Origin of the sequence: Arthrobacter nitrophenolicus (genome assembly GCF_000332815.1) — a bacterium.
GTDB lineage: Bacteria > Actinomycetota > Actinomycetes > Actinomycetales > Micrococcaceae > Arthrobacter > Arthrobacter nitrophenolicus.
In genome coordinates this window covers 1-57,671 of sequence record NZ_AOFD01000001.1, presented here as the reverse complement: position 1 = coordinate 57,671, position 57,671 = coordinate 1, and the positions used below count along the sequence as shown (strand labels likewise).

Annotated in this window: 44 protein-coding genes, 1 tRNA gene and 11 pseudogenes (1 of these 56 running past the window's edge); 26 read left to right on the top strand and 30 right to left on the bottom strand. The window is 66.5% G+C overall.

Annotated features, from left to right (window positions below; all coding sequences use genetic code 11):
* Window positions 1–89: the final stretch of a transglutaminase TgpA family protein gene (locus G205_RS00270; protein ID WP_009356252.1), read on the top strand. 2,383 nt of this gene lie to the left of the window's left edge; 89 of the gene's 2,472 nt are visible here — the last part of the coding sequence; its start codon lies off the left edge, out of view; it ends in the stop codon at window positions 87–89.
* A gap of 60 nt (window positions 90–149) precedes the next feature.
* Here the strand turns inward: G205_RS00270 and G205_RS00265 are convergent, their stop codons facing one another.
* Both G205_RS00265 and rsmI read right to left on the bottom strand, forming a co-directional pair.
* The gene (locus tag G205_RS00265) at window positions 150–1,649 is read right to left on the bottom strand and encodes an NAD-dependent succinate-semialdehyde dehydrogenase (RefSeq protein ID WP_009356251.1); all 1,500 of its coding nucleotides are present in this window, start codon (window positions 1,647–1,649) and stop codon (window positions 150–152) included.
* Between the two features lie 185 nt (window positions 1,650–1,834).
* Window positions 1,835–2,710, bottom strand: a complete 876-nt coding sequence (gene rsmI, locus G205_RS00260) for a 16S rRNA (cytidine(1402)-2'-O)-methyltransferase (protein WP_009356250.1) — start codon at window positions 2,708–2,710, stop codon at window positions 1,835–1,837.
* Between the two features lie 53 nt (window positions 2,711–2,763).
* On the opposite strand from rsmI, the gene G205_RS00255 reads away from it, so the two are divergent.
* Complete coding sequence (locus G205_RS00255) at window positions 2,764–4,515, top strand: dolichyl-phosphate-mannose--protein mannosyltransferase (protein WP_009356249.1); 1,752 nt, start codon at window positions 2,764–2,766, stop codon at window positions 4,513–4,515.
* A 66-nt stretch (window positions 4,516–4,581) separates the two neighbouring features.
* Window positions 4,582–6,410, top strand: a pseudogene (locus G205_RS00250) (AMP-dependent synthetase/ligase).
* On the opposite strand, the gene G205_RS00245 reads toward G205_RS00250, so the two are convergent.
* Window positions 6,401–7,585 carry a TIGR01906 family membrane protein gene (locus tag G205_RS00245; protein WP_009356248.1) on the bottom strand — a complete coding sequence of 395 codons (1,185 nt, stop codon included), beginning with the start codon at window positions 7,583–7,585 and terminating at the stop codon, window positions 6,401–6,403. The pseudogene G205_RS00250 and the gene G205_RS00245 overlap by 10 nt on opposite strands.
* Before the next feature lie 127 nt (window positions 7,586–7,712).
* On the bottom strand, window positions 7,713–8,705 hold the full coding sequence (locus tag G205_RS00240) for a stage II sporulation protein M (protein ID WP_200859116.1): 993 nt from the start codon (window positions 8,703–8,705) through the stop codon (window positions 7,713–7,715).
* Window positions 8,706–8,774: 69 nt separating this feature from the next.
* Between G205_RS00240 and G205_RS00235 the strand changes: the two genes are divergently transcribed.
* Complete coding sequence (locus G205_RS00235; protein ID WP_009356246.1) at window positions 8,775–9,575, top strand: RDD family protein; 801 nt, start codon at window positions 8,775–8,777, stop codon at window positions 9,573–9,575.
* A 2-nt stretch (window positions 9,576–9,577) separates the two neighbouring features.
* Here G205_RS00235 and G205_RS00230 read toward each other — a convergent pair whose 3' ends face one another.
* From G205_RS00230 to G205_RS00215, 4 genes are all read right to left on the bottom strand, one after another.
* On the bottom strand, window positions 9,578–10,816 hold the full coding sequence (locus tag G205_RS00230) for a L,D-transpeptidase (protein WP_009356245.1): 1,239 nt from the start codon (window positions 10,814–10,816) through the stop codon (window positions 9,578–9,580).
* 63 nt (window positions 10,817–10,879) lie between these two features.
* On the bottom strand, window positions 10,880–12,358 hold the full coding sequence (gene ahcY, locus G205_RS00225) for an adenosylhomocysteinase (protein WP_009356244.1): 1,479 nt from the start codon (window positions 12,356–12,358) through the stop codon (window positions 10,880–10,882).
* Between the two features lie 99 nt (window positions 12,359–12,457).
* The gene (locus G205_RS00220) at window positions 12,458–12,706 is read right to left on the bottom strand and encodes a Trm112 family protein (protein WP_009356243.1); all 249 of its coding nucleotides are present in this window, start codon (window positions 12,704–12,706) and stop codon (window positions 12,458–12,460) included.
* Between the two features lie 79 nt (window positions 12,707–12,785).
* Entirely contained in the window at window positions 12,786–13,175 is a 390-nt protein-coding gene (locus tag G205_RS00215) for a DUF3499 domain-containing protein (RefSeq protein ID WP_035751569.1), read from the bottom strand.
* A 119-nt stretch (window positions 13,176–13,294) separates the two neighbouring features.
* Here G205_RS00215 and G205_RS00210 point away from each other — a divergent pair.
* Window positions 13,295–13,806: pseudogene (locus G205_RS00210) on the top strand (metallopeptidase family protein).
* A gap of 58 nt (window positions 13,807–13,864) precedes the next feature.
* Here G205_RS00210 and G205_RS00205 read toward each other — a convergent pair.
* Genes G205_RS00205 through G205_RS22285 form a run of 3 tightly spaced genes read right to left on the bottom strand, consistent with a single transcriptional unit; the run spans window position 13,865 to window position 19,426 of the window.
* Window positions 13,865–15,511 (bottom strand): DUF5719 family protein, encoded by a 1,647-nt coding sequence (locus G205_RS00205; protein WP_009356241.1) that lies wholly within the window; start codon window positions 15,509–15,511, stop codon window positions 13,865–13,867.
* Window positions 15,504–18,863: a glycosyltransferase family 2 protein gene (locus tag G205_RS00200; RefSeq protein WP_009356240.1), complete on the bottom strand. Its 3,360-nt coding sequence runs from the start codon at window positions 18,861–18,863 to the stop codon at window positions 15,504–15,506. Before G205_RS00200 ends, G205_RS00205 begins: the two co-directional genes overlap by 8 nt.
* Window positions 18,864–18,892: 29 nt before the next feature.
* Window positions 18,893–19,426 (bottom strand): WhiB family transcriptional regulator, encoded by a 534-nt coding sequence (locus tag G205_RS22285; RefSeq protein WP_009356239.1) that lies wholly within the window; start codon window positions 19,424–19,426, stop codon window positions 18,893–18,895.
* Between the two features lie 387 nt (window positions 19,427–19,813).
* On the opposite strand from G205_RS22285, the gene G205_RS00190 reads away from it, so the two are divergent.
* The gene (locus tag G205_RS00190; protein ID WP_009356238.1) at window positions 19,814–20,512 is read left to right on the top strand and encodes a TIGR03089 family protein; all 699 of its coding nucleotides are present in this window, start codon (window positions 19,814–19,816) and stop codon (window positions 20,510–20,512) included.
* A 20-nt stretch (window positions 20,513–20,532) separates the two neighbouring features.
* Here the strand turns inward: G205_RS00190 and G205_RS00185 are convergent, their stop codons facing one another.
* Window positions 20,533–21,090, bottom strand: coding sequence for a GtrA family protein (locus tag G205_RS00185; RefSeq protein WP_035751567.1), 558 nt, complete (start codon window positions 21,088–21,090; stop codon window positions 20,533–20,535).
* A 222-nt stretch (window positions 21,091–21,312) separates the two neighbouring features.
* Between G205_RS00185 and G205_RS00180 the strand changes: the two are divergent.
* The 4 genes and pseudogenes from G205_RS00180 to manA all read left to right on the top strand — a co-directional run bounded on the left by G205_RS00180 (window position 21,313) and on the right by manA (window position 25,971).
* A pseudogene (locus tag G205_RS00180) lies at window positions 21,313–22,460 on the top strand (5-(carboxyamino)imidazole ribonucleotide synthase).
* The gene (gene purE / locus G205_RS00175; RefSeq protein ID WP_009356236.1) at window positions 22,457–23,029 is read left to right on the top strand and encodes a 5-(carboxyamino)imidazole ribonucleotide mutase; all 573 of its coding nucleotides are present in this window, start codon (window positions 22,457–22,459) and stop codon (window positions 23,027–23,029) included. Before G205_RS00180 ends, purE begins: the two are co-directional and overlap by 4 nt.
* A 10-nt stretch (window positions 23,030–23,039) precedes the next feature.
* Window positions 23,040–24,684 (top strand): annotated as a pseudogene (locus tag G205_RS00170) (LCP family protein).
* 36 nt (window positions 24,685–24,720) lie between these two features.
* Window positions 24,721–25,971 carry a mannose-6-phosphate isomerase, class I gene (gene manA / locus G205_RS00165; RefSeq protein WP_009356234.1) on the top strand — a complete coding sequence of 417 codons (1,251 nt, stop codon included), beginning with the start codon at window positions 24,721–24,723 and terminating at the stop codon, window positions 25,969–25,971.
* On the opposite strand, the gene G205_RS22280 is transcribed toward manA, so the two are convergent.
* The 3 genes from G205_RS22280 to glpX form a co-directional block, all read right to left on the bottom strand.
* Complete coding sequence (locus G205_RS22280) at window positions 25,968–26,612, bottom strand: lipid II:glycine glycyltransferase FemX (protein ID WP_235046722.1); 645 nt, start codon at window positions 26,610–26,612, stop codon at window positions 25,968–25,970. The genes manA and G205_RS22280 overlap by 4 nt on opposite strands.
* Complete coding sequence (locus tag G205_RS22275) at window positions 26,569–27,006, bottom strand: peptidoglycan bridge formation glycyltransferase FemA/FemB family protein (RefSeq protein ID WP_338058347.1); 438 nt, start codon at window positions 27,004–27,006, stop codon at window positions 26,569–26,571. The genes G205_RS22280 and G205_RS22275 overlap by 44 nt, the downstream gene beginning before the upstream one ends.
* 81 nt (window positions 27,007–27,087) lie before the next feature.
* The gene (glpX, locus tag G205_RS00155; protein WP_200859118.1) at window positions 27,088–28,110 is read right to left on the bottom strand and encodes a class II fructose-bisphosphatase; all 1,023 of its coding nucleotides are present in this window, start codon (window positions 28,108–28,110) and stop codon (window positions 27,088–27,090) included.
* A gap of 461 nt (window positions 28,111–28,571) precedes the next feature.
* On the opposite strand from glpX, the gene G205_RS00150 reads away from it, so the two are divergent.
* The 5 genes and pseudogenes from G205_RS00150 (at window position 28,572) to G205_RS00130 (ending at window position 33,667) form a co-directional block, all read left to right on the top strand.
* Window positions 28,572–29,015: a DUF4245 domain-containing protein gene (locus tag G205_RS00150; RefSeq protein WP_009356231.1), complete on the top strand. Its 444-nt coding sequence runs from the start codon at window positions 28,572–28,574 to the stop codon at window positions 29,013–29,015.
* A gap of 9 nt (window positions 29,016–29,024) precedes the next feature.
* Complete coding sequence (locus G205_RS00145) at window positions 29,025–29,639, top strand: carbonic anhydrase (RefSeq protein WP_009356230.1); 615 nt, start codon at window positions 29,025–29,027, stop codon at window positions 29,637–29,639.
* A gap of 87 nt (window positions 29,640–29,726) precedes the next feature.
* Window positions 29,727–31,153: pseudogene (locus tag G205_RS00140) on the top strand (class II fumarate hydratase).
* A 265-nt stretch (window positions 31,154–31,418) separates the two neighbouring features.
* Entirely contained in the window at window positions 31,419–31,970 is a 552-nt protein-coding gene (locus G205_RS00135) for a TetR/AcrR family transcriptional regulator (protein WP_009356229.1), read from the top strand.
* The gene (locus tag G205_RS00130) at window positions 31,967–33,667 is read left to right on the top strand and encodes an MDR family MFS transporter (RefSeq protein WP_009356228.1); all 1,701 of its coding nucleotides are present in this window, start codon (window positions 31,967–31,969) and stop codon (window positions 33,665–33,667) included. The genes G205_RS00135 and G205_RS00130 overlap by 4 nt, the downstream gene beginning before the upstream one ends.
* A 108-nt stretch (window positions 33,668–33,775) precedes the next feature.
* On the opposite strand, the gene G205_RS00125 is transcribed toward G205_RS00130, so the two are convergent.
* Together G205_RS00125 and G205_RS00120 are read right to left on the bottom strand one after the other, a co-directional pair.
* On the bottom strand, window positions 33,776–34,246 hold the full coding sequence (locus G205_RS00125; protein WP_009356227.1) for an NUDIX hydrolase: 471 nt from the start codon (window positions 34,244–34,246) through the stop codon (window positions 33,776–33,778).
* A gap of 24 nt (window positions 34,247–34,270) precedes the next feature.
* On the bottom strand, window positions 34,271–34,813 hold the full coding sequence (locus G205_RS00120; RefSeq protein ID WP_035751564.1) for a prepilin peptidase: 543 nt from the start codon (window positions 34,811–34,813) through the stop codon (window positions 34,271–34,273).
* Window positions 34,814–34,872: 59 nt separating this feature from the next.
* Between G205_RS00120 and G205_RS00115 the strand changes: the two genes are divergently transcribed.
* Both G205_RS00115 and G205_RS00110 read left to right on the top strand, forming a co-directional pair.
* Complete coding sequence (locus tag G205_RS00115) at window positions 34,873–35,667, top strand: hypothetical protein (protein ID WP_009356225.1); 795 nt, start codon at window positions 34,873–34,875, stop codon at window positions 35,665–35,667.
* 41 nt (window positions 35,668–35,708) lie between these two features.
* A pseudogene (locus G205_RS00110) lies at window positions 35,709–36,350 on the top strand (GNAT family N-acetyltransferase); the annotation flags it as partial.
* Between the two features lie 218 nt (window positions 36,351–36,568).
* Here G205_RS00110 and G205_RS00105 read toward each other — a convergent pair.
* The gene (locus G205_RS00105) at window positions 36,569–37,987 is read right to left on the bottom strand and encodes a PhoH family protein (protein ID WP_035751562.1); all 1,419 of its coding nucleotides are present in this window, start codon (window positions 37,985–37,987) and stop codon (window positions 36,569–36,571) included.
* A 238-nt stretch (window positions 37,988–38,225) separates the two neighbouring features.
* On the bottom strand, window positions 38,226–38,987 hold the full coding sequence (locus tag G205_RS00100) for an isoprenyl transferase (protein WP_009356222.1): 762 nt from the start codon (window positions 38,985–38,987) through the stop codon (window positions 38,226–38,228).
* Window positions 38,988–39,138: 151 nt separating this feature from the next.
* Here G205_RS00100 and trhA point away from each other — a divergent pair, with 151 nt between their 5' ends.
* On the top strand, window positions 39,139–39,882 hold the full coding sequence (trhA, locus tag G205_RS00095; RefSeq protein WP_009356221.1) for a PAQR family membrane homeostasis protein TrhA: 744 nt from the start codon (window positions 39,139–39,141) through the stop codon (window positions 39,880–39,882).
* A 70-nt stretch (window positions 39,883–39,952) separates the two neighbouring features.
* On the opposite strand, the gene G205_RS00090 is transcribed toward trhA, so the two are convergent.
* Window positions 39,953–40,288 carry a hypothetical protein gene (locus G205_RS00090; protein ID WP_009356220.1) on the bottom strand — a complete coding sequence of 112 codons (336 nt, stop codon included), beginning with the start codon at window positions 40,286–40,288 and terminating at the stop codon, window positions 39,953–39,955.
* A 90-nt stretch (window positions 40,289–40,378) separates the two neighbouring features.
* A pseudogene (gene mca, locus G205_RS00085) lies at window positions 40,379–41,283 on the bottom strand (mycothiol conjugate amidase Mca).
* Between the two features lie 112 nt (window positions 41,284–41,395).
* On the opposite strand from mca, the gene G205_RS00080 reads away from it, so the two are divergent.
* Complete coding sequence (locus G205_RS00080; protein ID WP_035751560.1) at window positions 41,396–41,854, top strand: DUF4307 domain-containing protein; 459 nt, start codon at window positions 41,396–41,398, stop codon at window positions 41,852–41,854.
* Window positions 41,855–42,005: 151 nt separating this feature from the next.
* Entirely contained in the window at window positions 42,006–42,500 is a 495-nt protein-coding gene (gene greA, locus G205_RS00075) for a transcription elongation factor GreA (protein ID WP_009356217.1), read from the top strand.
* 74 nt (window positions 42,501–42,574) lie between these two features.
* On the opposite strand, the gene G205_RS00070 is transcribed toward greA, so the two are convergent.
* From G205_RS00070 to G205_RS00055, 4 genes and pseudogenes are all read right to left on the bottom strand, one after another.
* A complete protein-coding gene (locus tag G205_RS00070) occupies window positions 42,575–43,186 on the bottom strand; it encodes a rhomboid family intramembrane serine protease (RefSeq protein ID WP_009356216.1) in 612 nt (203 codons plus the stop codon).
* Between the two features lie 8 nt (window positions 43,187–43,194).
* Window positions 43,195–44,431, bottom strand: a pseudogene (gene ilvA, locus G205_RS00065) (threonine ammonia-lyase).
* A gap of 3 nt (window positions 44,432–44,434) precedes the next feature.
* A complete protein-coding gene (locus G205_RS00060; protein ID WP_009356215.1) occupies window positions 44,435–45,763 on the bottom strand; it encodes an AI-2E family transporter in 1,329 nt (442 codons plus the stop codon).
* Between the two features lie 39 nt (window positions 45,764–45,802).
* Window positions 45,803–46,768, bottom strand: coding sequence for an aldose 1-epimerase family protein (locus G205_RS00055; protein WP_420867176.1), 966 nt, complete (start codon window positions 46,766–46,768; stop codon window positions 45,803–45,805).
* A gap of 93 nt (window positions 46,769–46,861) precedes the next feature.
* On the opposite strand from G205_RS00055, the pseudogene galT reads away from it, so the two are divergent.
* Window positions 46,862–48,015, top strand: a pseudogene (galT, locus tag G205_RS00050) (galactose-1-phosphate uridylyltransferase).
* Window positions 48,012–49,199, top strand: coding sequence for a galactokinase (gene galK, locus G205_RS00045; protein WP_009356213.1), 1,188 nt, complete (start codon window positions 48,012–48,014; stop codon window positions 49,197–49,199). The pseudogene galT and the gene galK overlap by 4 nt, the downstream one beginning before the upstream one ends.
* Before the next feature lie 101 nt (window positions 49,200–49,300).
* Here the strand turns inward: galK and G205_RS00040 are convergent.
* Window positions 49,301–50,172: pseudogene (locus G205_RS00040) on the bottom strand (Bax inhibitor-1/YccA family protein).
* Between the two features lie 480 nt (window positions 50,173–50,652).
* On the opposite strand from G205_RS00040, the gene G205_RS00035 reads away from it, so the two are divergent.
* The 4 genes and pseudogenes from G205_RS00035 (at window position 50,653) to G205_RS00020 (ending at window position 54,750) form a co-directional block, all read left to right on the top strand.
* A complete protein-coding gene (locus G205_RS00035) occupies window positions 50,653–51,936 on the top strand; it encodes a branched-chain amino acid ABC transporter permease (protein ID WP_009356211.1) in 1,284 nt (427 codons plus the stop codon).
* 9 nt (window positions 51,937–51,945) lie between these two features.
* Window positions 51,946–52,914 (top strand): branched-chain amino acid ABC transporter permease, encoded by a 969-nt coding sequence (locus G205_RS00030; protein ID WP_009356210.1) that lies wholly within the window; start codon window positions 51,946–51,948, stop codon window positions 52,912–52,914.
* Window positions 52,911–53,978: an ABC transporter ATP-binding protein gene (locus G205_RS00025; protein ID WP_009356209.1), complete on the top strand. Its 1,068-nt coding sequence runs from the start codon at window positions 52,911–52,913 to the stop codon at window positions 53,976–53,978. Before G205_RS00030 ends, G205_RS00025 begins: the two co-directional genes overlap by 4 nt.
* Window positions 53,975–54,750, top strand: a pseudogene (locus tag G205_RS00020) (ABC transporter ATP-binding protein). Before G205_RS00025 ends, G205_RS00020 begins: the two are co-directional and overlap by 4 nt.
* A gap of 70 nt (window positions 54,751–54,820) precedes the next feature.
* Here G205_RS00020 and G205_RS00015 read toward each other — a convergent pair.
* From G205_RS00015 to G205_RS23595, 4 genes are all read right to left on the bottom strand, one after another.
* A complete protein-coding gene (locus G205_RS00015) occupies window positions 54,821–56,176 on the bottom strand; it encodes an ABC transporter substrate-binding protein (protein ID WP_009356208.1) in 1,356 nt (451 codons plus the stop codon).
* A gap of 218 nt (window positions 56,177–56,394) precedes the next feature.
* Window positions 56,395–56,468: transfer RNA gene (locus G205_RS00010), tRNA-Leu, on the bottom strand.
* Window positions 56,469–56,488: 20 nt separating this feature from the next.
* Complete coding sequence (locus tag G205_RS00005; RefSeq protein ID WP_009356207.1) at window positions 56,489–57,283, bottom strand: N-acetyltransferase; 795 nt, start codon at window positions 57,281–57,283, stop codon at window positions 56,489–56,491.
* Between the two features lie 5 nt (window positions 57,284–57,288).
* A complete protein-coding gene (locus G205_RS23595) occupies window positions 57,289–57,432 on the bottom strand; it encodes an ACT domain-containing protein (RefSeq protein ID WP_338058345.1) in 144 nt (47 codons plus the stop codon).
* Window positions 57,433–57,671: the final 239 nt, after the last annotated feature.

Below are 57,671 nucleotides of genomic sequence, written 5' to 3'. Positions count from 1 at the left end.
TGGTCGCGGCACCTTTCCGGGCGGCGGGACGGCTTCTCGCCGCAACGGCAAAGGCCGCCTCCCGCGCCCTGCCCGTGCGTTCACGGTAAGGGCGGGCGGCGGCCTGCGGCCCGGGCTCGCCTGCCCGGGCCGAAGCACTCCCCTGATTGTTATCCCGCGTAGGGGTCGGCGATGCCGATGTACTGGGTGTACAGGTATTCCTCGATGCCCTCCAGGCCGCCTTCGCGTCCCAGGCCGGACTGCTTGACGCCGCCGAAGGGTGCTGCCGCGTTCGAGATGACGCCGGCGTTCAGGCCCAGCATGCCGGTCTCAAGGCGTTCGCCCATCCGGATGCCGCGGTTCAGGTCCTTGGTGAAGACGTAGGCCACCAGACCGTACTCGGTGTTGTTGGCCAGGCGGACGGCGTCATCTTCCGAGGAGAAGGTGATGATCGGGGCCACGGGTCCGAAGATTTCCTCGGACAGGATGCGGGTTCCCTCGGTGACGCCAGCCAGGATGGTGGGCTGGTAGAAGTAGCCCGGCCCGTCCACCGGAGCGCCACCCAGGACGGCCTTCGCACCGGAGGCCACAGCGTCTGACACCAGCTCGTGGACCTTGTCACGGCTCTTGGCGTCGATCAGCGGGCCCACCTTGGACTCGGGTTCGGTGCCGCGTGCGGTGGTCATTTCCTTCATCTTCGCGGCAAACTTCTCCGCGAATTCGGTGGCCACGGACTCGTGCACGATGAACCGGTTGGCCGCGGTGCAGGCCTCGCCCATGTTCCGCAGCTTCGCCAGCATGGCCCCGGCGACGGCGGCGTCCAGGTCTGCGTCCTCGAAGACGACGAACGGGGCGTTGCCGCCGAGCTCCATCGAGGTCCGCAGGACGGTTTCCGAGGCGTCGGACAGCAGGCGGCGGCCCACCTCCGTGGACCCGGTAAAGGAGAGCTTGCGCAGCCGGGCATCCTTGATCAGCGGCCCGGTCGTGGCGCCTGCAGTGGACGTGGGGATGACGTTCAGGACGCCGGCGGGCAGGCCGGCCTCCTGCATTACCGCGGCGAACAACTGCGAGGTCAGCGGTGTGAGGTTCGCGGACTTCAGCACCATGGTGCAGCCTGCGGCCACGGCGGGGGCGATCTTGCGGGTGGCCATGGCCAGCGGGAAGTTCCACGGCGTGATCAGCAGGCAGGGGCCCACCGGCTTCTTGGTGACCAGCAAGCGGGACTTGCCGTCCGGGGAAACGGAGTAGCGGCCGAAGGCGCGGACGGCTTCCTCGGAGAACCAGCGCAGGAACTCGGCGCCGTACGTCACTTCGCCGCGGGCTTCGGCCAGGGGCTTGCCCATCTCCATGGTCATCAGGAGCGCGAAGTCCTCGGCCCGCTCGGTCACCAGCTCAAAAGCACGGCGCAGGATCTCGCCGCGTTCCCGCGGGGGCACCTTCGCCCAGGATTCCTGCGCGGCCACGGCAGCGTCCAGTGCTGCGGCACCGTCCTCCGCGCCGGCGTCGGCGATGCTCAGCAGGACTTTGCCGGTGGCGGGATCCTCGACGTCGAACGTCTTGCCGGAAGCGGCATCGCGCCACTCGCCATTGATCAGCAATCCGGTGGGAACAGAGGCCAGAAGCTGGCTTTCGCGGTCCGCGCTTACGGCCGGCTGTGCGGTGACAGTCACGATGACTCCCTCGTCAGTAGGGTTGGTGGCAGCCCTCCGCTGCGGCCGGAACGGCCGGACCCATCAGGCTGATTAAGTGCCAGACTACTGCCGGGATTCGCCCGGGGTCTACGCCGCTGCGCACTGCCCGGCCCGCGTTCTGCTGTGCACCTGCACAGCAGAACCTGCAGGCTTCCAGGCGCCTGTCAGCGGGCCGCCAGCACGGCGGAATAGAGCTCCCGTTTGCTTACCCGGACGTCCTCGGCAACAGCGGCCACGGCTTCCTTGAGCCGGATGCCCTGGGCCACCAGGTCGTTCACCGCCGCGACGTGGTCCTCGGGGGTGCCCGCTGCCTGTTCCGGCGCACCGGCCACCACGACGGCGATCTCGCCCCTGACGTCGGAGTTTTCCGCCCACTGCAGGAGCTCGCCGAGCGGGCCGCGGAGGACTTCCTCGTAGGTTTTGGTCAGTTCGCGGCAGACAGCCACCCGCCGGTCCGCCCCGAAACGTTCCTTGAGCGCCCGGAGCATGGCCTCAAGCCGGTGCGGCGCCTCGAAAAAGACCATGGTGCGGCGTTCGCCGGCAAGCTCGGCCAGCCGGGCTGCCCGTTCGCCCGCTTTCCGGGGAAGGAAACCTTCGAAACAGAAACGGTCAGTCGGCAGGCCGGAGAGGGCCAGCGCCGTCAGGACGGCGGAAGGCCCGGGAACCGCCGTTACCGTCAGTCCGGCGGCCACTGCGCCTTCCACCAGCCGGAAGCCGGGATCGGACACGGACGGCATGCCGGCGTCAGTCACCATCACCAGCGTGCTGCCGGTCCTGACCTGGTCCAGCAGTTCCGAGGTCTTGGCCGCCTCATTGTGCTCGTGGTAGCTGATGATCCGCCCCGCCACCGTGATGCCGAGGCTTTGCACCAGCCGGTGCAGGCGGCGGGTGTCTTCAGCGGCAACGATGTCCGCTGTCGCCAGCAGTTCCACCAGCCGGGCGGAGGCGTCGCCCGTGTTTCCGATCGGAGTGGCGGCCAGGATGATGCGTCCTGCCGCTGCCGGGCCGGATTCTGGCGGGGTGCTGGGGTGAGGGTCCACGCCTCCAGCCTACTGCCGGGGGGACTGCCAGCCGCAAAAGGTAGCATGGGCTCGTGACGCAGACCTCGACGCAGCCGCAGGAAGCTGCACGGCTCAGCGCCGGACATCCCGCTCCCCCCGCCCCCGGCCAGGACTCCCCGGAGGCACCAACCAGCGGAGGGGAAACCCCGATGGAAGGCGGCCCGGCGGGCCGGCCATGGATCAGCCGCCCGGCAGAGGCCTTCACACGCGAAGCGCTGTACGCACGGCTCCTCGGGGAAGTGCGCTCCTGGCGGGACTACCCGCCGTCGCTGCGGCTGTGGATGCTGCTGGTTCCGGTGCTGACGGCGGTGGCCGGCGGGATCCTCCGCTTCGTCCGGCTGGACGCCCCGCACAAGCTGGTCTTTGACGAAACGTACTACGTCAAGGACGCGTACTCGTTCCTCATCAGCGGCTATGAGCGCAACTGGCCGGACAAGGCGAACGATTCCTTCAACGCCGGCGATCCGTCGGTGCTGCTCCCCTCCCCCGAATACGTGGTCCATCCGCCGGTGGGCAAGTGGATGATCGCCGCCGGGATGGCCCTGTTCGGCGCGGACAATTCCTTTGGCTGGCGGTTCGCTGCAGCGTTCACCGGCACCCTTTCCATCTTGCTCCTGGCCCTGATAGCCCTGAAACTGTTCCGGTCCCTCCCGCTGGCCGGCGCCGCCGGCCTGCTCCTTGCCGTGGACGGGCACCACCTGGTGATGTCCAGGACTTCCCTGCTGGACATCTTCCTGATGTTCTGGATCCTCGCTGCCTTCGGTGCCCTGCTGCTGGACCGGGACGATGGGCGGCGCCGGCTCGCCGCACGCCTGGCGCAGGCGGCGGCCCGGAACGGCGGACAGCCGCCGCCCCAAATGCTGTTGACCGGTCCCTGGCTCGGGATCCGCTGGTGGCGGCTGGCGGCCGGAATCTGCCTGGGACTCGCTGTGGGCACCAAATGGTCCGGGCTGTTCTTCCTGGCCGGATTTGGCCTCCTCACAGTCATCTGGGACCTCAGTGCCCGGCGCGTGGCAGGAATCCGCGGCTGGATCAGCGGCGGGGCCATCAAGGACGGGATTCCGGCGTTCCTCAGCACCGTCCCCGTGGCATTCCTGGTGTACGGGGCTACCTGGACCGGCTGGTTCCGCTCGGAGGATGCCTACTTTCGCCGCTGGGCGGAGAGCAATCCGTCCGCTGAATGGGGCTGGCTGCCGGACTCCATCAGGTCCCTCGCCCACTACCACCGCGAGGCCTACACGTTCCACCAGGGCCTCGGCTCCGAGCACCCGTATGAGGCAAGTGCCTGGAGCTGGCTGGTACTCGGCAGGCCGACGTCGTTCTTCTATGAATCCCCGGAGCAGGGCACGCCGGGATGTGCCGTAGCGAAATGCACCTCAGCCATCCTGTCCGTGGGCAACCCCCTGATCTGGTGGGCCGCCGTCATATCCCTCGTGGTCCTGCTGTTCTGGTGGGCTGGCCGGCGTGACTGGCGGGCCGGTGCAATCCTCGCCGGCGTCGGCGCCGGGTACCTTCCGTGGTTCCTCTACCCGGAGCGGACCATGTTCTACTTCTACGCCGTCTCCTTCGAGCCGTTCCTGGTCCTGGCCCTCGCATATTGCCTGGGCCTGGTCCTGGGGCGGGCCGGGGACCCGCCATGGCGGCGCCGCGCGGGCCTGTACCTGGTGGCCCTGTTCGTGGCGGCGGCCGTCCTGCTCTCGTCCTTCTTCTACCCCATCTGGGCAGCCGAGGTCATCCCCTACGACGCCTGGCGGGTGCGGATGTGGATGCCTTCCTGGATCTAGGGCAGGATTGCAATCAGACCCGATCGAAGCCGCTGCCGCGGCCTGGCAGCGGAACGGAGACCTGCTGTGAGAGAAGCAAGCACGGAACTGCTGGTGGAGCTCGATGCCGGCAGCAACGTCACGGACCTGCTGCTGGAGCAGCACGCCGCCAATCCCGCCCACGCCCTCTACCGGCGCAAGGGCCCCAATGGCTGGGTGGATGTTCCGGCGGCAAAGTTCCTGCAGGATGTCAGCGCCCTGGCCAAGGGGCTGATTGCCGGCGGGCTTGAGCCCGGCGACACCGTGGCCGTTATGTCCGCCACATCCTACGAATGGACGCTGGTGGACTTCGCAATCTGGTTCGCGGGCGGCGTGACCGTCCCCATCTATGAGACCTCATCCACCCGGCAGGTGGAGTGGATCATTCGGGATGCGGGCGTCCGGCGTGTCTTCGCCCAGGACCGGGCGATGGCGGAACTCGTTACCGGGGTTGTTGCCGGCTCACCCCCGCTCCGGGACCGGCTGGTGAACGTGGTACGGATGGACAGCGACGGCGAGGCCCCCAACCTCGCCAGCCTCGCCGCTGCCGGCGCCGGGGTCAGTGACGCCGAGCTTGAGCGGCACCGCAGCCGTGCGGGGTTGGACGACGTCGCGTCCCTCGTATACACCTCGGGCACCACGGGCAATCCCAAGGGCTGCGAGATCACCCATGGAAACTTCGCCCTGGTGGCCAAGAACATCGTCGCGTTCCTTCCGGAACTGCTGGTCCAGGACCAGGCGCGCACGCTCATGTTCCTGCCGCTTGCCCATGTTTTGGCGCGGGCGGTCCAGGTGGTATGCCTGACGGCGGGCGCAACGCTGGGACATACCCCTGGCGCGGCCCAGCTCCTGGAGGATCTGGGGACCTTCAAGCCCACGTTCCTGCTGGTGGTCCCGCGGATCTTCGAAAAGGTCCGGGCAACGGCCGCCCACAAGGCAGTGGTGACCGGCAAGGGCAGGCTGTTCCAGGCCGCCTCGGCCGCTGCCATTGCCTACTCCCGGGACCTGGACAAGCAAAGCCGCGGCGAGGGTACCGGCCCGGGACTGATGTGCAGGATACGGCACGGATTGTTCGACCGTCTCCTGTATCCCCGGCTCCGGCAGGCCTTCGGTGGGCAGGTGGGGTACACCGTGTCCGGTGCGAGCCCCCTGGCCCACGATGACGCCCACTTCTTCCGCGGCGCGGGCATCCCGGTGCTGGAGGGCTACGGCCTGACCGAGACCACCGCGCCGTGCACGGCCAACACCCCGTCGCGGACACGGGTGGGGTCGGTGGGGATCCCGATCCCCGGCACCACCATCCGGGTGGCCGAAGACGGCGAAATCCTGGTCAAGGGCATCGGCGTCTTCAAGGGCTACCACGGGAATGCGGCCGCCAACGCCGAGGCCTTCGTGGACGGCTTTTCCGCACCGGGGACCTTGGGGTGCTGGACGCCGACGGGTTCCTCACGGTGACAGGGCGGAAAAAGGACCTGCTGGTTACCGCGGGCGGAAAGAATGTGGCTCCGGGACCGCTCGAGGAAGTGATCCGGGCACACCCGCTGGTGGGCCATGCCGTGGTTGTCGGAGACGGCAGGCCGTTCGTCTCGGCCCTGGTGACCCTCGATCCGGAAGGACTCGAGAACTGGCGTTCCGAGCGCGGCCTTCCGCCCCTGACGGTCCGGGAAGCAACATCCGATCCCGGCGTGCTGGAAGCGGTGCAGGATGCCGTGGACCACGCCAACCAGCTGGTATCCAAGGCCGAATCCATCCGTTCCTTTACACTGCTGGACGCGGAGTTCACGGTCGAGTCAGGGCATTTGACCCCTTCGCTGAAACTGAAGCGGTCCGCCGTCGTGCAGGACTTCCAGGCGGAGATTGCCAGGCTCTACGCCTGATCGGCCGCCGTCTCCTTGGGCGGCAGGCCGCGGCGGCGGCGCGTCGGCCAGGTGAGGATGAGCGTCACCAGCGCCGTCAGCAGCACCAGGCCGGCGATGACGATGCCGGCATCGATCCAGAACTGGCCGGGGAACAGCCGGATCAGGGTGTCGTCCAGGCTGAAGGTCCAGGAGCCATCCGCGAAGAAGATCCGGTGGAACTCGGTGAAGAATTGCTGCCAGCCCAGGAACGCCAGTGTGCCAAGGCCCAGGATGAGGACCAGGGTGACGATGGAGCCGGCGAACAGGCCACGGCGGACTCCCCCCGTGCTGCGCTTCCGGAGGTAGAGGACAGCGATGAGGCCCAGGAGGAGCAGGAGAACCCCTGCACCGAAAGTGGACAGGATGACCAGCTTGACGTCCGCCATGTGGCTGACTTCGCCGTCCTTGAACAGCTTGTCCCCGCTGCGGTGCACCAGGTCGCCAAGGTACCGGGGGCCTGACCAGTTGCTCAAATAGTCGACGGCGTAGGAGCCATACGTCATCCGGTCATCCGTGCTGAAACCGTACCCGTCGCCCGGGAAGCCGGGGCGGTTGTATTCCACCCACAGGAACAGCGGGCTGGTCACCGCTCGCACGGCGAGGACCAGGAGCACCACCGGGAAGATGATGGCCAGCAGGACCTGCATGACCCGCGGGGCCACCGGTTTGGCGTTGGCCGCGCTCTCCCGCTCCGCGTTGCGCCGTTCCACCTCTTCCTGCGGCGGACGCACCTGCAGGGCCGAGGTTTCGAGGGTTTCCCGGAAGACCGGCGTGCTTTCGCGGCCGGGTGCTTCGGAGTCGTCCGAAGCTTCAGCCCCGGAAGAACGTGCGGTGTCAGGAGAAGGTTCAGTCCCGGAAGGTGCGGTCCTGTCGGAAGGCAGGGCAGCTGCCTCGGCCGCTTTCCGGCCGGCCCTGCTGTCCGGCTGGGAATTTCCGGACTCCGGCTCTCCTCCGGAATTCCCCGGAACGGCAGTTGAACCGGCAGCGGCGGACGGGTCTTCGGTGGAGCCGGGTTCGCCTGCGGTCCGGGCAGGGTCCGTACCGGCCGGGGTCAGCCACGAAAAGGCGGGCTCGTCGGAGTCGCCGGACGTATCCAGGAACGGTTCCGGCTGCGGCGCGGCGCTCTTGGCGCGGGCCGGTGTTTCGTCTTTCACAGCAGCGTCACTTCCGTAGGGTTGACACGCCGCGCCAGGGTCTGCTGGCGCACGTTTTATCTGTTCACGAGCCTACAGTCCGGGGCTAACGCGGAGCGAGGAACCACCCCGGCCGGATTACAACGATTCAGGCAGCGATTTCCGTATACCCGGCATCTTCGCGGCGCAGGTCGCCACGTTCCCCGGCCAGGTAGGCGCGCCGCCCCCACACCAGGACGTACACCCAGTAGGCAGCCAGGACGGCCGCCCCAATGCCGATCTTGGCCCACACCGGAAGCGGGCTGGGCGTGACATACGCTTCGACGAGGCCGGAGGCAAAGAGGACCAGGACCAGGCCCAGTGCCACCGTGATCAGCGACCTGCCTTCCTCGGCCACCGCGCGGCCCCTGGTCCGGGGACCGGGCGAGACCATGGCCCAGAAGATCCGCAGGCCGGCAGCGCACGCGATAAAGACGGCGGTGAGTTCCATCAGGCCGTGCGGCAGGATGTAGCTGAAGAAGACGTCGGACTTTCCGGCAGCGGCGAAGACTCCTGCCGCAATCCCCACGCCCTGCGCGTTGCCGTACAGGATCATGGGTACCCAGATGCCGGTGATGCCCAGCGCCACCGCCTGGGCGCTGATCCAGGCGTTGTTCGTCCACACCGCGCCGGCGAAGGACGCTGCCGGGTTCTCGGAGTAGTAGTCGATGAAGTCCTCCTCCACGTACTGCCTGGCGGCGGCCTCGGAAGCCACCGCCCGCAGGGCTTCGGGGGATGTTCCAATCCAGAGCGCATAGGCGGCGCCGATGGCAACGAACGCCAGCCCGCAGGCAAGGGTGAGCCAGGTGAGCCGGTAGAAAGCGGCCGGGAGCGCCACCACGAAGAACCGTGCCAGGTCGGCCATCGGATTGGACCGCGCGCCGGTGAACCTGGTCCTGGCCAGCGCAAGCGTGGCAGAAAGCGAGGCGGACAGGCCGCTTTCGGGGGCAATTGAACGGATCAGGGACAGGTTGGAGGACGCGGACTGGTAGAGGGCCAACAGCTCATCGGCTTCCCGCCCGCTGAGCCTGCCCTTGGCGGCGAGTTCGTGCAGCCGTGCCCACTTGTCCCCGTTCACCGCGGAGAAGGCGTCCATATCCACGCGACCAGCCTAGCGGCACGGCACTAGACTTTGACCGTCCGCACCGTCAGCCGCGAGGGGGTACCTGCTGTGGGGTCGATCGTCACCGGCGAGGCAGTGGTCCTGGAACTGCGCCCCGCCTCGTTTGGCGCGCGTGCGCTGGGGCTTGTCCTCGACGTCCTCTTCCACGCCGTGCTGCTGGTGGTGATCCTCATTGGCCTGGCGGCGGCCGGCGAAGACCTGGATGAGGCAGCCATGCGTGCGCTGGTCCTGTCCAGCGTTATCTTCTGCCTGGTGATCCTCCCGGTGGCAGTGGAAACCCTGAGCCGGGGCCTGTCCCTGGGCAAGCTGGCAGCAGGGTTGCGGGTGGTCCGGGACGACGGCGGTGCCATCCGCTTCCGGCATGCCCTCATCCGCGGCCTCACCGGGTTCCTGGAGGTCTACCTGACCCTGGGCGGGCTCGCGCTGGCGGTGGCGCTCTTCAACGACAAATCGCGCCGGCTGGGCGACCTGCTGGCGGGAACCCATGCCATCCGCACCCGGGTGCCGGTGGAAGAAGCAGTTCCCGTCTTCGTCCCGCCACGGCTGCACGCCTGGGCAGCGCATGCGGATATTGGAAGAATTCCCGACGCAACGGCCCGACGGGCTTCCCAGTTCATCCGCCAGGCCCACCGGATGGCACCTCTGTCACGCGCCGGAATGGCGGCGTCGATTGCCACCGAACTGGCTGCCCATGTGGCCCCGCCCCCGCCGGCGGGGACCAGCGCGGACGACTTCCTTGCCGCCGTCGTTGCCGAACGCCGTTCCCGCGAACTCGCCAGGCTGACGCAGCTGCGCCGCCGCAACACGGAGGCGGGCGAGCGCCTGCACCGGTTGCCGTTCAGCAGCTGACGTCAGTTGTCGTACTCGCTCCAGGGGATGTTCCAGTCCCCGAAGCCGTCGTCGTGCGCTGCGAAGTCACCTTCGGTGTTCACGATATGCACCACGTCCCCGGTGCCCATGTTGTCGAAGACCCAGGCAGCGCCGTCGGGAGCGAATCCGATGCAGCCGTGTGAAACGTTCGTGTTGCCGATGAAGGGGTAGGCCGATTCGAGTGCCTGGTGGATATATGCGCCGCTGAGCGTGAGGCGGATGGTGTACTCCACATCCACGTCCCCGTAGTACGCGGGATCGTCCGGCTTCAAGCCGATGCTGGAGGCACGGAAATGGTCGTAGCGCTTCTTCTCCATCAACACCCCGTAGCCGCGTGCCGACGGGAAGCGCTTGTCGCCCATGCTCACCGGCAAGGTCTTGACCGGCTGGTCATTGATGCTGAGGGTGAAGGTGTGGGCTGCGGCGTCAGCCACGGCCACCTTCTTGTCACCGATCGCGATGTTGACCTTCTTGTTGAAGTTCGCTATCTGGCCGTTGCCCAGGTCCACGCCGAACAGCTGCATGTCCATCGAGATGGTGGAGTTGGCAACCCAGAAACCCTCGGCGCGGTACCGGACCATCTTGTCGCTGTGCCAGTGGAACGCACCCACCTGGCCGGCGCTGCTGGTGATCTTGATGGCCTTTTCCACGGCGTCCCGGTTGAGGACGGGTTCGCTGAAGATAATCTGCAGCGGCTGTCCCACGCCCACCTTCATGCCGTCCAGCGGGTAGATGGCGGCGTCGGCCTCATGCGAACTGGAGACAGTGCTGAAGGACTGGGTGGTGCTTGTTTCGCGGCCGGCGCCGTCCTTCACCACATAGGTGTAGCTGTAGTCGGTGTTGAACTTGAGCGGACCGGCAGCGGTCCACCCGGTGCCGGCCGCGTCAATGCTGCCTTCCACCGTTTCACCCGACGTACTGGTCAACGTCACACGCTCGATGGTGCCGTTGCTGACCTTGAGCGATACCGGGGCCGCGGGGTTGACCTGCTTGGCACCGTTCGCGGGCGCCGCGTCCGACTTCACCGGGGCGACGACGGGGGCGGCCAGGCCCGGGGAGGTCCGGACGGCGGAGCCGGCTTCCGATTCCAGCACCGCGCCGGCGAGTCCCGGTGCGACGGCAGCGAAAACGCCGCCGACAGCTGCCAGGAGGCAGACGACGGCGACGATGAGAATCTTTTTTGCTGTCCGCGGGCGGCGCGGCTGGGCTTCCGGCTCCATGTTCCGATCCTAGGGGTTGGAAGTAACGACCCGGGTGCTCGGGGCACCCGGGTACTTTACTTCTTAGTAACGATAGTGCTCGGGCTTGTACGGGCCGGCGACGTCGATGTCCAGGTACTCGGCCTGGTCCTTGGTCAGCTCGGTCAGCTCCACGCCCAGGGCGTCGAGGTGCAGCCGGGCCACCTTCTCGTCCAGGACCTTGGGCAGGACGTACACCTGGTTCTCGTACTCGCGCCGGCCGTCGGCCTGGTCCTTCTTGGTCCACAGCTCGACCTGGGCGATGACCTGGTTTGCGAAGGAGTTGCTCATCACGAAGGACGGGTGCCCGGTGGCGTTGCCCAGGTTCAGCAGGCGGCCTTCGGACAGCACGATGATGGAACGTTCCGCGTCGGTTCCGGCCTCGAACACCCATTCGTGCACCTGCGGCTTGATCTCCACCTTCTTGATGCCGGGGGTCCTTGCCAGCCCGGCCATGTCGATCTCGTTGTCGAAGTGCCCGATGTTGCCGACGATGGCCTTGTTCTTCATCCCGGCCATGTGCCCGGCCATGATGACGTCCTTGTTGCCCGTGGTGGTGATGAAGATGTCGCCCTGGGCAAGGACGGTTTCGAGCCGGGCCACCTGGTAACCGTCCATCGCTGCCTGCAGCGCGCAGATGGGGTCGATTTCGGTCACGATCACACGTGATCCCTGGCCGCGCAGCGCCTCCGCGGCGCCCTTTCCGACGTCGCCGTAGCCGCAGACGACGGCGACCTTGCCGCCCATGAGGACGTCCGTGGCCCGGTTGATGCCGTCGGGCAGGGAGTGCCGGATTCCGTACTTGTTGTCGAACTTGCTCTTGGTGACCGAGTCATTGACGTTGATTGCGGGAAACAGCAGCTTTCCCTGCTCAGCGAGCTGGTACAGGCGGTGGACACCGGTGGTGGTTTCCTCGCTGACGCCCTTGATGGTGGAGGCGGTGCGGGTCCACTTCTGCGGGTCTGCTGCGATCGAGCGGCGGATGACGTCGAGGAAGATGCCGTATTCCTCCGAGTCCGTGGGACCGGCGGACGGGACGTTGCCGGCCGCTTCGAATTCCACGCCCTTGTGCACCAGCATGGTGGCGTCGCCGCCGTCGTCGAGGATCATGTTGGGACCCAGCTCGGGGTTGGATTCCGCGCCGGGCCAGGTGAGGATCTGTTCGGCAGTCCACCAGTATTCCTCAAGCGTTTCGCCCTTCCAGGCGAAGACCGGCACGCCCTGCGGGTCCTCCGGGGTGCCGTTGCCCACGACGACGGCTGCCGCGGCTTCGTCCTGGGTGGAGAAGATGTTGCATGAGGCCCAGCGAACCTCAGCACCCAGCGCGGTCAGTGTTTCGATCAGGACGGCGGTCTGCACGGTCATATGCAGCGAACCGGCGATCCGGGCACCCTTCAGCGGCTGGCTGGCGCCGAATTCCTCGCGCAGGGACATGAGGCCGGGCATTTCATGCTCGGCCAGGCGGATCTGGTGGCGCCCTGCTTCAGCCAGGGAGATGTCGGCAACTTTGTAGTCGAAAGTCATGGTGGTCCTTTGCTGTATCCGGTGCTGCTGTGTCCGTGCTGGACGACGCGGTGTTCTGGCGCCTGCGGCGCCAATGAGTGCGGGGGAAGCCGTGCGGCGCTAGACGGCGGAAGCGGCCTGTCCGGGCTGATGACGGTCGGAATCGTGCTGGTCCGAGCCCGCCGACGTAGCCGCGGCCAGCAACTCCGGCGGCAGGAGGAGCGGGATGCCGTCCTCGATGGCGTAGCGGGGCTTTGCGCCGCTTTCCGCGGCGGCGGTGGCCACCAGCTCGTCGCCGTCCTGGACCAGGGGTGAACCCGTCACGGGGCAACGCAGGACGGACAGCAGTTCAGGACTAATCTTTGGCATTGGGTTCATGCTCCCTGGCGGGCGCGCTGGCGCCGGTAGCGGACTGGTGTGCAGGTTCCAGCGTACCGCCAGACCGGCTTCAGGACGGCTCGCGCAGGACGCGCAGGTGGCCCCGGCGGGTACCCTCGGTGCCGGCCGGGGCTTCCAGTGCGGCGTGCGGGCCGCGCTGCGCCGGCTGCTGCTGGGCCTGGACAGGCAGTGCCGCCGCGTCCCTGACCGCGTTGGCGAGGGCGAGCAGGTCATCGGGGCCGGGCTGCTGCGGCGTGGACGGCATGGCCAGCCTCAGCACCTCCCAGCCACGGGGCACTGTGAGCGAATCGGCGTGCTGCTCGCAGAGATCGTAGCAATGCGGTTCAGCGTAGGTGGCCAAGGGACCGAGGACGGCGGTGGAGTCCGCGTACACGTACGTCAGGGTAGCCACCGCTGACTGGCGGCAGGCAGATCTTGAACACTGACGGATAGCTCCCACGACATCCCAGACTACTCGCTGCCGCCGCCAAAAAGCCGCATTGCCGCCCCGGACGTGACGCGTCTTCGCCTCAAGGGGAATCTATCGCGTTAATCATTTCCCGGGTTTACAGTCAATGTATGCAGTCATCGAACCAGAAATCAGGCTTTACGGTCCGGTTGGCTGACCCGGATGCCCGCAAGGACCAGGGTGGAGAGTCCGCAGGCAGGAGCTTCATGCAGCGCCGGCGGAACCGCCATGGGCGCGGCCTCCGGGGTGAGGTGATGCTGCCCACGCATCCCGGGTACCGGACCCGCTCGGACCGCTTTGATGACATGGTCCTGGACTCCGCACAGCGGCTGCACGACATCTGGGGGAAGACCCTGGACGGTGTCAGGTTCGGCGTCGACGAGATCCCCCCGGACCTGGAACTCCTGGCTGCCAGTTCGGCGCCGGTCCCCATGGGTCCTACTCCCCCGCCACCGATGAGGATGGACCGATGATCACGGTGTATCGCCGGGTGGTGGAACAGGCATGCCCCGGGGTTGAGGAACTGCAGGACCTGGTCCATGACGTCGTGGTGGAGCACACCGCTGAAATGCTGGGCGTGGCCCCCGAAACCCTGGACCCTGTGTACCGGCGCCGCTACTGACGCCCGCCCCCTCGGGCGGGCCGCCGCCGTTGCACCGGCGCCGGCCTGGCCGGCACGTCTAGTAGCTGATGGTGACCGGCACGGTTTCCTGCCCTGCGGCTGCCGGCTGGAAGGCGAGGGTGGCGACGTCGTTCCGGCCGTCCTGCTGGACCAGCACTGCGCCGTAGGCGGCATCGCCCGATGCCGACACGACATAGCCCACCACGTCGGCGTCGTCGGCCTTGTCCGGTACGGCAATGGTCGCGGTGGTTCCGCCGGCAATATCGGCCGTGGCCGGCGCGCGTACCTTCCCGTCCGCCGTGATGGCGGAGTAGCTGATGCTGGCCCGGGTGCCCAAGGCGCCAAAGACCAACTGGCGGCTCCCGCCACGGGGAACCGGCACCACGTGCTGGCTGCCCAGCCGCACTCCTGAGGCGGCCCAGGCGACGTCGGCCGGCTGGTCCTCCTGGAGGCCGCGGCTGATGCGCGTCGAGGCAACGAAGGAGACGTCGGACTCCGCCGACACGGTGTAGTGGCCCGCCGGAATGCCCGCCAGGGAAATTTCGGTGACGGCGCCGGCTTTGGCCGTGATTACCCCGCCGGAGGGAAGTGGCTTCTGGCCGTCCCGGCCGTACAGTTTGACCTCCACGACCGCATCAGCGGCACCGGGAACCGTGACGTGCAGGGCGGGCCCCGCGTCCTCGTAGCCTGACTTTCCGGTCAGCGCGGAAATTCCCGCCGGGTCCTGGATATCCACGCCTGTCATGACCTGGCGCACGGCCGGAGCGGCACCGGGGGCGATGAAATCCACGCCTCCGGGTGTCAGCCCGCGCAGGACGCTTTGCTGGATGGCCGCCGCCACGGGACCACCGGCGCTCCGTACCCGAACGCTGAGCTGTTCCTCCCCCGGCGCCAGGCCTGCCAGCACCACGGATCGTGTGGTGCCGGGAGCCACCAGCAGGCCGCGGCTGCCGGGCGCCTGGATCTGTCCGCCACCGCCGAAGAGTTCCAGGCTGACGGTGGCCGGTGTGCTGGAGGCGTTGGTGAGGAGCAATACCGAGGCGCGACCCACCGTGGTGCTGGCTCCGGCCAGCCACTGGTCGTTGGAGGGCTGCTGGCAGTTGGCCGCAGCGCTTCCCTGCAGGTCGCCGTCGGTGGCACTGAACTTCATGGCACCAGCGGCGGAAGCCTGCTGGTTGGCCAGGGCATCGGCACTCAGCACTGTCATCTGGTCCACCGACCGGCTGGCCACGGTGCCTGCCAGCAGTTCCTGGCGGGTCCCTTCGGCCGGTGGCTGTCCGGGGTCTCCGGCGATATCAGCGGCGGTCTTTCCGTCCAGCTGTGACAACCGGCTGGCCGGCAGCACGCCGGATGCGCCAAGGACGGCAGCGGTCACGCTGGTGGCGGCTGTGGCCGATACCGGGCTGAACTGCGGATCGGTTCCTGCCTCCGTGCCTTCCAGCAGCCGGGCCGGCCCGGGACATACCCCAACGCTTTCCCCTGCCGGGACGGCTGCCACCGCAGCCGGAATGGTGCGTGCGGATTCGGGGGCAGGGAGCACCGACCCGGCGGCCACCACTGCGCCGGTTCCGGCAAGGACGAGTGCTGCGGTGGCGGCGCCGGTGAGGGCACCGGGACGGCGCTTGCGGCCGGGACGTTCAGCCTCCGGCCCGCCGGGGATCTGTTCAGTCCCGGCGGTCTCTGCGGACATGGTGTGCTCATGCATTCTGCTGTTCCTTACGCAGGGAACCCTCGTCACGGGAAAGGCCGGTCCGCGGCCGCCGGGCGGGCATGGGTATGGCCAGCATGATGGTCAGCCCGAACACGACGCCCTGGGCAATTCCTGCCCAGGGGGCCCACGGGTTTTCGTACCGGATGGTCAGCTGGCCGCCGGAAGCGGGCAGCGTGAAGGCCTGCGACCATTCGGACGTGGTGGACGTCAGCTTCCGGCCGTCGAGCCATGCGCTCCAGCCGGGGTCCGCCCGCTCCGCCAGGACCGCCAGGCGGCCCTCGGGCCCTGCCGGGACCGGGGCGTCGACGCCGTCGAACGCGGACGGGACCAGCGCGACCGTTGCGCCCTGGGCATTCACGATCCGGACCCGGTGGGCTATGTCAGCGGGCTGCAGTACCGGCTGGTTGAGGGGGGTGACCCGCCAAAGCCATCCGACGTCGGTCTGCCCCACAGCCACCAGGCCGGGTACCGCGTCCATCCTGCTTGCGGTGAGCTGGGCTGCCGTGTCAGCGGACCGGAGGACCACAAAGCCCACACCGAGCTGTTCGAGGTCGCTGCGGGGGTCCACTCCCTGCCCGGCCACCAGCGTTGCGACGGACCGGCGGACCGCTGTGGTGACGTCGTCGTCATCGCGGACCGTTTCGGCCCCGGGCGCACCCAGGATGTTGCGCGCGGCGGCGACAGCAGAAAGGCCGTCCAGCGTGGTACCGGCCCCGCGCATCAGGGCGGCGTCAAACGTGCCGTTTTCGCCCGTGCTGATCAGGAGCGTCCGTGTCTGCTCCGGCCCGGTTCCACGGTCAATGGCCGTCGCGGGAAGGGTGCGCGGGCTGGCAGCCTCGACAAGCCGGTGGGTACCCCAACCGGAATCCCCGGGCTCGGCAGTGCCCGTCACGGCGGGCGGCTCGGCCGGGGACCCGGCGGCCGAAACAGTTGCCGGGCGAAGCAGGTTCCGGGCGGACCAGGCGGCCATCCCGGCCAACGGGCCAACGAGGAGCAGCACCATGCCAAAAGCCAAGGCCGAGCGCACGGCCGTCCTCCGCCTGGCCGGGCCGGCTGCCGCCTTGTCCGCCACGGTGAGGAGTTGTTCGGCACCGAGGAGCGCGGCGCCCAGGAACGCAAACGAGGCAGCAGAAACCACAGGACCCGTAAAGGGCGTCACCAGGGTGTCAGCGTCCATGGCGACGGCGACATGTGAAGCGAGCCAGCCTCCTGCCAAGGCAACCAGGGCTGCGGCCCACAGCACCTTCGCCTTCGTGGCCCGGTGTCCGCTGAACAGCCCGGCGACGGCAAGCGCCAGGACCGGGACGGCCAGGAGGAGTGCCAGCAGCAGGGCCCAGGGCAGGGTCCCGTCCTGGAAGTAGGGCAGTCCATCCAGGCCTTTATCCGGCGCAAACTCCAGCGGCTGGCCCAGGATCTGCTGCCAGAGCGGCGCTGCATCGAAGCCCAGCGGCAGGCCGGGATCTGCCAGGAGCGCCCGAGGCTTGTCCAGTACGGACAGGCCGAACGGGACGAAGAGCGCGGCACTTGGCAGCAGCGCCCACCAGACGGTGCGGCCGCGGCGGCCCAGCACGACCCCGCAGAACACGACTACCGCCGCGGCGGGGACCAGGAGTGAGGGGGCAGCAGCGGTAACGACGGCCATGGCGAGGCCCGCTGCCGCGGCCGCGGTCCATGACGGCGTACCGTTGATTCCGGGCCTGACCGGGGGTCTATCGCCGCGCCGGTCAGCCGGCGCAGGGAGGGAAAAGCGCCCATGGCCCACGGCCGACCCGGTGGCACGCAGCAGGGCGAGGACAAAGAGCGGGATCATGACATGCGCCACCAGGGCGCCGACGCGCCCCTGGTTCAGGGCTGCCTGCAGCGCAGGCGCGGCCGCCCAGAAAAGGGCTGCGGTGAGGCGGAGCCGGCGGCGGACCGTCAGCCCTCCGGCTGCGAACCAGGCCGCGAGGGCGGACAGCGGCGTACCCAGGAGCAGCAGCCAGGCCATGGCAGCGTTGCCGTCGCCGCCGCCGAGGACGCCGATAAGCCACAGGACGTAGCCGAACGGGTCTCCTTTGCCCGGAAGACCAGCGCCGAGCGTGATCCACCAGTTGGACGCGTGGTTCCAGATATCCCCGAGCGCGGACGACACAGGGATCAGGGCACCGCCGGCTACCGCATCGGCGCGGAAAAGCCCTGCCAGGCCGAGCAGCGATGCCACGGAAGCAACGATGACCGCCGCGAGGGCACCGTTGCCCACCCAACCGCGTTTGGTGGTTGCCAGGGCGGCAAAATCGTCGGAAGCGTCACCGCTGGGCTGGTGTGCCAGCGGGTCCTGCTCGAGGTCGTCAGCCTGGCTGCCGTCCGAGCCGATGGCTTCCATCAGGGACCGCCGGTGGCTCCAGACTTCCCGCCGCGGTGTTTGCAGCTTGCGGATGACTGACCGGCGGATCCGGCGCGTCTGCCGGGCCGTCCGCCGTGCACGGACCACTGCCCGGGGCCTGCCCAGGGCAGCGAAAGTGGCAAGGAACTGGGTAATACCGTGGCCCGGGTCCTTCAGCGCAATACTCACTACCAGTCTGAAGAGGCTGCCAAGGAGTGCGCCAACGGCATGGACGGGAACCATCCATGCCGGGGCGTGCTTCAGCCGCAGGTGGACCTGCGCCTTCCGTGCCGCTGCCGGGTTGCCCAAAGCGTGTGGCCTGTGGCTTACATGGAACATGCGCGCCGCGGGAACCACCACCACCCGGTGGCCCGCCAGGCGGTTGCGCCAGCAGAAGTCGACGTCGTCGCCGCTGCCGGGGAGTGCGGGGTCGAAGCCGCCCAGCTGCTCCCAGATGTCGCGGCGGACCAGCATGCCCGCGGAATTGACGGCGAACGTATCGCTGCGGCCGTCGTACTGACCCTGGTCGAGTTCGTCGGCATCGATCAGGGTGAGCCGCTCGGCCCAGCGGCTGGTGGAGAGTCCGACGTCGATCAGGCTGCGTTCCGAGTGCCAGTCCAGCTGTTTGCAGCCTGCGACGGTGACGGAGGGTGCCCGCTCCACCGCGCCCAGCAGTTCGGCCAGCGCTTCGGGGGCGGGGGCGGCGTCGTCATGCAGCAGCCAGATCCATTCCTGCCTGCCGTCTTCGGTGCTGGCCTTCCGGGCGGCCGGCGCCGCCAGTCCGGCGGACACCGCGGCTCCCATGCCGCCTTTGCCGCGGTCATGGCTGACCACGCTGGCCGCACCCATCGCCCGCTCAAGCAGGGCGCGGGAGTTATCGCGGGAGCCTGTGTCCACGCCAATGGCGCGGTCCACGGGCCGGGTCTGGTCCGCCAGGGCTGACAAGGTTCTGGGCAGGTAGTCACTGCCGTTATGGGCGACCACAACGGCAGTGACAAGGACATCCTGGTGAATTAGATTGCTCGCTTCCTCAGCCGCCGGCGCTCACGCTCAGACAGGCCTCCCCAGATGCCAAACCGTTCGTCGTTGGCCAGGGCATATTCGAGGCACTGGGACCGTACGTTGCAGGCACCGCACACCTTTTTGGCGTCGCGGGTGGAGCCGCCCTTCTCCGGGAAGAACGCTTCCGGATCCGTCTGGGCGCACAAGGCGTCAGTCTGCCACCCAAGCTCGCCTTCGTCGTCGAAGTCCTGCTGGAACGGCAGTCCGATCCAGACGGGCTGCACGGTTTCAGGTGCGCGCACTTCCATGGGCGGATCAAGTTCGTCTTCGGGGTCCTGTCCCCCGGCCAGGAGGGCTTCATGCGCCGCAAGGAATGCCGTGGCCTGGTCTTCGAGGAGGCCGCTGGCATCACGGTTGTACCGCTCCGCAGCCCCGGGATCCGCAGGGTCCACGAACCAGTCACCTGGCACCCCCCGTGCACGGTACTTTGCCGTTGCCTGACCGGCCACGACGGCATCTTCCTGGATACGCTCTACATGCCCCACGGCGACCCTCCTGATGTTTCAGCCCCTGCCTGGATACGCAGGCACTCGGTTGTGTGCCGGTATTTACGCAGTCGCTTTAGATACCTAATTACACGCGTGTAACTAGGGCGAGTCAAGCCGCTGCCGGGATAATAATCAGTGAACTTCCCCAACGACTGTCACGCCACGCCCGGGATTTTCCTCCCCGTCCGCGGAGCAGACCGCACGGGACCCCCGTGACTGCGGAAAAGGGCCGAAAAAACCCGCAATTGCGCGAAAAATACCCCGAAACCGGACAAATAGCAAGCACGCTTACCTTCTCCTGTGACAAATATCACCTTTAGCCTTGGCATCTCCTGATGGCATGCACCCGGTGACCGCGTCCTGCTCCAGTGGCAGGATGGTGCCATGACTACACCCGCGCTCGATTTGATGGCAACCCTCCGCTCAGGAAATTCCACCGCTCCACGCCTTACTTGGTACGGACCGGACGCGGAACGCGTGGAGCTCTCCGGCCGGGTCCTGGACAACTGGGTGGCCAAGACCAGCAACCTGCTCCAGGACGAACTCGACGCCGCCCCGGGGATGCGCCTGCGGCTGGAGTTGCCGGCCCACTGGAAGGCACTGGTCTGGGCGCTGTCCGCGTGGCAGCTTGGCCTTGAGGCGGTGCTCGCGGAACCAGACGCCGATTTCCTGGTCACCGCCGACCCCCAGTCAGCAGACGGTAACTACGACGCCGTCATCGCGGTTGCGCTGCCCGCCCTCGCTATGCGCTGGTCGGGGGAGCTCGCACCCGGCTGCATTGACTACGCGGCCGAAGTCCGCAGCCACGGCGACGTCTTCATGTCACACGCCGACCCGGACCCGCGTGCCTGCGCCATCGTGGACAGCCGCGGCAGGGGGCACCTGCACGGGGAACTGTTCGATACCTTCGCTGTGGCCCACGAGGAGGGCGTGCGGCTGCACATTCCTGCCTCTGACGGCCTGGAAAAAGCCCTGGCCCATGCCCTCGGCGCCTGGAAACAAGGAGGTTCCGTCGTGCTGACCCATCCTGATGTGGAACTGACGGACAAGTTGCTGGCAGCGGAACGCATCCACGGCAGCTGACGAGTTGGCCGGACGGAACCCTACTGCTGGGTTGGCCTGTCCGGCGAAGGCTCGCGCTCGGCCGCGGCCGCGTGTTCCTTCTGGTGGTGGTGGATTTCGATGAGTTCGTGGTCGTGCGAGAACTCGGGCTCCTGGTCCAGCTCTTTGTTGAAGACGAGGAAGCGGTAGGCAAAGAAGCGCACCACTGTGGCGACCAGGATGCCGAAAACGCCGGCAAAGAACAGCAGGTTCTTGTCCGTGACCCCCAGGCCGTACTTGGCCAGCGCAGTGAAGCCCGTGGAGATGCCGATCCCGATGCCGTTGATCAGGATGAACATGAGGAATTCGCGCAGGACGTTGTCCTGGCGGCGGTGCCGGAACGTCCAGAACCGGTTGGCAATCCAGGAAAAGACCGTGGCTATTGATGCACCCACGAACCTGGCTTTGGCTTCGCTGTCCGACATGGGGCCATGCATCAGGTAGTACGTCAACCCGTTGTCGATGACGAACGCCACACCGCCGACAGCGCCGAACTTGGCCACTTCGCGCCAAAAAAGCGAGGCCAATCCCCGGATACGATCTGCTAATGCGTTATACATGACCCTCCATGGCCGTCCAAACTATGGGCCACCTGGCCAGAGGCCCATTTTAGCCCCCAAAACATGGAGCCAGCCCCCTAAGGATGCCCGGGGCAGCCCCACGTTACACAAAATCGCTTCCCCAGCCGCTGCCGGAAGCCGGGATACCGGGCGGTCTTCGGTAGGCTGGCCCATGTGACTTTTCCAGTAATAGGTGTGGTTGGCGGCGGCCAACTTGCGCGAATGATGGCCCCAGCAGCAACTGCACTCGGCTTCGAACTCCGTGTCCTGGCTGAAGGAGACGACGTGTCGGCAGTAGCCGCGGTCTCCACGTCCCCGGTGGGCGACTACAAGGATCTGCAGACCCTGGTTGACTTCGCCCAGGGTCTGGACGTGTTGACGTTCGACCACGAACACGTGCCCACGGACCACCTCCGGGCCCTGCAGGAAGCCGGAGTGAACGTCCAGCCGGGGCCCGACGCCTGGTGCACGCGCAGGACAAGCTGGTGATGCGCGCCGCGATCGACAGGCTGGAACTGCCCAATCCTGCCTGGGCCTCAGTGGACAATGTTGCGGACCTGGTCAGTTTCGGTGACGCCACCGGCTGGCCTGTGGTCTTGAAAACGCCCCGCGGCGGCTATGACGGCAAGGGTGTCCGGGTCATCAATTCGGCGGAGGAAGCAGCCGGCACCGAAGACTGGTTCCAGGCGATGAGCCCCCTCCTGGCCGAAGCCAAGGTTGAGTTCACCCGGGAACTGTCAGCGCTGGTCGCCCGGACTCCCGACGGCGAGGCACGGGCCTGGCCGGTTGTGCACACCATCCAGGTGAACGGTGTCTGCGACGAAGTGATCGCCCCTGCCCTGGACATCCCCGTGGAGGTTGCCGCGGCTGCCGAGGACGCAGCCCTGCGGATTGCCGGCGAACTGGGCGTGACCGGAGTGCTGGCTGTGGAGATGTTCGAAACCCCCGGTGTTGGTGCCGGCTTCCTGATCAACGAACTGGCCATGCGCCCCCACAACACCGGGCACTGGACCCAGGACGGGGCAGTGACCAGCCAGTTCGAGCAGCACCTGCGTGCCATCCTGAACCTGCCCCTCGGTGCTACCGATGCCCTCGCCCCGGTGACGGTCATGAAGAACTTCCTTGGCGGCGGGAACCAGGACCTGTATTCGGCGTTCCCGCTGGCGCTGGCCAGCGAACCGGCCGCCAAAGTGCACTGCTACGGCAAGTCCGTGCGGCCGGGCCGGAAGATTGGCCACGTGAACCTGATAGGCGCGTCAACCGCCGACGTCGATTCAGTCCGGCGCCGCGCCACCATGGTGGCAAACATCATCCGCGACGGGCGGGCAGCGGCGGACGAAGCGCCACACACTTTCGAGGAGACTGCATGAGCGCCACAGCAAACCCCGCCGCAAGCCCCCTGGTGGGTCTGGTCATGGGCTCCGACTCCGACTGGCCGGTGATGGAGGCTGCGGCGGATGCCCTGGCCGAATTCGGAATCCCATTTGAAGCGGACGTGGTTTCCGCCCACCGGATGCCGACCGAAATGATCCGGTACGGGCAGACAGCCCATGAGCGCGGCCTGCGGGTGATCATCGCAGGAGCGGGCGGCGCCGCCCACTTGCCGGGAATGCTGGCCAGCGTCACTCCCCTGCCGGTCATCGGTGTTCCGGTTCCCCTGAAGACCCTTGACGGCATGGACTCGCTGCTCTCGATTGTCCAGATGCCCGCCGGTGTGCCGGTTGCCACCGTATCGATCGCCGGCGCGCGCAACGCCGGCCTCCTGGCGGTGCGGATCCTCGCTGCCGGTACCGATGAGTTTGCCGCGTCCCTGCGGACCGACCTGTTGGATTTCGCGTCCGACCTCAACGCCGTGGCCAGCCGCAAGGGGGCCAACCTCCGGCAAAAAGTCAGCGAAGTCTTCGCTGAAGGCAACGGCTCCCAGCGGGGCAGCCGTTAGGACCGCCGGTATGTCCAGCAGCAAAGTTCCACAATCGCCCACCGACACCGCGTTGACGGATCCGGTCCGCTACCCGGTCAGCGCCTCCGGTCCGGTCCGGACCAAGCGCGCCTTCGTCCTGATCCTGCTGACCCTCCTGGTCCCGGGCAGCGCCCAGCTGGTGGCGGGTGACCGTAAACTGGGCCGTGCCGCGCTCCGCGTGACGCTCTGTGTATGGGCCGCCCTGCTGCTGGCCGTCCTTCTCCTCATCGTCAACCGGCCCGCACTGGCCACCCTGGTCACCAACGTTTGCCTCGCTGGTGATCGTCGTCGTCCTGGTGGCCCTCGCCGTTGGCTGGGCACTCCTGTTCATCAACACCCTGCGGCTCATCCGTCCCGTGCTGCTGGCGCCGCGGGCCCGGCCCGCCGTCGTCATTGCCCTGGTGCTTGCCCTGGTGGCGGGCAGCGGCTCGCTTGGCTACGCCGCCTACCTGCTCAATGTCAGCCGCAACGCCATCGGCAGCATCTTCTCCTCGGGCCCTGCCATTGACCCTGTTGACGGGCGCTACAACTTCCTGATGATGGGCGGCGACGCCGGCGAGGACCGGACGGGACGGCGTCCTGACAGCCTCTCGGTGCTGAGCGTTGACGCTGAAACAGGCCAGACGGCCATCATCTCCGTCCCCCGGAATTTCCAGAACGCGCAGTTCACTGAAGATTCGCCCATGCGGGCCATCTATCCCGACGGTTATGACTGCGGCGACGAGTGCCTGATCAATGCGATCAACACCGAGGTCACCAACGAATACGCGGACCTCTACCCGGGTGTGGCCGATCCCGGAGCCCAGGCGACCATGGAAGCCGTCTCCGGAACGCTGGGTATGACCATCCAGGCCTATGTCCTGGTGGATATGGAAGGTTTTGCCACGCTCATCGACGCCATGGGCGGCATCAGGATCAAGGCCGGCGGCTGGGTCCCCATGAGCGGCTACTTCGACGATTACAGCCAGACCCACGGCATGCCCCTCGGGTGGATTCCGGCCGGGGAGCAGACACTCGATGGCAACCAGGCCCTCTGGTACGGCCGGTCACGCGAATACGTTGACGACTACGCCCGCATCCAGCGCCAGCAATGCGTCCAGCAGGCCATGCTGAAGCAACTCGACCCGGCCACGCTGCTTGCCAAGTTCGAGGACATCGCCAAAGCCGGCACCCAGGTGGTGGAGTCCAACATTTCCGCCTCGCAGCTTGGCAGTTTCCTGGACCTGGCCATCAAGGCGAAAGGCCAGGACGTCAAGCGGCTCACGATCGGCCCGCCGGACTTCGACGCTTCCTTCTCCACGGTTCCGAACTTCGACGAGCTCCACGAGCGCGTGGACCAGCTGCTGGCCTCCGCGTCCGCACAGGGCGCCCAGTCGGCAGGAGTGGCCGACGACGTCATGGTGGTACCGGCGGCAGGCGCCGGGCCTGTCCAGGCGGCAGGGACACTGCCCGCCACCATCGCCGCCGGCGGCAGCCTGCCGCAGCAGCCCACGCCGTCGGACTTTACCCCGGTGACCACCACACCGGACGGCGAGCCCATCACCGAAGAGCTCCTGACCCAGCTCAAGCGGGCGGGAAACGAAGAGGCGATCCGCCAACTCGTGGCCACCAACGGCCAGTGCGCAGCGCTGTAACCTTCCGCAACCCGACTCAAAGAAACGGAACCGGTCTTGTACGAGATTGAAAATGTCCTCCGGGACTACGCCTGGGGTTCGACGACGGCGATTGCGGCCCTCCTGGGCCGGCCCGAGTCCGGCAGCCCCGAAGCGGAACTCTGGATCGGGGCCCACCCTGACTCGCCGTCCATGGCCCGCGTGCCTGAAGACGGCACATCCACCCCGCTGGACGCGCTGATCGTCCGGGATCCGGATCACTTCCTGGGCGCGGACTCCGTGGCCCGGTTCGGCCCCCGGCTGCCCTTCCTCGCAAAGATCCTCGCCGCCGCCCAGCCGCTGTCGCTGCAGGTCCACCCCAGCCTGGAACAGGCCAAGGCCGGCTTTGCCCGGGAGAACGCCGACGGCGTGGCCCCCGATGCGCCCCACCGCAACTACCGCGATGACAACCACAAGCCGGAAATGATCTTCGCGCTGACGCCGTTTGAGGCACTGTGCGGGTTCCGCCCGGCAGCCGGGACCCGGATGATCCTGCAACACGTGGCGTCCGCCTTTGAGACAGTGGAGGGGCACGTGCCGGCACTCGTGCCTGCGCTGCTGGCGGACCTGGACGACGCCGATGAGGGGGCGGGCCTGCGGAAGGCGTTCGAACGCCTCATCACCGGGGGCCAGGCCGTCTCCGACGCCACTGCCCAGGTGGTGGCCGCGCTCCTCGCCGGCGACGGCTCCCTCTCCCCCTACGAGGCCGAGCTGGGAACGGTCATCAGCCTCAACGAAAAGTATCCGGGCGACCCCGGCGTGCTGATTTCGCTGCTTCTCAACAGGATTTCCCTGCAGCCGGGCCAGGCCGTCTACCTGCCCGCCGGCAACGTCCACGCCTACCTCCACGGGCTGGGCGTGGAGGTCATGGCGTCATCGGACAACGTGCTGCGCGGCGGGCTGACGCCCAAGTTCGTCGACGTACCCGAACTCCTGCGCACCATCGACTTCCACCCGGTGGCCGTGCCGATGCTCGACGCCCAAAAGACTGTCCTTGACCAGGAGCTCTACCGCCCGCCTTTCGCGGAATTCCAGCTTCAGCGCATTGAACTGCAGCCCGGCGCCGCCCCCGTCCCGCTGGCCCAGTCAGGGGCCGCCGTGGTGATCGTGGTTGCGGGCGAGGTGTACCTTGATTCGCCGAAGGGGGACCTGCAGCTCGAGCGTGGCGGCAGCGCATTCCTGGCTGCCGCCGAAGCGCCGGTGAACGTCCACCCGGTGGCAGGCAGCACGGAGCCTGCCCTGGCGTTTGCGGTGACTACGGGCCTTTAGCGGCGGAGCAGGGCACGGGCGCGGCCGGCTGCGGTTTTCGCCAGCCGGCGCGCCGCCTGGATGCCCTTCCGCGCCAGGGGCATGGCTTGGGCGTAGGCCGGGTAGAACGGCGAGAGCGGCTTTTCCCACGTTCCCAGGAGCATGTTTTCGTGCTTGCCGAACTGCTTCTTGAAGTCAGAGATGCCGTCGTTGAGGAGCCCGTTGAAGTCGTACCGTGAGCACCCGTCCCCGCGCATGGCCTGCAGTGCGGCCCACTTGACGCCATAGTTCACGCGCTTCTTCTGTCCCTCTGCGGATACGCCGCCGTAAAGCTCGAACGCAGTGGCCCCGCTGCGTGCCAGCCAGACGAACGCCAGCAGCTGCTCGCCGTCGAACGCGCCGATGATGGGTGACCCCTCGCCCAGGTTGCGGAAGATATCCCGGTAGTACTGGTCCTCGTGGATACCGAAGCCGGCCCGCTCAGCCGTCTCGTGGTAGATGCCCAGCACCTGCTCAAGCTCGGACTCGTTCTTGACCTTCCGGAACTCCACGTCGCTGCGCATGGCCTTGCGGATATTCGCGCGGGTGGTCTTGGACATGTCCGCCATCAACTCGTCATCAGACTTGCCGAGGTCCAGGATGAGGGTCCGCGGGATCAGCACGGTGTTGGTGGTCCCTCGGAAACCTGCGCCCTCGACGGCGGCGGCATACGGGGAATCCAGGTCCCAGTCGGGTTCGATGCTCAGCTACGCCACGGTGGCGGGAGGCAGCGTGCCCGGCCAGGCTGCGCAGCACGGCCGGGGTGTCTTCCACGGAGCACATCGGGCCGCGGGGGATGTACACCAGGGCACGGAAGGGAACCGGGAGGCGCCGGACCAGCAACTGGGCGCAGCCGATGACGGAGCCGTCGGCTTCCAGGAGCACCCGGTCAACGGACCAGCCGTGCATCGCCTTGGTCTCGCCCCAGCCCCAGAGCTGTTGCGGATGTCCCTGGAACCGGTCGACATGGTCATCCCAAAGGGCGCGGTCAGTACAGGGAACAACAGCTGGAATCATGGCTTAAACCCTATACCAAGGCTTTAACGCCGGAGTCCCGGAGCACGTTGCTCCGGGACTCCGGCGGTCCAGCCTGGCGGGTCAGCTCTTGCGGGCGTAGCCTTCCCACTTGTCTGCGCGGTGCTCACCGTCCACGAAACGGATGGTTCCGGACTTGGAGCGCATCACGATGGACTGGGTGAGGACCTTGTCCTTGGAGTAGCGGACGCCCTTGAGGAGGTCACCGTCGGTGATGCCCGTCGCGGCGAAGTAGCAGTTGTCGCTGGAGACGAGGTCGTTGGTGGAGAGGACGCGTTCCAGGTCGTGGCCGGCGTCGATCGCCTTCTGCTTCTCTTCGTCGCTGGTGGGCCACAGCCGGCCCTGGATGACGCCGCCGAGGGACTTGATGGCACAGGCGGCCACAATGCCTTCGGGGGTACCGCCGATGCCCATCAGGGCGTCCACGCCGGTGCCGGAGCGGGCCGCGGCGATGGCGCCTGCGACGTCACCGTCCATGATGAACTTTGTGCGCGCGCCGGCCTCGCGGATTTCTTCCACCAGCGGACGGTGCCGGTCGCGGTCAAGGATCATGACGTTGAGCTGGTTGACTTTTACGCCCTTGGCCTTGGCAATCAGGTGCAGGTTCTGCTTCACCGGCAGGCGCAGGTCCACCATGTCAGCGGCTTCCGGGCCGGTGACGAGCTTCTCCATGTAGAAGACGGCGGAGGGGTCGAACATGGAGCCGCGTTCGGCGACGGCCAGCACGGCGAGGGCGTTGTTGATGCCGAGTGCGGTCAGGCGGGTTCCATCGATGGGGTCGACGGCGACATCCACCTCGGGGCCGGTGCCGTCACCAACGCGCTCACCGTTGAACAGCATTGGCGCTTCGTCCTTCTCGCCTTCGCCGATCACCACGACGCCGTTGAAGTGGACGGTCTGCAGGAAGGAGCGCATGGCATCCACGGCCGCGCCGTCCGCCGTGTTCTTGTCACCGAAGCCCACCCAGTGGCCGCCGGCGATCGCTGCCGCCTCGGTGACGCGGACAAGCTCGAGGGCAAGGTTGCGGTCCGGTTCGTCATTGCCCACCGCCAGGGACGGTGAGATCGTGGAGTACTTCTGGGTCATGGACGCTGGTGACACGTGAACCTCTTCTTCGAGTGGCGATCATTGAACCCGCCCGCCGGAACAGGTGGACGGTGATTCCTCTACTTCCGATCATAGTCGCGGTGCCGCCCGCCGGGCGGCGGATGACGTGGCAGCGCAATGTGCCCTGGAGGGGCGTCCGGCGGCGGGATCCGGCACGAATGGAAGTTGCCCGCCGGCATGGGCGACTATAGAGGGGTGAATGACATGCAGGAGAAGACCAGTCCCAGCCCCGAGCCAGCGGACCCGGCAGGCGGACCGGAGGCAGCCGGTCCGGGCGGCGAAGCTCCGGTGAAGCCTGTCATTCCGGCTGCCGCCGCCAAACGGGCGAACGCTTCAGCGATCGGCATGATCATCGCACTGGTGGTCAGCATCGCAGCCTTCCTGCCGATCATCCTCATGAATCCGCTGCCCAAGACCGAAGCTACCGCCCCGACATCGACGTGGCCGCTGTCTCCCGCAACGCCACGGATGTGGCAGGATTCACACCGGCTGCCCCGGAGACCGGTGGCACTTTCCGCCCGAACTACGCACGCTGGGAAGCAGGGACGGGCAGCGGGGTCCCCACCTGGGAGGTGGGGTTCCTGACCCCCAAGGACTCATTCATCTCCCTGGTCCAGACCAGCAAAGCCAATCCCACCTGGCTGCTCCAGCAGACGCGCAACGCACCGGTGACGGGTTCCCGGAACGCGGGAGGCCAGGAATGGGAGATCCGGGACACCGGCAAGGGCGAGAAATCCCTGGTCCTGGACTACCGCGGAACAACCGTCATCCTGTCCGGCGCCGCCCAGCTGGACGAGTTCGCCACCTTGGCGGACGCCGTCGTGAAGTCCATGGAAAGCAGCCCCGCCGTCACAGTTTCACCCTCGGGCGCACCTGCACCGTAACGTAGTCGCGTGGCTACATACCTGACTCCTGCACTTGCCTGGCGCCGTCTGCGCGAAGGAAACGAACGCTTTGTCAGCGGCGAGACGTCCCATCCCAACCAGGACGCGTCGCGCCGCTCCTCCCTCGTGGAGAACCAGCACCCGTTTGCGGTGATCTTTGGTTGCTCCGATTCCCGCCTCGCGGCCGAGATCATCTTCGACGTCGGACTCGGTGACGTCTTCGTGGTGCGGACGGCCGGCCAGGTGATCGATGATGCCGTCCTGGGTTCCCTCGAATACAGCGTGGGGGTGCTGGGAGTGCCGCTGATCGTGGTCCTCGGCCATGACAGCTGCGGCGCCGTCAGCGCCACCAAGTCAGCCGTGGAGACCGGCCAGATGCCTGCCGGCTTCATCCGTGACCTCGTCGAGCGCATCACGCCTTCCGTACTGACTTCGCTGCGCAACGACGAAACCGAGGTCAACGACATGGTGGTGGAGCACGTCAAGCAGACCTCGCAGCGGCTGGCGGACAGCTCGCGTGTGATTTCGGACGCAATTGAACAGGGCCGGACGGCTGTCATCGGCCTTTCGTACAGCCTGGCAGAGGGCCGTGCGAACCTTGTTTCGGGAATCGGCGAGCTCTAGAAGGCATCTGTACGGGGCCCGGCAAGGGCCCCGTAGCATGCTGTTCACGGTTTTCGATGGGGTGGCTGGTCGCCATAAGCTAGCCCCATGACTTCCACTGAAGAGTTCCGCATTGAACATGACACGATGGGCGAAGTCCGCGTCCCCGTGAACGCACTGTACCGCGCGCAGACGCAGCGGGCAGTGGAGAACTTCCCGATTTCCGGCAAGACCCTGGAACGCACGCACATTGAGGCGCTCGCCCGGGTGAAGAAGGCTGCTGCCCAGGCCAACGCTGAACTGGGTGTGCTCGACGGCGAGCTGGCCAAGGCGATCGCGGACGCGGCTGACGAGGTTGCTGCCGGCAAGTACGACGGCGACTTCCCCATCGACGTTTTCCAGACCGGCTCCGGCACCTCCTCGAACATGAACACGAACGAGGTCCTCGCCGAGCTGGCCACCCGCGCCCTGAAGGCCGCAGGCAGCGACAAGGTTGTCCACCCGAACGACCACGTCAATGCTTCCCAGTCCTCCAACGACGTGTTCCCCACCTCCGTGCACGTTGCGGCCACCTCCGCGCTGATCAATGACCTGATCCCCGCCCTGGGCTACCTGGCGGAGTCGCTGGAACGCAAGGCTGTTGAGTTCAAGGACGTGGTGAAGTCCGGCCGCACGCACCTGATGGACGCCACGCCCGTGACCCTGGGCCAGGAGTTCGGCGGCTACGCGGCACAGGTCCGCTACGGCATCGAGCGCATTAACGCCTCCCTCCCCCGCGTTGCCGAGGTTCCGCTGGGCGGCACCGCCGTGGGCACCGGCATCAACACCCCCGCAGGGTTCCCGGAGCGCGTCATCGAACTGCTCGCCACCGACACCGGGCTGCCCCTTACGGAGGCCCGCGACCATTTCGAGGCACAGGCAAACCGCGACGGCCTGATCGAGCGTCCAGCCAGCTGCGCAACATCGCCATCTCGTTCATGAAGATCAACAACGACCTGCGCTGGATGGGCTCCGGCCCCAACACGGGCCTCGGCGAGATTGCCATCCCGGACCTGCAGCCCGGCTCCTCGATCATGCCCGGCAAGGTCAACCCGGTCATCTGCGAGGCGTCCATCATGGTGGCCGCACAGGTTATCGGCAACGACACCGCCATCGCCTGGTCCGGTACCAACGGCGCCTTCGAGCTGAACGTCGGCATCCCGGTCATGGCTGCCAACCTGCTGGAGTCGATCCGCCTGCTGGCCAACACCAGCCGCGTCATGGCGGACAAGATGATTGACGGCATCACGGCCAACGTGGAGCGCGCCCGCTTCCTGGCCGAGGCCTCCCCGTCCATCGTCACCCCGCTGAACAAGTACATCGGTTACGAGAACGCCGCCAAGATCGCCAAGACCGCTGTCGCGGAGGGCCTGACCATCCGCCAGGCAACCGAGAAGCTGGGCTTCGTCGGGGACGGTGAAGGCAAGGTCTCCGAGGCCGACCTGGACAAAGCACTTGACGTCACCACCATGACGGCGCCCGCCCACAAGGCGTAGGGCCGCACCGCCCCCTGGACGCCCGACGGCGGCCGGTCACCTTTCGAAACGGAAGGTGACCGGCCGCCGTCGGGCTTTAAGGCCCGTAAACGGCCCGACCGCGCATGAAGTTGCACTCATTGCCTTAAAGTGCAAAACTTTACTTCGTGAATGATAGTGCAACTTCCGGATCCGGGCTGCGGCAGCGGAAACGTGCGGCCACCCGAGGTGCCATCACGCAACGGCCAGGGCCCTCACTGCCGAACGCGGCCTGAACGGCTACACGGTGGAGGAAGTCTGCGAGGCGGCAGGCATCTCGCGCCGCACCTTTTTCAACTACTTCCCCACGAAGGAAGACGCCATCATCGGCCACGCGGACGATGACGTTCCGGCCGACATCATCGACGAGTTCGTTGCCGGCGGATCAGACTCGCCCTCCGGTGAGATCTCACCCACCCTGTTCCGCGACCTGGTCCGGCTCTCCCTGCAGCTGTCCGAACACATGTCGGCGTCCGAAGAGGAAACCCGGCAACTGATCGCCGTGGTCAAGAAAGAACCGCAGCTCATCCTGCGCATCATGGGCGTCACCGAACAGCGCGAAGCGCAGTTTGCCCGGGACGTCGCCCGGCGCGAGGGCGTCCCGGCGGACCACCCTGTGGTGCAAATGGCCGTGGTGCTGCTGGGCACGATTGCCCGCAAAAGCAGCATGGCCTACTTCTCGGACGGCAACACCCGCCCCTACCAGGAGCTGCTGATGGAGAACATCTCCGCAGCCAGCCTGCTCTTCTCCCAGCCATTCAACACCTTGGAAACCACAGCCGCAGAAGGACACCAATGAGTACAACCACCAAGCCGCCGGCCGGTCCGCTGCTGCTGACCCAGAAGCGCATCTGGATCATCTTCTCGGCCCTGATCGCCGGCATGCTGCTCTCCAGCCTCGACCAGACCATCGTGTCCACGGCCATGCCCACCATCGTGGGCAAACTGGGCGGGGTGGAACACCAGGCCTGGATCACCACGGCCTACCTGCTGGCCACCACCATCGTGATGCCGATCTACGGCAAGTTCGGCGACATCCTGGGCCGGCGCAACCTGTTCCTGGTCGCAATCGCCCTGTTCACGCTGGCTTCGGTTGGCTGCGCCCTGGCCACCGATTTCTGGGGCTTCGTGGTCTTCCGGGCAATCCAGGGCCTGGGTGGCGGCGGCCTGATGATCCTGTCCCAGGCCATCATTGCCGACATTGTCCCCGCGAAAGACCGCGGCAAGTACATGGGCCCGCTGGGCGCCATCTTCGGTCTCTCGGCAGTGGCAGGCCCCCTCCTTGGCGGCTTCTTTGTTGACCACCTGACCTGGGAATGGGCCTTCTACATCAATATCCCCATCGGCATCGCAGCCTTCGCCATCGCCTGGTTCACACTCACGCTGCCGAACAAGAAGGCAGAGAAGCGGATCGATATCCTGGGCGTCGCCCTGTTGTCCGCCGCCACCACGTGCCTCATATTCTTCACCGACTTCGGCGGCAAGAAGGACGAGGGCTGGGATTCACCCCTCACCTGGGCCTTCGGAGCCGGCCTGCTGGTGTCCGCCGCCGCGTTTGTCCTGGTGGAGCGCCGTGCGGAAGACCCCATCATCCCGCTCAGCCTGTTCCGCAACCGTATCTTCATCAACGCCACCGCCATCGGCTTCACCCTGGGCCTGGGCATGTTCTCGGCCATCGCGTTTGTCCCCACGTTCCTGCAGATGTCCTCCGGCACTTCCGCCGCCGAGTCCGGGCTCCTCATGCTCCCCATGATGGCCGGCCTGATGGGAACCTCCATCTACTCGGGCATCCGGATTTCCAAAACGGGCAAGTACAAGATGTTCCCCATCCTGGGTGCCGCGCTCACGATGGCCGCCATGCTGTGGATGACCACGCTGGCCGCGAGCACCCCCATCTGGGTGATCTGCGTGCAGCTGTTCGTGTTCGGCGCGGGGCTGGGCCTCATCATGCAGGTTACCGTGCTCGTGGTCCAGAATTCCGTCCCCGCGGACCAGATCGGTACCGCGACCAGCACCAACAACTATTTCCGCGAAGTGGGGGCCGCCATGGGTGTGGCGGTGTTCGGGGCCATCTTCACCAACAGGCTGTCCGAGTCCCTGACCAACGCGTTCACCGGGGCGGGAGCCTCGGCGGACCAGGCGGCCCAGTCCACCAGCACGCTGGATCCGCAAGCGCTCAGCCAGCTCCCGCAGCAGCTGCGCGACGCCATCGTCAATGCCTACGCGGACTCGCTGGCACCGGTGTTCTGGTACCTGCTCCCGTTCATCGCCGCCGCCCTGCTGCTGGCCATCACGCTAAAGCAGATCCCCCTCTCCGACACCGCGGGGATGGTGGCCCGCGGCGAGGCCGTGGGCGGCGAGGAGGCGGAACTGCTCGCGGCCGGCCTGGCCGGCAGCCCGGCCATCGGTTCATCCACTTCCGCGGTCCCGGACCCGGCAGAAGTCCGGCTGGCTGTCAAGGACGACGACGGCGAGCTGGTCTCCCAGGGCCGCTGACCGCCGTCGTCCGCGCCACAGCCGCGCCCGGGCAGGGACGCGGCAATCGACAGGCAGGGACGCCGCAATCTTGGGGGTTGCGGCGTCCCTGTCGTGTGAGGCGGCGGCTCAAGGTTCGAAGTGGGCGGCTTCCGCCGGCGCCAGGGCGTGCCGGATACTCGAAAGGTGGCCCGGCATGAGCTCGGGAAGCTCGTCCAGGGCGAACCATCCCACGGCCAGGGACTCGTCATCGTTAACCCTCGCCGTCCCGCTGACGTACCGGCACCTGAAAACCACGTCGAGGAACTCGCACACATCCCCGTTCGGATAGGTGAAGGGGCCCACCGCTCCCACGGACACCACCCGCTCGGCTTCCGCCACGACTGCCGTTTCCTCGAAAATCTCACGCACCAGGCCCCGTGCCGGCTGCTCCCCCGGCTCAAGGATTCCGCTGACCAGCGCCCACTGCCGGTTGTCCGTCCGCTGCGCGAGCAGGACGCGTCCTGCGTCGTCGAAGACCACTCCGCGGACCCCCGGAATCCACAGGGGGTCGTTGCCGATCTTATTCCGCAGGCTCAGGATGTACTCAGGCGCAGGCATACGGCCAGCCTACCCGTGGCGCCGTCAGGCGGGCAGGAGCATGGCGGCGGCGGTCCCGGCCAGCATGAAGGGACCAAACGGGATGGAGGACTTCAGCGTCCCACGCCGGGCTGCCAGGAGCGCGACAGACCAGAGACCGCCGAGCAGGAACGCCAGGAAAGTCCCGGCAAACAGATGCCCCCAGCCAAGGTAGCCAAGGTACATTCCCAGCACGCCTGCCAGCTTCACGTCGCCGAACCCCATGCCGGGCGGGTAGGCAAAGCGGAGCACAAAGTAGAAAAGCCACAGCACGGCCGCACCAGCCACGACGCGGAGCGCCGGCACGGCAAACAAGGCAGCACTAAGGTTGCCGCCCGCCGGGGCGGCGGCACCGGCAATGGCGGCGCCCAGCAGCAGGATGCCGGCCACGGCGTAGGACGGGAAGACGATCCGGTTGGGCAGCAGGTGGTGCCGGACATCAATTACCGTCAGCCGGACAGCCATCACCGCGAAGTACAGGCACGCCGCGAGCACCAGCCAAAAAGCAGCCGGCATGTGCTGCCACAGATCCCCCAGTCGACCAATCACCCCTCGGATGCTACTGGAATTCCCGTCGCCGCCGTACCGTGCCCGCGTAAACTGTGGATATGGCGACATGGGATTCCCGGCACCGGCCGGATCCGGACCGCGGCGCATCGTCCGCAGACCCAATCGCCACGTTCCGCAACCTGTGCCGGTCCTCGCCCTGGAAGTGGCAGTCGCTGCGCTTTGAGTACTGGGACGAACCCTTCACCGAGGCACCGTCTCCCACGGCTCCCCTGGTGCGGGCATGGCTGCGCCGGCCCGGCGCCCTCCGCCTGGAAAGCCCGGACGGACTGGTCCTCCACAGCACCACCGGAATCAACGATTCCCGCGACGGGCTCTACGTCAGCTCCACCCGGAAATCATGGCTGCTGCCGCCGCAGCTGGTCACACCCGTCTACGACGGCTCCGGCCTGGTCAAACGCCGGCCCGAAGCCGCCTACGGGGAACCCGGTTTCGGAAACGGCCGCTTCTCCGCTGCCTTGGATCCGGTTGAACTTGCCGGCAACTCTCCCGTTCCCCTCGAGTTTCCAGGCAGCAACGCCTTGCTGGTGGAGGAGCACCGTGCTGTTGACCATGAAGGCAGACCAGCTCTGGAGGCAGTGGTAATCCCCACTCCCGCCTACCATCCGGCGGATCCTGCTGCACCACTCTGCCTTGCCGGGCGCAACCGTATCCGGGTGGACGTGGGAACCGGCGTGTGCGTTGCCAGCCAATCCCTGGAACCCGCCACCAGCGAGTACGGCCAGTGGCTGCGGATCCTCGCCGTGGACGAATACATGCTCGATGACCTGTTCCTGGCCGAATCCATGAACCTCACGGATGTGCGGCGGCATATCAGCTGGGACATCCCCGCCTGATGTGACAAAGCCTGGCAGAACCCATCCGCTAGGCTTCGCTGATGACTACACTGGGTTCCGTTTGGCCACTCTTCGACCTCAGGCTGACCACGCCTCGGCTGGAACTGCGCCCGATCCGGGACGAGGACATTCCGGCCGCCGTCGACGCGGCACGCAGCGGCATCCATGAGCCCGGGAAGAGCCCGTTCAGCACTCCGTGGACCGAGGTTCCCGGGGAGGAGCTGGGCACCAACATGGCCCGCTGGTACTGGCGCTGCCGGGCTGAGTGCAGCCCCGAGTCCTGGACGCTTCTCCTGGGCATTTGGCACGAGGGCAAGTTCATCGGCTGCCAGGACGTCGGTGCCAAAGAGTTCGCCCTGCTTAAGACCGTATCCACCGGATCCTGGCTGAAGCAGTCCGTGCAGGGCCGGGGCCTTGGCAAGGAGATGCGCGCCGCCGTCGTCCTGTGGGCCTTTGACTGGCTGGGTGCCGAAGTCGCCGAATCCGAGGCCGCCGCCTGGAACGAAGCCTCCCTCGGAGTCTCCCGCTCCCTCGGCTACGAACTCAACGGAACCACCCGCAAGGCCTGGGGCCCGCAGATCGAAACTGTCCAGCACGTCCGCCTCACCCCAAACACCTTCAAGCGCCCCGACTGGCAGTTACAGGTCGAGGGCCACGAAGCAGCAGCCAAGTTCCTGAAGGTGACTGACCACGAGGCGGGTTACGGTCCTTCGCGTAGGAGCGCATCGCCGACCAGAGCGATGCGCAGGTCGCCCAGCGACCGTAGCGGCGCGCCGGGAGGAAGCGGCGTCCCGAGGGTCCCGAGGCGAGCTTGCGAGCCTTGGGAAGGGACCTCCGCGCTAAGCGACGGCGAAGGGCCGTGGCCCGCCGAACGGAACCACGGCCCTCCAGCCACCTCCGCTTAGCCTTCGAGCAGCTCGGTGACCAGAGCTGCGATCGGGGACCTTTCGGAGCGGGTCAGGGTGACGTGGCCGAAGAGCGGGTGGCCCTTCAGGGTTTCGACGACGGCGGCGATTCCGTCGTGGCGCCCGACGCGGAGGTTGTCCCGCTGGGCGACGTCGTGGGTCAGGACGATCTTGGAGTTCTGCCCGATACGGCTCATGACGGTCAGCAGGACGTTCTTTTCGAGCGACTGGGCCTCGTCGACAATCACGAAGGCGTCGTGCAGGGAACGGCCGCGGATATGGGTGAGCGGCATGACCTCGAGCATTCCGCGGTCCATGACCTCCTCCACCACTTCCTGGCTGACCAGCGCGCCGAGGGTGTCAAAGACGGCCTGGGCCCAGGGGTTCATCTTCTCGGACTCTGAACCGGGCAGGTAGCCGAGTTCCTGGCCGCCGACGGCGTAAAGGGGGCGGAAGACGATGACCTTGCGGTGCTCGCGCCGCTCCAGCACCGCCTCGAGGCCGGCGCACAGGGCAAGGGCCGACTTGCCGGTGCCGGCCCGGCCGCCGATGGACACGATGCCGACGGCGGGGTCCATCAGCATGTCGATGGCCAGGCGCTGCTCGGCGGACCTGCCGTGCAGGCCAAAGACGTCACGGTCGCCCTTGACCAGGCGGACCTGCTTGTCCGGTCCCACCCGGCCAAGGGCGGAGCCGCGGTTGGACAGCAGCACCAGGCCGGTGTTGACAGGCATTTCTGCTGCGGCGGGGATGAAAACGGGTTCGTGGCCGTAGAGGGTGGAGATTTCCTGTTCGTTGGCCTCAACCTCCGCGACGCCCGTCCAGCCGGAGTCCTTGACCAGTTCGTTGCGGTATTCGTCGGCCGTCAGGCCCATCGCCGAGGCCTTGACCCGCATCGGCAGGTCCTTGGACACAACTGTGACGTCCCGGCCTTCGTTGGAGAGGTTCTTCGCCACCGCAAGGATCCGGCTGTCGTTGTCCCCGCTGCGGAAGCCCAGCGGCAGCACCTCCGACGAAATGTGGTTCAGCTCCACCATGAGGGTGCCGCCGTCGTCGCCGATGGGGATTGGCTGGTTCAGTCCGCCGTGTTTGACCCGGAGGTCGTCGAGGAGCCGGAGGGCCTTGCGGGCAAAGTAGCCGAGTTCGGGGTCGTGCCGCTTGGCCTCCAGCTCCGTGATGACCACCACCGGGACAATGACCTCGTGTTCGGCAAAGCGGAGCAGGGCGCGCGGGTCGGACAACAGGACTGACGTGTCGATCACGAACGTGTGGATGAGGGCTTCCCTTCCGGAGACGGCAAAACCGGCCGCAGCATCCGTTGCTGCGCCGGTTTGTGTAGTGGCTCGCGTGGCGCGAGAGGTAGCTTTCCCTCCCTGGTCGAAAAGGACCTCGGGCAGTTGTTCAGAAGTAGCCACATCGACTCCAGCCCCGGGGCAAGCCCGGAATTGTTATTGGTGAGGCGGCTCGGCCACGAGGCCGGGTCCGGCCTCCCATACAACCGGTGCGATGTTTCGCTCCATGTACTGGCCTCCCCGATCAGCCGGCGGTTTTGCCTGCTGATGGATATAACGTAAATCCACTCCAGGTAATTTCCGCAACCATTACGCGGCGATTCCTGTTGCGCCGGCGTGAACTCCCCGTGAACCGGAGATGTCAGGTCCCGAAGCGCCGCTGCCGGCCCGCGTAATCGCGGAGGGCCCGCAGGAAGTCCACTTTGCGGAAGGCCGGCCAGAGGGCCTCGCAGAAATAGAACTCGCTGTACGCGCTCTGCCACATCAGGAATCCTGAGAGCCTTTGTTCGCCCGAGGTGCGGATCACCAGGTCAGGATCCGGCTGGCCCCGGGTGTAGAGGAATCGGGAGATGTCGTCCACGCAGAGTTCATCCGCCAGCCGGGAAATGTCGGTGCCCTTGGCCACGGCGTCATGCAGGAGTTCGCGGACCGCGTCCACGATCTCACGCCGCCCGCCGTATCCGACGGCCACGTTGACGTGGATCTTCTCCCGGACGGGCGTCCGGGCCGTCAGTTTGTTGAGCCGCTCGGCGAGGTAGCCGGGCAGCAGTTCCGGGGCACCCATTGCATGGACGGAGATGTTGGCATCCTCGTCCAGCCGGTCCAGGGTGTTGGCGATGATCCCCATCAGGAGGTCAAGCTCTTCGCTGGACCGGTTCATGTTGTCCGTGGACAGCATGTACAGGGTGACCACCTTGACGCCGAGCTCCTGGCACCAGCCCAGGAACTCATGGATCTTGTCCGCGCCGGCCTGGTGGCCCTGGCTGGTGGGGGCGTTGAACTGCTTTGCCCAGCGCCTGTTGCCGTCCACCATGACACCGATATGGCGGGGAATGCGGTCGCGGGGCAGGTCTTTGAGGAGCCGCCGCTCGTAGAAGCCGTAAAGGAACCCGGGCAACTCCACGCGTCGACTCACCTGACTTCCTCGCTGTACGTACTTGCACATCCTAGCTACCGCCCGCGCGGCGGCGGGACGTCCCGTCCCGTGGCCGGCGGCAGCACCGCCGTCGTGTTACCAGCCAGTAACTTACCGGACCGTAGATTATTCTTGGAGGATGAACAGCGACTCCTCCGACGTCCCGAACCTGCCCCGGCCAAAAGGCGGAAACGGGCGGAAAGACGCCGGGCAGGGCGCCCTCGACGAGGCAGCGGTACGGCTGGCAGAGCTGTTGATGATTAAGCCGAAATGGCGCGGCTGGATCCACGCCGTGACCGCCCCGCTGGCCCTTGTTGCTGGCGTGGTGCTGGTGGCCCTTGCACCCAGCGTGGACCGTAAAATCACCTCGGCCATCTACGCGGCCACGGGCGTGCTGCTGTTCGGCGTCAGCGCCGTGTACCACCGCGGCAACTGGTCCCCGGCCGTGAAAATGGTGCTGAAACGGCTGGACCACACCAACATCATGCTGGTGATCGCGGGCAGCTATACGCCGCTGGCCTGGACCCTCCTGGAGCGGCCGCAGGCTGTTCTCCTGCTATGGGTCATCTGGTCCGGCGCCATCCTTGGGGTGCTTTTCCGGCTGCTATGGACGGATGCCCCGCGCTGGCTGTACGTACCGATCTACATAGCCCTGGGCTGCGGTTCCCTGTTCTACCTGCCGCAGTTCTTCCAGTCCAGTGTTCCAGCCGCAGTGCTGATCTGCGTGGGAGGCGTCCTGTACATCACCGGCGCGGTGTTCTATGCCCTGAAGAAGCCGAACTTCAGCTACCACCACTTCGGGTTCCATGAACTGTTCCACGCCTTCACCGTCTTCGCCTTTGCGGCCCACTTCACGGCGATCGCCATGGCCGTCCTCAGCTAAGCAGACGAGGCCTCATCCAGGGCCGGCCGGGCGGGAAGCCGGCGGCACTGTGAAAGCCCGGCGCGGGGCCCTAGTCCTGCGGCCGGGACTGGCCGGGGGCAATGCCGTTGCCATCGCCGTCGGACTGCCTGGGTGTGGACTCCAGCCCGTCCTGCGCGTCGGCCGCCGCCACATCCGCGGCTGCGGCGGCTGCCATGCGGTCCTCTTCCACCTGTGCCCGGTAGCGGACCCTGCGGATCCGGCGGACCATGTCCACGATCAGCAGGGCAGTGGCCACCACGAAGAAAGCGGTCATGATGAAGCCCAGGAGGCCCGGCGTCACCTGGTCCTCAGAGATGCCTTCCCGCAGCGTAGGGGTGGGCAGCGGCGTGGGGGTGGTGGCCAGGCTGAGGAGCAGATGATGCACGATTAAACCTTCTGTGGAACGGGTGGCGGCGGATGGCGCGGCCGGAGGGCCGGCTTATCTTCTACGCGGCATAGAAATTGCCTGCCGCTACTATCTTAGCCCCGCGAACAGGTCCTTCTCCGGGAGTTCTGAGGCACCCGGGAATGGATCAGCGAGTAGTCCTCCCACGGCCAGGCGCGCCGCTGCATCTCCGCCGACACGGCAAAAAAGAACCCCAGCGGATCCACCTGCGTCCGGTGTGCACGCAGGGCGTCCTCGCGCACCTCGAAGAAATCGCCGCAATCGATCTGCGTGGTGGTCGGATGTGCTGCCGGCGGCGGCGTGTGGCCCTCGGCGTCGGACTCCAGCCAGGCGGCCAGCCGCTCGGCATACGGAGACTGCAGGCCGGCCTCCTCCAGCGCGAAATGCAGCGCCCGGAACCGCTCCGGGCTGAAAGCCCTGTCGTAGTAGAGCTTGCTCGGCTCCCACGGCTCCCCCGCACCGGGATAGCGTTCAGGGTCGCCCGCCGCCTCGAAGGCTTCGACTGCCACCCGGTGGGCCATGATGTGGTCCGGGTGGGGATATCCGCCATTCTCGTCGTAGCTCAGGATGACGTGCGGCTTGAAGGAGCGCACCAGCCGCACCAGGGGCGCCGCGGCCCGGTGCAGCGGCAGCGTGGCAAAGGCGCCCGCGGGCAGCGGCGGCAGCGGATCGCCCTCGGGAAGCCCGGAATCCACGAACCCGAGCCATCGCTGCCTGATGCCCAGGATTTTGGCGGCACTCTCCATTTCAAGGCGCCTGGCCCCGGCCATGTCCCGTTTGGGGTGCGGTTCGCCTTCCACCGCCGGGTTCTGGATGTCCCCTCGGGAACCGTCCGTGCATGTTGCCACCATGACGTCCACGCCGGAGGCGGCGTATTTGGCCATCGTCGCAGCGCCCTTGCTGGATTCGTCATCCGGGTGGGCATGGACTGCAAGCAGCCGTAGCGGTGCCGGGGAGTTGCTGGACGCTGTCATGGAGGGACGGCTCCTCATTCATCTTTGGTTATGGCTGTTACAACGGCGGGCGGGCCGCTGCCGCCACCGGGTGCAGGACCGGCACCGGCGGAATGGGCACTAAACTGGACGGGTGACTTCCCCGGACCAGCCGGCCCCATCCGCGCCCGCAGACACTAGCCTAGCCAATCGCTATGGTGCTAAAAAGCGGGGGCTCTCCGCCGCTGCCAAGCGGGCCATCGCCGTGGTGGCCCTGGCGGGCGGGATCGGCTTCATGGCATGGGTCTCCACGTCCAACTCGCTGACGGATATCTCGTTCAAGGACATCGGCTACAGCACCCCTGACGGCACGCTGGCCGAGGTGGACTTCCAGGTGACCCGGGAACCGGGGACCGCTGTGCAGTGCGCTGTCAAGGCGCTGGATTCCAAGTTCGCCATCGTGGGCTGGAAGGTAGTGGACATCCCGGCAGACGCCCGGGAGGGAACGTCCGACGGCGGCAGGACAGTGACGCAGCGCGTGGCCGTCCGGACCGAATCGCCGTCCGTGTCCGGCGTGGTGGACGACTGCTGGATAGCGGATAAAGCGGATTAGTGGATGTGACGTGCGCCGCTCCCCTGTTGGGATAAGTCCACAGGATTGACTACAATGGAGCAATACCTTCACCCCGCTGAGCTGGTTACTGTTCCACAAGTGGCCACTGTGGCGGGGTCTTTTGCATGTAGGACCATTAGAGGAGAAGTCCGTGTCTACCACCAACAGCGCAGCTGCAGCCTGGCTTACCCAGGAAGCTTTTGACCGCCTGAAGGCAGAGCTGGACCACCTTTCCGGCCCTGGCCGGGCGGAAATTGTCCAGAAGATCGATGCAGCCCGGCAAGAGGGGGACCTCAAGGAGAACGGCGGCTACCATGCCGCCAAGGAGGAGCAGGGCAAGATTGAGGCCCGCATCCGCCAGCTCACGGTCCTGCTCCGCGACGCCCACGTGGGCGAGTCTCCCGCTGACGATGGCATCGTTGAGCCCGGCATGATCGTCGTCGCCAGGATTGCCGGCGACGAGGAAACCTTCCTGCTCGGATCCCGCGAAATCGCAGGCGATTCCGACCTGGACGTGTTCAGCGAGAAGTCTCCGCTGGGAGCTGCCATCCTGGGGCACAAGGAAGGCGAGACGCTCAGCTACACGGCACCGAACGGCAAGGACATCAAGGTGGAAATCCTGTCCGCCAAGCCGTACGCAGCCTAGTTCCAGACAGGCACACAAAAAAGCGCCGGCACCCGCAAGGGGCCGGCGCTTTTGCGTTCCCTGCCTGCGGCCGGTCAGGCCACGCGGGCCGTCCGCGGCCGCAGCAGCAGCGCCGCCACCAGTCCCCCGGCGGCACCGCCCAGATGTGCCTGCCACGAGACGAAACCGGAAACGATGGGCAGGATCCCGAGCAGGATGCTCCCGTACCCCATGAAGAGGACCACGGCCAGGAGGATCTGCCGCCAGCTGCGGTTGAAGAAACCCCGGACCAGGAGGAACGAGAACAAGCCGAAAACGAGGCCCGACGAGCCCACGGTGACGCCGCTGTCGCCGATCAGCCAGACCGTAAGTCCGGACCCCAGCCAGCTGAAAGCCAGGGCGGTCATGAACACCCGGAGGCCGGAGAGGAACACCAGGAATCCGAATATGATCAGCGGCAGGCCGTTGGAGAGCAGGTGGTTCAGGTTCGCGTGCAGGAGGGGAAAGGTGAAGATGTCCAGCAGCCCGTCAGCGCTGCGGGGCCGGAGCCCGAACGTCGCGTTGAGCGAGCGGAGCATCACCATGTTGAAGAGCTCGATGACAAACAGCAGGACCACGAAAGCGCCAAGGACCAGCAGGCCGCCCTTGGCCCTCGCCGCCACGGTTTGGCGCTGCCTGATGCCCCCGTCCCCGGTCAGCCCTTCCATGGCACCTCCTAGTGCACCACGATCGGCTGGAAGCCCTCGGCGCGGAGGGCGCTGAGGACCTGCGCTCCGTGCTCATGGCCTTTGGTTTCCAGGTTCACCGTGATGGAGACGTCTCCCATGCTGATGGAGCCGCCCACCCGTGTGTGGTCCAGGCCGGTCACGTTGGCATCGTTCTCGGCGATGATCCTGGCGATGGTGGCCAGCGAGCCCGGCCTGTCGTCCAGCATCATCCGGACTGTCATGTAGCGTCCCGCCGCGGAGAGGCCGCGCTGGATCACCTTCAGCATTAGCATGGGGTCGATATTGCCGCCGGACAGGACCACGGCCGTGGTTCCCGGGTTCTCGATTTTGCCGTCCATCAGCGCTGCCACGCCCACGGCGCCGGCGGGCTCCACCACCATCTTGGCCCGTTCCAGCAGGAAGATCAGGCCCGGGCCAGGGAGTCTTCGCTGACGGTGACCACGTCATCCACCAGCTCGCGGATGATGCTGAACGGCAGCTGGCCGGGGCGGCCCACGGCGATGCCGTCCGCCATGGTGGATACCTTCTTCAGGGGCACCAGGCGTCGGCGGCGAGCGACGGCGGGTAGGCAGCGGCGTTTTCAGCCTGCACACCGATGATGCGGATTTCCCGGCCCAGTTCCTTTGCCCGGGCTTTGATGGCCACGGCAACACCGGCCAAAAGCCCGCCCCCGCCGACGCCCATCAGCACAGTGTCCACGTTGGGCACCTGTTCGAGGATCTCCAGGCCTAGCGTGCCCTGGCCGGCAACGACGTCAACGTTGTCGAAGGGGTGGACAAACACGGTTCCCGTCTCGTTACTGTACCGCTGGGCTTCCGCGAGCGCTTCGTCGACGTTGTGCCCGTGCAGGACAACTTCCGCGCCGTGGCTGCGGGTGGCAGCCAGCTTGGGCAGCGCCACACCGAGCGGCATGTAGATGCGGGCTTTGATTCCGAGGCTCTTGGCGGCCACGGCCACGCCCTGGGCGTGGTTGCCTGCCGAGGCCGCCACCACGCCGCGCTTTTTCTCTTCCGGGGACAGCCTGGCCATCCGCACGTAGGCTCCGCGGACCTTGAACGATCCCGCACGCTGCAGGTTTTCGCACTTGAAGTAAACGTCGCCGCCTACCATTGTTCCCAGCGCCCGCGACGATTCAACAGGAGTGCGCGCAATAATCCCGTCAAGCAGCTTCTGCGCCTCCAGGACATCGTCCAGTGTGACGGGAAGGGTTTCAAGGATATTCACGGACTATTCTCCTCTTGATTCGTCCCCGGCGCCCGGCTTGGGAGAGCTGCGGACATCGGGATCTTTTGCTGTGGTGCCGGCTGCGGCGTCCCTGCCGTACCGGCGCACGGCCGGCCGGGCAACGTCCTTGATGGTGTTGTCCGCCGGGGCGCCGGCCGCCAGCGGCATTACCGGCACCTGTTCATGTTCCCACGTTCTGGCGGCAATGTAGCGAATGGCGGAATTTGCGACGGCGAGAATGGGCACCGAGAACAGGGCACCCGGGATGCCGGCGAGGTATGAACCGGCAGCAACGGTGAGGATGACGGCCACCGGATGCAGTGCCACAGCCTTGCCCATGACCAGGGGCTGCAGGATGTGGCTCTCGAGCTGCTGGACCAGCAGGACGATTCCCAGCATGATGAGGGCGTTCACCGGCCCGTTGGCCACCAGCGCGAGCAGCACGGCGATGGCACCGGTCACCAGGGCACCCACCACGGGGATGAATGAGCCGATGAAGACGAGCACCGCCAGCGGCAGCGCCAGGGGAACACCGATGATTGCTGCGCCGACCCCGATGCCCAGCGCATCCACGAACGCAACGAACATCTGGATGCGGGCGTAGCTGACCATGGAGGTCCAGCCCTTGCGGCCGGCTCCAAAGGCGGCCGCGCGCGCCTTCCTGGGGAGGAGCCGCACCAGGAAAACCCAGATCCTGTCGCCCTCCAGCAGGAAGAAGATCAGGATGAAGAGGGCAAGGATCAGGCCGGCGGCAAAGTGGCCGGCAGTGCTGCCGAAGGAGAGCGCGCCGCTGACGATGCTGCTGGTGTTGTCCTGCAGGGCCGACGTGGCTTCCTTCAAGTACTGGTCCATCTGGTCGGCCGTGAGGTGGAGCGGGCCGTCCGAAAGCCAGTCCTGGATCTTCTTTACCCCGGCCAGAGATTCGGACCAAAGTTCTCCGAAACCTGTCCAGAGCTGCCTGCCCACCAGAGCCAATGCACCGGCAATGAGTCCGATAAAGCCCAGCACGGTCATGGCCACGGCCAGTCCGGAAGGTATCCGGTAGCTCTTGAGCCAGCCCACCACCGGGTTAAGGAGCCCGGCAAGGAGCGCGGCCACCAGGACCGGGATGATCAGGAAACTGATGTGGCTGAGCAGCCACACCAGGGCACCGCCCACCAGGAGGATCAGGCCCAGCCGCCAGGCCCATGAGGCCGCGATGCGGATCCCGTAGGGAATGTCGCGGTCCAGTTCACGGTCAGCGAGAACCCGCAGCGTCGGTGGTGATGAAGCGGGTTCTTGCTGCAAGGAGGCTGCGGTTGAAGGCGGTTCGGCATCCCCGGTTGGCGTCATAGCCTAATACTTCCGCAGCCATGCCCTAATGGGAAACCGCTAGCCTTGCGCCCCGACGCTGTAGTCGATCCCCCACTCGATGGTGAAGGCCTCGCCGGGTGCCAGCCAGCGGAGCCCGTCGCCGGAATTGAAAGCGTTTGCCGGGCCGGTCATTGGCTCGACGGCGACGGCGCGGCTGCGGCCGGGGTACTCGGTGCTCACGAAGACGTGGACATACTCGCAGGCTTCATCCTGCCAGAGGCTGACGCTGCGCCCATCGGCGGCACTCAGGGTATGCCGGGCCTTGCCGTCCACGCGCTTCAGGCCGGTGAGCGCGACGTCCACGCTGAGTTCGGCGATGTGCCGGCCGGACCGGAAGTCGGTGTCTCCCGCCACGGGTGCTGCGCTGCGGGGAATGAGCCGGTCATCGGCCACCAGCCGGGTGTCCGCAGCCACCGTCAGCACCAGGTCCTCGATGGGCGCATCGCCCAGGCGGAGGTACGGATGGGCGCCGAGCACGAACGGGGCCGGAGCTTTGGAATGGTTGGCAAGGGTCTGCCGGACCACCAGGCCCAGGGTGTCGTCCAGGAGGTATTGGACGCGGTGCCGCAGCAGGAAGGGATAGCCGTGCTGCGGAAAAATGGTGGCCTCCAGGGAGACCGAGTGTTCCGACTCGTCAACCAGGGCGTACGCGGCATTGCGCAGCAAACCGTGGCTGGCGTTGTTCCGGCCAACCTCGGTGATGTCCAACTGCTGCTTCTTGCCGTCCAGGAACCAGGTGCCGTCCTCCACCCGGTTGGCCCAGGGGGCGAGCGTGATTCCGGTGGCCCCGGGCGGGATCTGGTCGTCGCCGTACGTCTCCGTGAGGAGCACTCCGCCGCGGTGGAAGGAGCGGAGGCCTGCGGCCAGTTCGGTAACCACGGCCAGGGCATCGCCGCGCCGCAGCTCATATTGCCGCCCCGTCGCGTAAGCCTGGGGAGTCGAACCGGCCGGGGATTCCTGGTGTGGAGACGATGTCATGGGCATACGGTACCCCGGCCATCGCCGGCGGCACCAATAGTCAATGTTATTTTTTGTTCGTAACTATTCTTTTTTGATCGGCTATGCGAGACTTTTTGCATGACAGGGATCACCAGCACCAGACTCTCCGACGGCCGGGAGCTGATTTATTTCGACGACGCCGGCACTACTGCTTCGCGGGCAGCCGAACTGACCACGGACCACCGCGGCCTTCCCCCGCGGGGTGAACCGGGCGAAGTCCGGTTCGATGCCCTGACGAACGAGTGGGTGGCAGTCGCAGCGCACCGCCAGACCCGGACCCACCTCCCGCCGGCAGACCAGTGCCCCATCTGCCCCACCACAGGCAGCAACCCCTCCGAGATACCGGCCGCGGACTACGACGTGGTGGTTTTCGAGAACCGCTTTCCCTCCCTGGGACCGGCGCTCGGCCCCGTGCCGGAGGATGCGGCGTGGGGAACGAAAGGTCCGGCGTACGGCCGCTGCGAGGTGGTGTCCTTCACACCGGAGCACACCGGGTCCTTCAGCGGGCTCAGCCGGACCCGCTCCCGCACCGTCATTGAGGCATGGGCACAACGGACCGCCGCCCTCAACGCCCTGCCCGGAATCCAGCAGGTGTTCCCGTTCGAAAACCGCGGCGCGGACATCGGGGTCACCCTGCACCATCCGCACGGGCAGATTTACGCCTACCCGTACGTCACGCCCCGCGCCGCCGTGATGGGAAACGCGGCCCGGAAGTACCACGACGCCCGCGACGGCCGGGAGACCTGACGGGGTCGCTCCTGCGTGCTGAGCGGGAGGACGGGAGCAGGATGGTGATGGAAGGCCAGAACTTCAGCGCCTACGTCCCCTTTGCTGCCCGGTGGCCGCTGGAGATCCACCTGGTTCCGCACCGCCACGTACCGGACCTCGCGGCCCTCAGTGGTGAAGAGAAGGACGAACTGGCGGACGTCTACCTGGATCTGCTCAAACGGGTGGATGCCCTGTACCCCACCCCCACCCCGTACATCTCGGCCTGGCACCAGGCTCCACTGGACCCTGTCCTGCGGCCCTCCGGCTACCTGCACCTGCAGCTGACATCGCCCCGCCGCGCTGCCGATAAGCTGAAGTACCTTGCCGGGTCCGAGGCAGCCATGGGTGCGTTCATCAACGACACCACCCCGGAAAGCGTGGCCGAGCGCCTGCGTTCGGTCACCGTTCCGGCGTCGCCCGCGTCCCCGGCCCTGGCCGGCCTCTCCGAAGGAGCCTCTGCTTGAGCACCGCACCTGATCCCGCCACGGCGCCGGCTCCTGCCCCTGCAGGAGACCTGGCTGCCCGTTTCACCCAGGAGTTCGGGAGCGATCCCGCAGGCATCTGGCAGGCGCCGGGCCGCGTGAACCTCATCGGCGAACACACGGATTACAACGAGGGCTTCGTCCTGCCCTTCGCCATCGACCGGACAGCCCGCGTGGCCGTCGGAGTCCGCACGGATTCGACCGTCCGGCTGCTTTCCACCTACGGCGACCAGGGTGTGGTAACCACCACCACCGGATCCCTTGAGCCGGGGTCGGCCAAAGGCTGGACAAAGTACCCGCTCGGCGTCATGTGGGCCTTGCGGCAAAGGGGCATCGACGTTCCGGGAATTGAACTGCTGCTGGATTCCGACGTCCCCCTGGGCGCCGGCCTGTCGTCGTCGCACGCCATTGAATGCGCCGTCATCACGGCGCTGAACGAACTCACCGGGGCCGGCCTGGAAGCCCAGGACATGGTCCTGGCCACCCAGCAGGCGGAGAACGACTTCGTGGGAGCCCCCACCGGCATCATGGACCAGTCCGCCTCACTCCGCGGCGCCCGCGGGCACGCGGTGTTCCTGGACTGCCGGGACCAGAACGCCACCCTTGTTCCATTCGAAATGGAGCCCGCGGGGCTGGTCCTGCTGGTCATCGATACGAAGGTGTCGCACTCCCATGCCGACGGCGGTTATGCCTCCCGGCGGGCGGCCTGTGAGCTGGGCGCTGAAGTGCTGGGGGTCAAAGCCCTGCGCGACGTGCAGGTGGGCGACCTTGCGGAAGCCAGCGGGCTGCTGGACGAGGTGACGTTCAGGCGCGTCCGGCACGTGGTCACCGAAAACGACCGGGTGCTGCAGACCGTGGAACTCCTCGGCGACCGGGGACCCGCTGCCATCGGCCATCTGCTGGACGCCAGCCACGCGTCCATGCGGGATGACTTCGAGATCTCCTGTCCGGAACTTGACCTCGCGGTGGATACCTCGCGGGCAGCCGGTGCCATCGGCGCACGCATGACCGGAGGCGGGTTCGGCGGTGCAGCCATCGCACTCACCCCCGCCGCCAGCGAACACAAGGTGCGCGACGCCGTCGTGCGGGCGTTTTCCGAGGCCGGCTTCACGGAGCCGGACATCTTCACCGTGTCACCCGCCGCCGGGGCGATGCGCATCGCCTGAGCCGCAGGACGCCCGGGCGCAGGCAGACGGAGGGCCCCACCAGGAATCTGGTGGGGCCCTCCGTTGCTGTTCGGGTTCCGGCGGCGGTACCGCCTTGCCGGTTACTCCTCGCCGCGGAGGATGGCCAGCAGGCGGATGATTTCCACGTACAGCCAGACCAGGGTGACGGTCAGGCCAAACGCGGCCGTCCACGAGAAGCGCTGCGGGGCGCCGCTGCGGACGCCGGCTTCGATGCTGGTGAAGTCCATGACCAGCGAGAATGCCGCGAGGCCGATGGCCAGGATGCCGATGACGACGCCGATGATGCCGCTTCGCAACCCGAAGGGTTCCGAGGTAAGGCCGGTCAGCATCATGACGAGGTTGACCACGGAGAAGAGCGCGTAGCCAATGAGGCGATCATGAAGAACTTCATGGCCTTGGGTGTGGCGCGCACCTTGCCGCTCTTGAACAGGACAAGCGTCACGGTGAAGACGGACAGGGTGCCGAGGACGGCCTGGAGGCCAACGCCCGGGTACATGGTGTCAAGGACGCGGGTGAGGCCGCCGAGGAAGAGGCCTTCGAGGCCTGCGTAGGCAAGAATCAGGGCCGGGGACGGCTGCTTCTTGAACGTGTTGACGAGCGCCAGGACGAAGCCGCCGAGCGCACCGACGACCATCAGCAGGGATGCCAGGCTCAGGCCCACCACCATGGTGACAGCGGCACCGGCGAGCAGCACTCCGAGGCAGGCCGCCGTCTTGACGATGACGTCGTCGATCGTCATCCGCCCGGTGTCAGCGGGGCCGGCGGAGGGCCGGCTGTACATCTGCTGCAGCTGCTCGTCCGTCATACCCTGCGGCTGGGCGTTCCAGCCCTGCTGGCCGTAAGGAGCCTGGCCGTAAGGAGCCTGGCCGTAGGGAGCCTGCGGGACAGGCGGTGCCTGGGTGGCTCCACGGAAATTCTTTCCGTTGAAGATCGGGTTGCCGCCAAGTGCCATTGCTGGATTCCTCCGTGTGGGTGTGATGTGAACCTTAAGGTTTACGGTACCAATTACCACGCCAATACACCCCTGAAAGTTCCCGAACGGGCGGCTATGCAACGCAACCGTGACGCTGGCCGGTGCCGTTGCCCAAGCCCGGCTGCACCCTGCCGCCTGGAAAATACCGTGGCTCAACAAAGGTTTCTTGGGGCGCTCCTCCCGTTTGCGCGCCCGGGCTGCCGGAGTTGTTACCTGATCGCTACCAACAAGGCCTGGACCTCGGCATTTGCGGCATCCCGCGCGCTGTAGCATAAGCCAAGCAGGGTGACGGAACTCACATGCGTGAAGGTGCCGGGCGAGATGGCGCCTCCCCGCCCTGCGTCCGTTCGCAGCGGCTGCAATGGCGCAGCCGAGACCGCCCCCAAGTGGAGGTTTTTCATTTTGAGAAGTACACCCCACGGCCAGCCGGCCGGACGACGCCGGGGGTTGCCGGGAATCATGGGAGCCATCAGTGCAACCATCCTGGCGATCCTCCTCCTCGCAGCACCGGCAACCCAGGCCGCTTCCCCAGCACCGACACCATCCCCGTCGAACCAGACCTTCCAGAACAACATCAGCGGCTTCCTCCGCGACGACACCCGCGCACCCCTGGCGGATGTGACCATCACGGCAAAGAAGGGCGACTTCACCGGCACGGCCAAGTCGTCAGCGAACGGCTCCTGGAACATCGGCGTGCCCGAGCAGGGCACCTACACCGTGGAACTGGACGAATCCACCCTGCCTGAAGGCATCAAGCTCGCCGAGGGGCAAGAAAACCCGCGTGAGGTCACCTTCAGCCAGACCTCGAACCTGTCAGTGATCTTTGCCTTCGGCAAGGGCATCGTGGTCCAGGAGCAGGATTTCGGGCAGAACCTGCTCAACCGCCTCGTGGCAGGACTGAGCTTCGGCCTGCTCCTCGCGCTGGCGTCGGTGGGACTGTCCCTGATTTTCGGAACCACCGGGCTCACCAACTTCGCCCACGGTGAGATGGTGACGCTGGGCGCGGTGCTGGTGTTCGCGTTCAACGCGGCCGGGCTGCCCTTCTGGCTGGCACTGATCCTGTCCCTGCTGGGCGGTGCCCTGTTCGGGTATGCCCAGGACAGGGGCCTGTGGCGGCCGCTGCGGCGCCGCGGGACCGGCCTGGTGCCCATGATGATTGTCAGCATCGGCCTCGCGCTGGCCGTCCGTTACGTCATCCAGTTTTACTTCGGCGGCGCCACGCAACAGCTTCCGTATGCCCAGAGCCCCGAAATCCAGCTGGGCCCGGTATCCATCTCGCCCAACAACCTCTGGTCGCTGGGCATCAGCGCGGTGGTGATCGCCCTGATCGGCATCGTGCTGCTCAAGACCAGGCTGGGCAAGGCCACCCGCGCAGTGGCGGACAACCCGGCGCTGGCCGCCGCTTCCGGCATTGACGTGGACGCCGTGATCCGGCTCGTGTGGATCACCGGCGGCATGCTCGCTGCGCTCGGCGGCATCCTTTGGGCCTACTACCGGCCCGGCGTCACTTTCGACATGGGCTCGGCCATCCTCCTGCTCATTTTCGCAGGCGTCACGCTGGGCGGCCTCGGTACCGTGTTCGGAGCCCTGATCGGTTCGATCATCGTGGGCATTTTCGTGGAGCTGACCACGGTGTTTGGCCTTGCCGCCGACCTGAAGTACGTAGGCGCCCTGTTCATCATGATCGTTGTCCTCTTGTTCCGGCCACAGGGCATCCTGGGCCGTCGCGAGCGCGTGGGTTAGGAAACAGACATGGATTTTGGATTCATTTTTGCCAGCGCCGCGGGTGAAATCTTCAGCCCCACCACGGCCGCCTATGCACTGGCCGCGCTCGGCCTCGCAGTCCACTTCGGCTACTCCGGCCTGCTGAATTTCGGGCAGGCCGGCTTCATGGCGGTGGGGGCCTACGGGTTCGCCATCTCCACCCTTACCTTCGGAGTGCCGTTCTTCCTCGGGCTGCTGATAGCCATCACCGCCTCGGCAATCTTTGCCCTGCTCCTGGGCATCCCCACCCTGCGGCTCCGGGCGGACTACCTGGCCATCGTCACCATCGCGGCCGCGGAAATCGTCCGCTACATCGTCACCACCAACCAGCTCACATCCGTCACCGGCTCCGCCAACGGCCTGGCAGCGTTCGAGGGCGGCTTCTACGCCATGAACCCCTTCCCCGAGGGGTCCTACTTCGGCATGAACAACCGCGACTTCTTCATCCGGGTTATCGGCTGGGGGCTGGTGGTCGTGTGCTGCACGCTGGTATGGCTGCTGATGCGCAGCCCCTGGGGCCGTGTCCTGAAGGGCATCCGCGAGGATGAGAACGCGGTCCGTTCACTGGGCAAGAACGTCTACGCCTACAAGATGCAGGCACTGGTCATCGGCGGTGTGCTCGGGGCTCTCGCCGGAATGGTCTTCACCCTCCCCCGCGGAGCGGTGCAGCCTGCCAACTACGGCACGGAACTGACGTTCTTCCTTTACACGTGCCTGCTGCTGGGCGGCCTGGCCACAGTCCTGGGACCGGTCATCGGCGCCATGATCTTCTGGGTGGTCCTGTCACTGACCCAGGGCATCCTCTACGGCCTGATCGAATCGGGCACCATTACGTGGCTGAACACCGTCCAGGCGGGCCAGCTGCGCTACATCCTGGTGGGCGTCGCACTGATGCTGCTGATGATCTTCAGGCCCCAGGGCGTCTTCGGAAACAAGAAGGAGCTGGCGTTCGCATGAGCATGCACAGCGAAGTACCGGCAGCCGCCGGGAGCACCCCGGACTTCATGACCGATACCCGGCCGATCGCCGCCGGGGAAGTGGGTCCCGGCTGCAAGAAACGCGACCCCATCGTCGTCGCGGAAAACGTGACCCGCAGCTTCGGCGGCATCAACGCCGTGGACGTGGAGTACCTCGAAATCCCCAGGCACAAGATCACGGCCCTGATTGGTCCCAACGGGGCGGGCAAGACCACCCTGTTCAACCTGCTGACCGGATTCGATACGCCCAACAGCGGAAAGTGGCAGTTCGAGGGCAAGAGCATCGCCGGGGTGTCACCGTACAAGGTGGCGCGCATGGGCATGGTGCGGACCTTCCAGCTGACCAAGGTTATGGGCAAGCTGACGGTCATGGAGAACATGCGGCTCGGCGCGGCCAACCAGCCCGGCGAGCGCCTGTCCAGGGCCTTGTTCAAGGGCATCTGGGGCGGCCGGGAGAAGGAGATCACTGCCCAGGCAAACGTGCTTCTGGAGAAGTTCAAGCTTGACGCCAAAAAGGATGACTACGCGGCATCCCTCTCCGGCGGCCAGCGCAAGCTCCTGGAAATGGCACGGTCCCTCATGGTGCAGCCGAAGCTGGTCATGCTTGACGAGCCCATGGCAGGCGTCAACCCGGCCCTGACCCAGTCGCTGCTTGACCACATCAAGAACCTGAAGGCCGAAGGCATGACCGTCCTGTTCGTGGAACACGACATGCACATGGTCCGGCACATTGCCGACTGGGTGGTGGTCATGGCCGAAGGCAAGGTGGTGGCGGAAGGCCCGCCCGGCGAGGTCATGAAGAACCCTGCAGTCATCGACGCGTACCTGGGCGCCCACCACGACGTCGATCTCGGCGACTCCGAGGGCATCAAGGAGCTTGCCGCAGAGCTTGTGGCGGATGAAGAGTCGATCGTTGGCACCGAAAACGCGGGCATCATTTCGCTTGACACCGTGGCGGAAGAGGAAGCCCGCCCCCGGACCACGGAAGGCCCCCACGGGGACCACAGCGGCCGGCACGGCAGTACGGAAAGGGACACCAAATGAGCAGCAGCACGAGCGCGGTCCCGGCCGCCCAGCCTGTCAGCAGCGGTGACGCCGTTGTGAAAGTCACCGACCTGGTGGCGGGGTACCTGCCCGGGGTCAACATCCTCAACGGCTGCAGCATTGAGGCCCGCAAGGGTGAGCTGATCGGCATCATCGGGCCGAACGGCGCCGGCAAGTCCACCCTCCTGAAGGCCATGTTCGGCCTGGTGAAGGTCCACTCGGGCACGGTAGTGGTCCGGGGCCAGGACATCACCGGGTTGAAGGCCAACAAGCTGGTGACGCGCGGCGTCGGATTCGTCCCGCAGACCAACAACGTGTTTTCCACGCTGACCATCGAGGAGAACCTCCAGATGGGCATGTTCCAGCGGCCCAAGGACTTCGCGCAGCGGTTCGACTTTGTCACCAGCCTCTTCCCCGAGCTGGGCAAGAGGCGTGCCCAGCGCGCCGGTTCGCTGTCCGGCGGTGAGCGGCAGATGGTGGCCATGGGCCGCGCCCTGATGATGGACCCGGCCGTGCTCCTCCTGGATGAGCCTCCGCAGGCCTCTCTCCCGTCAAGCAGGACGAAACGTTCCTGCGCGTGCACGAGATCAACCGTGCGGGGGTGTCCGTGATCATGGTGGAGCAGAACGCGCGCCGCTGCCTGCAGATCTGCGACCGCGGCTACGTCCTGGACCAGGGCCGCGATGCCTACACGGGTACCGGCCGTGAACTGATGAAGGATCCCAAGGTCATCCAGCTTTACCTCGGAACCCTGGCCGACACCGTCGAGTAACAACGGGCAGGACACAAAGGAGCCCCCGTCCGGCAGGACGGGGGCTCCTTTGTGTGCGTTCAGCCGATTGCTAGAGCTTGCCGAATTCCGACTGGACCGGCTTCAGCTTGTTGTCTGCGGTGTACTCGTAGATACCGATGTACGCCTCGGTGGGGTCACCGGCGTCGGAGAAGGTGATGGGGCCCGACTGGCCGTCGTAGTCGATGTCCTTGCCTTCACGCAGCAGGGTGACGCAGGAGGCGAAGTCGTTGCACTTCTCGCCCGACTCGGAGACCGCCTTGAGCTGCTTGGCGATTTCCGGGCCGCTGGTGCTGCCGGCGGCTTCGGAAGCCAGGGCGATCAGGTTCACGGCATCGTAGGATTCGCCGCCATACGTGAAGTCCTTCAGCGCCGGATCAACTTCCAGCAGCTTCTTCGTGAAGGCCTCGTTGGCGAAGGTTCCGGGGAAAGTGCCGTGCGCCCCGAGCATGGTGCCGGGCTGGAAGTCCTTGCTGTAGTCGGACGTGTTGCCATCGACCATGAACAGCTGGTTGGGGTTCACTCCCTTGCCGGAGATCAGGGGCACGATGCTCTTGGCCTGGTCGAAGGTGATCAGGGCGATTGCGTCCGGCTTGGCCGCGATGACCTTGTCCACCTGGCTGCTGAACTGGGTGTCGCCCTCGTTGAACAGCTCCTCGGCAACAACCTTGCCGCCTGCTGACTCGAAGGCAGCCTTGATGTTCTTGGCCAGGCCGGTTCCGTAGGCGTCATTCAGGACGATCATGCCCACTGTCTGGGCACCGCAGGTAGCCATGTAGTTGCCCAGGACCTTGCCCTGCAGCACATCGGAAGGAGCCGTGCGCCAGTACAGGCCCTTGTCATCCCAGGTGGTGAAGTCCGGAGACGTGTTGGCCGGGGAGAACTGCAGGACCCCCGCACCGGTGATCTGGTTGATCACCGTCTTGGACACACCGGATGAGGCTGCACCAATGATGGCGCTGACTCCCTGGCCCAGCAGGGCGGTGGTGGACTGCGTGGCGATATCGGTCTTGGTATCGCCGGAATCCCGGTGGACCACTTCGATGGGCTTGCCCAGGACACCGCCGGCGTCATTGACTTCCTTCACGCCAAGGTTCACACCGGCGATTTCCGGCGGGCCGAGGTAGGACAGCGAGCCGGTGGTGGGAAGCAGCGAGCCCAGCTTCAACGGCGTTTCGGTACTGCCGGTCGACGGCGGAACGGCCCCGCCGCCGCTGGTGGGCGCCGCGCTGCTTCCGCCGGTTGACCCCGGCGCCGGGCACGCGATTCCGGTCGCCGCTGCTCCAGTGGTGGTTTCGGTCGCCGTGGGTGTGGACGAACCGCCGCAAGCCGTTGCCATGAAGGCAACGCCGATGCCAAGCGCTGTCAGCTTGGCAGCGCGGGCTCCCGCCTGGGGGAATAAAGTCATTTACGAGCTCCTCGATCTAAAGGTGCGAACGGCCTTCGACACGAAAAATCAGGTATTCCTGATGTAGCTTCAAGCTAATGCAAATCACAGGCGAAGATAAGTGAGTGAGGTCACATCCTTATAACAGTCGTTGCATATGTGGAATTAAACGTCGGAAGCCGCCCGTAGGATACGGGCGGCTTCCTGCCGGAGACCGCGAAGTCTCCTGCTTCTCTAAGTACCCCAGGTGGGACTCGAACCCACAACACGCGGATTTTAAGTCCGATGCCTCTGCCAATTGGGCTACTGGGGCGCCGGGTCAATGGTATCCCGTCAGATGAGTGAGAATGGTGCGGCGTACCGGAACGTGCCGTGGGCGCCGCCGGACCATAGCGCGAGCGGCAGGAACTGGAAGTAGTCGCCCCACGCCGGGTCGGGCGCCTGGATACCGAAGGTGGACGCCGGGACAAAGCCGAACCTGGCATAGTAGTCGGGGCTTCCAAGCAGGACAATGCCGTGTTCCCCCGCGGCGTTTGCCCTGTCGATTGTCTCCCGCATGAGTGCCGAACCGATGCCCTGCCGCTGCAGCCGGGGAGTGACACCGATGGGGCCAAGGCCGAGGAGCCCCTGGTCCCCCACCCAACCGCGGGTGCTGATGACGTGGCCCACGATCTCCCCGTCCTGGACGGCCACTACGCTGAGGTGGGGGAGGTACTCCTCCGCATCAAAGAGTGCACGCAGCAAACCCACTTCCACCGGCTCACCTCCTGCCGGCAGTCCGGTGGCCGGAGAAATGGCGAAAGCCTCGGCCGTCAAGGCAAGGATGGCCTCCCTGTCTGAGGGATCCTCGCTGCGCAGCATCAGCTCCCGGGCCGGTGCATCCCGGTTCCTGGCAGCAAGTTCGGCCAGGACTTCAAGGGCACGGGGCGCATCCGCCACCGGCACCAGGAGGTGGTCGTGGTGGAACCCCGCCAGGACGTTGCAGCTGATCCGGGCTTCCGAAAGGGCCCTGCTGACTGCCGCGGTGAGGCCCACCGCTTCGAGGTCCGAGTGGATCTGCAGCGTGATCCACGCTCCGACAAAGTCATAGCTGAGCCCCTGCCGGTCCGCCTCAGCCCGCGGCAACACAACTGTCAGGCCCTCAGCCTCGCTACTGCAGCCTCGATGCCGGCTGCCAGTGGCCGTCCGTGCGGCCAGAGGACGTAGACATATTCCCCTTCGCGCTGAACGGGGTGCATGCCCGCCAGAAGCGCCTGCAGGTTCATTTCGGCAGTCATGAGCCCAGTCTAGGAGGCAGGCGTCCCGGCAGCAGGACCAGGCGCAGGAATGTGGCGCGTCCGGGCCGGACGGCCGCCGGGACAAAAAACGGCGGCCATCCCCGCGAAGGGGACAGCCGCCGTCGGGCGCTGCACGTGCTACTTGGCCTGTGCCGTCACAGATTCCTTGGACTGCACCGCTGTGGAGCCGTTACCGCCGGCTGCCGGCGCGGCCGGCGGCGCAGGGGCGGCCGCAGCAG

Coding starts and splice junctions, on each gene's coding strand:
- G205_RS00230 (WP_009356245.1), bottom strand. CDS start 10,816: ATGGAGCCGGAAGCCCAGCCGCGCCGCCCGCGGACAGCAAAAAAGATT.
- ahcY (WP_009356244.1), bottom strand. CDS start 12,358: ATGACTTTCGACTACAAAGTTGCCGACATCTCCCTGGCTGAAGCAGGG.
- G205_RS00220 (WP_009356243.1), bottom strand. CDS start 12,706: ATGCCAAAGATTAGTCCTGAACTGCTGTCCGTCCTGCGTTGCCCCGTG.
- G205_RS00205 (WP_009356241.1), bottom strand. CDS start 15,511: ATGCATGAGCACACCATGTCCGCAGAGACCGCCGGGACTGAACAGATC.
- G205_RS00190 (WP_009356238.1), top strand. CDS start 19,814: ATGACTACACCCGCGCTCGATTTGATGGCAACCCTCCGCTCAGGAAAT.
- G205_RS00185 (WP_035751567.1), bottom strand. CDS start 21,090: ATGTATAACGCATTAGCAGATCGTATCCGGGGATTGGCCTCGCTTTTT.
- purE (WP_009356236.1), top strand. CDS start 22,457: ATGAGCGCCACAGCAAACCCCGCCGCAAGCCCCCTGGTGGGTCTGGTC.
- G205_RS22275 (WP_338058347.1), bottom strand. CDS start 27,006: ATGATTCCAGCTGTTGTTCCCTGTACTGACCGCGCCCTTTGGGATGAC.
- glpX (WP_200859118.1), bottom strand. CDS start 28,110: ATGACCCAGAAGTACTCCACGATCTCACCGTCCCTGGCGGTGGGCAAT.
- G205_RS00130 (WP_009356228.1), top strand. CDS start 31,967: ATGAGTACAACCACCAAGCCGCCGGCCGGTCCGCTGCTGCTGACCCAG.
- G205_RS00125 (WP_009356227.1), bottom strand. CDS start 34,246: ATGCCTGCGCCTGAGTACATCCTGAGCCTGCGGAATAAGATCGGCAAC.
- G205_RS00115 (WP_009356225.1), top strand. CDS start 34,873: ATGGCGACATGGGATTCCCGGCACCGGCCGGATCCGGACCGCGGCGCA.
- trhA (WP_009356221.1), top strand. CDS start 39,139: ATGAACAGCGACTCCTCCGACGTCCCGAACCTGCCCCGGCCAAAAGGC.
- G205_RS00070 (WP_009356216.1), bottom strand. CDS start 43,186: ATGGAAGGGCTGACCGGGGACGGGGGCATCAGGCAGCGCCAAACCGTG.
- G205_RS00060 (WP_009356215.1), bottom strand. CDS start 45,763: ATGACGCCAACCGGGGATGCCGAACCGCCTTCAACCGCAGCCTCCTTG.
- G205_RS00055 (WP_420867176.1), bottom strand. CDS start 46,768: ATGCCCATGACATCGTCTCCACACCAGGAATCCCCGGCCGGTTCGACT.
- G205_RS00035 (WP_009356211.1), top strand. CDS start 50,653: ATGGGAGCCATCAGTGCAACCATCCTGGCGATCCTCCTCCTCGCAGCA.
- G205_RS00030 (WP_009356210.1), top strand. CDS start 51,946: ATGGATTTTGGATTCATTTTTGCCAGCGCCGCGGGTGAAATCTTCAGC.
- G205_RS00025 (WP_009356209.1), top strand. CDS start 52,911: ATGAGCATGCACAGCGAAGTACCGGCAGCCGCCGGGAGCACCCCGGAC.
- G205_RS00015 (WP_009356208.1), bottom strand. CDS start 56,176: ATGACTTTATTCCCCCAGGCGGGAGCCCGCGCTGCCAAGCTGACAGCG.
- G205_RS23595 (WP_338058345.1), bottom strand. CDS start 57,432: ATGACTGCCGAAATGAACCTGCAGGCGCTTCTGGCGGGCATGCACCCC.